At 56.7% G+C, this 40,882-nt stretch carries 30 protein-coding genes, 2 tRNA genes, 3 rRNA genes and 1 pseudogene; 18 read left to right on the top strand and 18 right to left on the bottom strand.

Annotation, left to right across the window (positions count from 1 at the left end; genetic code table 11):
• Positions 1 to 219 precede the first annotated feature (219 nt).
• The 5 genes and pseudogenes from U738_RS18100 to tyrS all read right to left on the bottom strand — a co-directional run bounded on the left by U738_RS18100 (position 220) and on the right by tyrS (position 8,474).
• Positions 220 to 1,548: pseudogene (locus U738_RS18100) on the bottom strand (deoxyguanosinetriphosphate triphosphohydrolase).
• 253 nt (positions 1,549 to 1,801) lie between these two features.
• Positions 1,802 to 1,917, bottom strand: a 5S ribosomal RNA gene (gene rrf / locus U738_RS18095).
• Positions 1,918 to 2,062: 145 nt separating this feature from the next.
• Positions 2,063 to 4,953, bottom strand: a 23S ribosomal RNA gene (locus tag U738_RS18090).
• Positions 4,954 to 5,239: 286 nt separating this feature from the next.
• Positions 5,240 to 6,772, bottom strand: a 16S ribosomal RNA gene (locus U738_RS18085).
• The 16S, 23S and 5S rRNA genes sit together here, the layout of an rRNA operon.
• 502 nt (positions 6,773 to 7,274) lie before the next feature.
• On the bottom strand, positions 7,275 to 8,474 hold the full coding sequence (tyrS, locus tag U738_RS18080) for a tyrosine--tRNA ligase (RefSeq protein WP_035582992.1): 1,200 nt from the start codon (positions 8,472 to 8,474) through the stop codon (positions 7,275 to 7,277).
• A 145-nt stretch (positions 8,475 to 8,619) separates the two neighbouring features.
• On the opposite strand from tyrS, the gene U738_RS18075 reads away from it, so the two are divergent.
• The gene (locus tag U738_RS18075) at positions 8,620 to 9,759 is read left to right on the top strand and encodes an anhydro-N-acetylmuramic acid kinase (RefSeq protein ID WP_035582990.1); all 1,140 of its coding nucleotides are present in this window, start codon (positions 8,620 to 8,622) and stop codon (positions 9,757 to 9,759) included.
• Positions 9,760 to 9,797: 38 nt separating this feature from the next.
• On the opposite strand, the gene U738_RS18070 is transcribed toward U738_RS18075, so the two are convergent.
• On the bottom strand, positions 9,798 to 10,841 hold the full coding sequence (locus tag U738_RS18070) for a type IV pilus twitching motility protein PilT (RefSeq protein WP_035582988.1): 1,044 nt from the start codon (positions 10,839 to 10,841) through the stop codon (positions 9,798 to 9,800).
• A 32-nt stretch (positions 10,842 to 10,873) separates the two neighbouring features.
• On the opposite strand from U738_RS18070, the gene U738_RS18065 reads away from it, so the two are divergent.
• The 6 genes from U738_RS18065 to U738_RS18040 all read left to right on the top strand — a co-directional run bounded on the left by U738_RS18065 (position 10,874) and on the right by U738_RS18040 (position 15,477).
• Entirely contained in the window at positions 10,874 to 11,590 is a 717-nt protein-coding gene (locus U738_RS18065; protein WP_035582986.1) for a YggS family pyridoxal phosphate-dependent enzyme, read from the top strand.
• Between the two features lie 64 nt (positions 11,591 to 11,654).
• Complete coding sequence (gene proC / locus U738_RS18060) at positions 11,655 to 12,479, top strand: pyrroline-5-carboxylate reductase (protein ID WP_035582982.1); 825 nt, start codon at positions 11,655 to 11,657, stop codon at positions 12,477 to 12,479.
• 55 nt (positions 12,480 to 12,534) lie between these two features.
• Positions 12,535 to 13,128 carry a YggT family protein gene (locus U738_RS18055; protein ID WP_035582980.1) on the top strand — a complete coding sequence of 198 codons (594 nt, stop codon included), beginning with the start codon at positions 12,535 to 12,537 and terminating at the stop codon, positions 13,126 to 13,128.
• A gap of 55 nt (positions 13,129 to 13,183) precedes the next feature.
• The gene (gene metX, locus U738_RS18050; protein WP_035582979.1) at positions 13,184 to 14,395 is read left to right on the top strand and encodes a homoserine O-succinyltransferase MetX; all 1,212 of its coding nucleotides are present in this window, start codon (positions 13,184 to 13,186) and stop codon (positions 14,393 to 14,395) included.
• Positions 14,395 to 14,988: a methionine biosynthesis protein MetW gene (gene metW, locus U738_RS18045; RefSeq protein ID WP_035583732.1), complete on the top strand. Its 594-nt coding sequence runs from the start codon at positions 14,395 to 14,397 to the stop codon at positions 14,986 to 14,988. Before metX ends, metW begins: the two co-directional genes overlap by 1 nt.
• A 39-nt stretch (positions 14,989 to 15,027) precedes the next feature.
• The gene (locus tag U738_RS18040; protein ID WP_035582977.1) at positions 15,028 to 15,477 is read left to right on the top strand and encodes a DUF4426 domain-containing protein; all 450 of its coding nucleotides are present in this window, start codon (positions 15,028 to 15,030) and stop codon (positions 15,475 to 15,477) included.
• On the opposite strand, the gene sfsA is transcribed toward U738_RS18040, so the two are convergent.
• A complete protein-coding gene (sfsA, locus tag U738_RS18035; RefSeq protein WP_172821690.1) occupies positions 15,449 to 16,201 on the bottom strand; it encodes a DNA/RNA nuclease SfsA in 753 nt (250 codons plus the stop codon). The two genes, U738_RS18040 and sfsA, sit on opposite strands and share 29 nt — an antisense overlap.
• Positions 16,201 to 17,361, bottom strand: coding sequence for an aminotransferase class I/II-fold pyridoxal phosphate-dependent enzyme (locus U738_RS18030; RefSeq protein WP_035582973.1), 1,161 nt, complete (start codon positions 17,359 to 17,361; stop codon positions 16,201 to 16,203). The genes sfsA and U738_RS18030 overlap by 1 nt, the downstream gene beginning before the upstream one ends.
• Before the next feature lie 231 nt (positions 17,362 to 17,592).
• Between U738_RS18030 and dksA the strand changes: the two genes are divergently transcribed.
• The 11 genes from dksA to U738_RS17975 all read left to right on the top strand — a co-directional run bounded on the left by dksA (position 17,593) and on the right by U738_RS17975 (position 30,010).
• The gene (gene dksA / locus U738_RS18025; RefSeq protein ID WP_007111809.1) at positions 17,593 to 18,030 is read left to right on the top strand and encodes an RNA polymerase-binding protein DksA; all 438 of its coding nucleotides are present in this window, start codon (positions 17,593 to 17,595) and stop codon (positions 18,028 to 18,030) included.
• 101 nt (positions 18,031 to 18,131) lie between these two features.
• Positions 18,132 to 19,055: a tRNA glutamyl-Q(34) synthetase GluQRS gene (gene gluQRS, locus U738_RS18020; RefSeq protein WP_035582972.1), complete on the top strand. Its 924-nt coding sequence runs from the start codon at positions 18,132 to 18,134 to the stop codon at positions 19,053 to 19,055.
• 1 nt (position 19,056) lies between these two features.
• Positions 19,057 to 19,233, top strand: coding sequence for a hypothetical protein (locus U738_RS23495; RefSeq protein WP_035582970.1), 177 nt, complete (start codon positions 19,057 to 19,059; stop codon positions 19,231 to 19,233).
• Positions 19,223 to 22,183 carry an ATP-binding protein gene (locus tag U738_RS18010; RefSeq protein WP_172821691.1) on the top strand — a complete coding sequence of 987 codons (2,961 nt, stop codon included), beginning with the start codon at positions 19,223 to 19,225 and terminating at the stop codon, positions 22,181 to 22,183. The genes U738_RS23495 and U738_RS18010 overlap by 11 nt, the downstream gene beginning before the upstream one ends.
• Positions 22,161 to 23,549, top strand: a complete 1,389-nt coding sequence (locus U738_RS18005) for a sigma-54-dependent transcriptional regulator (protein ID WP_035582968.1) — start codon at positions 22,161 to 22,163, stop codon at positions 23,547 to 23,549. The genes U738_RS18010 and U738_RS18005 overlap by 23 nt, the downstream gene beginning before the upstream one ends.
• Positions 23,550 to 24,443: 894 nt before the next feature.
• A complete protein-coding gene (gene pcnB / locus U738_RS18000) occupies positions 24,444 to 25,826 on the top strand; it encodes a polynucleotide adenylyltransferase PcnB (RefSeq protein ID WP_009287938.1) in 1,383 nt (460 codons plus the stop codon).
• Positions 25,826 to 26,320, top strand: a complete 495-nt coding sequence (folK, locus tag U738_RS17995; RefSeq protein ID WP_035582966.1) for a 2-amino-4-hydroxy-6-hydroxymethyldihydropteridine diphosphokinase — start codon at positions 25,826 to 25,828, stop codon at positions 26,318 to 26,320. The genes pcnB and folK overlap by 1 nt, the downstream gene beginning before the upstream one ends.
• A 158-nt stretch (positions 26,321 to 26,478) precedes the next feature.
• Positions 26,479 to 27,270 (top strand): 3-methyl-2-oxobutanoate hydroxymethyltransferase, encoded by a 792-nt coding sequence (panB, locus tag U738_RS17990; protein WP_035582964.1) that lies wholly within the window; start codon positions 26,479 to 26,481, stop codon positions 27,268 to 27,270.
• 59 nt (positions 27,271 to 27,329) lie between these two features.
• Positions 27,330 to 28,202 carry a pantoate--beta-alanine ligase gene (gene panC, locus U738_RS17985; protein WP_035582962.1) on the top strand — a complete coding sequence of 291 codons (873 nt, stop codon included), beginning with the start codon at positions 27,330 to 27,332 and terminating at the stop codon, positions 28,200 to 28,202.
• A gap of 29 nt (positions 28,203 to 28,231) precedes the next feature.
• A complete protein-coding gene (panD, locus tag U738_RS17980) occupies positions 28,232 to 28,612 on the top strand; it encodes an aspartate 1-decarboxylase (RefSeq protein ID WP_007111819.1) in 381 nt (126 codons plus the stop codon).
• 219 nt (positions 28,613 to 28,831) lie between these two features.
• Positions 28,832 to 30,010, top strand: coding sequence for an acetyl-CoA C-acetyltransferase (locus tag U738_RS17975; protein WP_035562738.1), 1,179 nt, complete (start codon positions 28,832 to 28,834; stop codon positions 30,008 to 30,010).
• 69 nt (positions 30,011 to 30,079) lie between these two features.
• Here the strand turns inward: U738_RS17975 and U738_RS17970 are convergent, their stop codons facing one another.
• The 10 genes from U738_RS17970 to U738_RS17925 all read right to left on the bottom strand — a co-directional run bounded on the left by U738_RS17970 (position 30,080) and on the right by U738_RS17925 (position 40,837).
• Complete coding sequence (locus tag U738_RS17970) at positions 30,080 to 31,249, bottom strand: MFS transporter (RefSeq protein WP_035582960.1); 1,170 nt, start codon at positions 31,247 to 31,249, stop codon at positions 30,080 to 30,082.
• 180 nt (positions 31,250 to 31,429) lie between these two features.
• A complete protein-coding gene (gene pnp / locus U738_RS17965) occupies positions 31,430 to 33,598 on the bottom strand; it encodes a polyribonucleotide nucleotidyltransferase (RefSeq protein ID WP_035582958.1) in 2,169 nt (722 codons plus the stop codon).
• 178 nt (positions 33,599 to 33,776) lie between these two features.
• The gene (gene rpsO, locus U738_RS17960; RefSeq protein WP_007111823.1) at positions 33,777 to 34,046 is read right to left on the bottom strand and encodes a 30S ribosomal protein S15; all 270 of its coding nucleotides are present in this window, start codon (positions 34,044 to 34,046) and stop codon (positions 33,777 to 33,779) included.
• A 108-nt stretch (positions 34,047 to 34,154) separates the two neighbouring features.
• The gene (gene truB, locus U738_RS17955; protein WP_035582956.1) at positions 34,155 to 35,075 is read right to left on the bottom strand and encodes a tRNA pseudouridine(55) synthase TruB; all 921 of its coding nucleotides are present in this window, start codon (positions 35,073 to 35,075) and stop codon (positions 34,155 to 34,157) included.
• Positions 35,075 to 35,491 (bottom strand): 30S ribosome-binding factor RbfA, encoded by a 417-nt coding sequence (gene rbfA / locus U738_RS17950; RefSeq protein WP_035582954.1) that lies wholly within the window; start codon positions 35,489 to 35,491, stop codon positions 35,075 to 35,077. The genes truB and rbfA overlap by 1 nt, the downstream gene beginning before the upstream one ends.
• 18 nt (positions 35,492 to 35,509) lie before the next feature.
• Positions 35,510 to 38,104 (bottom strand): translation initiation factor IF-2, encoded by a 2,595-nt coding sequence (gene infB, locus U738_RS17945; RefSeq protein WP_035582952.1) that lies wholly within the window; start codon positions 38,102 to 38,104, stop codon positions 35,510 to 35,512.
• 27 nt (positions 38,105 to 38,131) lie between these two features.
• A complete protein-coding gene (gene nusA, locus U738_RS17940; RefSeq protein ID WP_035582951.1) occupies positions 38,132 to 39,646 on the bottom strand; it encodes a transcription termination factor NusA in 1,515 nt (504 codons plus the stop codon).
• A 72-nt stretch (positions 39,647 to 39,718) separates the two neighbouring features.
• Entirely contained in the window at positions 39,719 to 40,180 is a 462-nt protein-coding gene (gene rimP, locus U738_RS17935; protein ID WP_007111828.1) for a ribosome maturation factor RimP, read from the bottom strand.
• A 316-nt stretch (positions 40,181 to 40,496) separates the two neighbouring features.
• Positions 40,497 to 40,573, bottom strand: a tRNA-Met gene (locus U738_RS17930).
• A 177-nt stretch (positions 40,574 to 40,750) separates the two neighbouring features.
• Positions 40,751 to 40,837: transfer RNA gene (locus U738_RS17925), tRNA-Leu, on the bottom strand.
• Positions 40,838 to 40,882: the final 45 nt, after the last annotated feature.

The following is a 40,882-nucleotide window of genomic DNA, read 5'->3' as shown; positions in this document are numbered from 1 at the left end:
GGGGCGTATTGGTGCTGCCGGGCTGGACAATAGATAATAGCGAAGCCGCCCCGGATATTCTGGTGGTAAGCGGTGACACCCTTGCCAAGCAGTTAACCGAGCTAACGCCAGGCCCACTCAGTGACGCACCCATGACAAGGTCATTAATGTTCTGCTTGAGCGCGCTCAGTTGATGGAATTGAAGCACCTGAGCCAACCTTCCGTATAAGTGCCCTGCGCTCAATCCCCACGCAGTCGACGCCCATTTCCTGGGCCAGACCACCGCATAGTGGTCTGTCATACCACCGATAAAGTCCAGCATTCGCCGATAGCTATCGTAGAGCGACCATGAAGGCAGCGGCGTATTTTCACCAATCAGGGCCAGTACACGCTGGTGTTTAAACGATGAGTGCCCGGTGTGATGAAGTTCATGAGCCGCACCAATAAAGGCCTCCAGCAAAATACCCAGCGTTGTATAGGGCGCCAATCTCGAGCTTCGCCTTACGCTCATTCTGGAAAATGCGCTCTCGAGCCAACTGCTTCGCCGCCTGCACGCCCATCCCAGGTCAGGGTGGCACAGCTCCAACAGATCCTCACTGAGTGTGCCGCTCAGCAGGGCCTGCTCGTGCTGCACAAACACCGTGCCAACATCATTGACCGCCCGCTCCATCGCAGCTCCTCGCAGAAGTGCAATGCGGCGCCGCTGTGACACATTACGATCTTGCATTTCGGCATACTCGGGCGGAAACTCTCCGGCAATTTGGCGCAGTATTTCGACAACCTCTTCATAGCGCAGGATGCCCATCTCCAAACCATCTTCCAGATCCAATAGGGCATAGCAGATATCATCTGCCGCCTCGACCAGCCACGCCAGTGGATGGCGGCACCAGCGCTGCTCGCTTGGGGCAGCAACCCTACCGCTTCAGCCACCTCTTTGAGCAGCACCTGCTCTGACTGATAGGCGCCAAACTTGCCCGCTCGTCCACCATAACGAACCGTCCAAGGGTATTTAAGTAATGCACCCAAGGTGGCTGCAGAAAGCCGCATACCGCCATTAAACTGGTTATATTCGATCTGGGTAATCACCCGAAAACCCTGGGCGTTGCCTTCATAGGTCAACAGATCTTCGCGCTCAGCGTCTGAAAGGCCTTCTAACAGGCCACTGCTTTGAGCGCGCTGAAACCAATCACGGATTGCATACTCTCCCGCATGGCCAAAAGGGGGATTCCCGATGTCATGTCCCAGGCACGCCGTTTGGACAATGACGCCAAGGTCAGCAGGCGTAATCCATTCAGGCAGGCGATCGCGCAGCAACTCCCCCACAATCATGCCCAAGGAGCGGCCTACACAGCCAACCTCCAGCGAGTGAGTTAGGCGCGTATGAATATGATCGTTTTCGGTTAGCGGATGCACCTGGGTCTTGCGCCCTAGGCGTCTAAATGAACCTGAGAAAACAATACGGTCGTGATCTTTATGAAACGGGCTACGACCGATTTCACGGGTACTTGTTGAGCGTTGATCGTGAAGACGACGTGGGGAAAGTAACTGTTCCCAGCGCATCTGAGTCATGGGCATTCCTCCTGGAGGAGTGCATTCTGACATAAAACGCCAGAAAACCGCACGTTAGTGTGAGGCGTGAGGCGTGAGGCGTGAGGCGTGAGGCGTGAGGCGTGAGGCGTGAGGCGTGAGGCGTGAGGCGGAACAGGATATTGGGGAGACCCCCATTCACCAACGTTTTCTACTCACGATTCACGACTTACCCTTCACCCAACACAAAAAAAATCCCCCAAGGCGTAAGCCCTGAGGGATTTTTCAAATAAGTGCCTGACGATGACCTACTCTCGCATGGGGAGACCCCACACTACCATCGGCGCTAAGCGGTTTCACTTCTGAGTTCGGCAAGGGATCAGGTGGTTCACGCGTGCTATGGTCGTCAGGCGTAACTGTTAATGTACATCATGCTGACTATTGCTAAATTGTGTGCGTCTCATTGCCAAGCTTTCTGTCTTAAACAGTCAGCTCAGCGCGCGTATCCGGCGTTTAATGTTGCGTCATCATCACGACCAGACCCCTTGGGTGTTATAGGGTCAAGCCTCACGGGCCATTAGTACACGTTAGCTCAACGCCTTGCAGCGCTTCCACACCGTGCCTATCAACCAGCTGGTCTCGCTGGGCCCTTCAGGAGGCTCTAGGCCTCAGGGATGTCTCATCTTGAAGGGGGCTTCCCGCTTAGATGCTTTCAGCGGTTATCCCGTCCGACCATAGCTACCCGGCAATGCCACTGGCGTGACAACCGGAACACCAGAGGGTCGTCCACTCCGGTCCTCTCGTACTAGGAGCAGCCCTTCTCAAACATCCAACGCCCACGGCAGATAGGGACCGAACTGTCTCACGACGTTCTAAACCCAGCTCGCGTACCACTTTAAATGGCGAACAGCCATACCCTTGGGACCGACTTCAGCCCCAGGATGTGATGAGCCGACATCGAGGTGCCAAACACCGCCGTCGATGTGAACTCTTGGGCGGTATCAGCCTGTTATCCCCGGAGTACCTTTTATCCGTTGAGCGATGGCCCTTCCATACAGAACCACCGGATCACTAGAACCTGCTTTCGCACCTGCTCGACGTGTCTGTCTCGCAGTCAAGCACCCTTATGCTCTTGCACTCAATGCACGATGTCCGACCGTGCTGAGGGTACCTTCGTGCTCCTCCGTTACTCTTTAGGAGGAGACCGCCCCAGTCAAACTACCCACCACACACTGTCCTCGATCCGGATAACGGACCTGAGTGAGAACGCCAATGATGCCAGGCTGGTATTTCAAGGTTGGCTCCGCCCGAACTGGCGTCCGAGTTTCAAAGCCTCCCAGCTATCCTACACAGGCAACATCAGCGTCCAGTGTGAAGCTATAGTAAAGGTTCACGGGGTCTTTCCGTCTAGCCGCGGGTACACCGCATCTTCACGGCGATTTCAATTTCACTGAGTCTCGGGTGGAGACAGCGTGGCCATCATTACGCCATTCGTGCAGGTCGGAACTTACCCGACAAGGAATTTCGCTACCTTAGGACCGTTATAGTTACGGCCGCCGTTTACCGGGGCTTCAATCAAGAGCTTCGCCTTGCGGCTAACACCATCATTTAACCTTCCGGCACCGGGCAGGCGTCACACCCTATACGTCCGCTTGCGCGTTAGCAGAGTGCTGTGTTTTTAATAAACAGTTGCAGCCACCTGGTATCTTCGACCGGTTCGGGCTAGGAGAGCAAGTCTCTTCACCCTACGCCGGCGTGCCTTCTCCCGAAGTTACGGCACCATTTTGCCTAGTTCCTTCACCCGAGTTCTCTCAAGCGCCTTGGGATTCTCACCCTGACCACCTGTGTCGGTTTGGGGTACGGTCGCACATGATCTGAAGCTTAGAGGCTTTTCCTGGAAGCGTGGCATCAGTGACTTCCTGACCGTGGTCAGTTCATCTCGTGTCTCGGCCTTGAAAGGGTCCGGATTTACCTAAACCCTCAGCCTACTCACTTTCACCAGGACAACCAACGCCTGGCTCACCTAGCCTTCTTCGTCCCCCCATCGCAACCATGTCCGGTACGGGAATATTGACCCGTTTCCCATCGACTACGCCTTTCGGCCTCGCCTTAGGGGCCGACTCACTCTGCTCCGATTAGCGTCGAACAGAAACCCTTGGTCTTCCGGCGAGGGAGTTTTTCACTCCCTTTATCGTTACTCATGTCAGCATTCGCACTCGTGATACCTCCAGCAGACTTCTCAATCCACCTTCATTGGCGTACACGACGCTCCTCTACCGCTCATCCTAAGGATGAACCCGTAGCTTCGGTACCTGGTTTAGCCCCGTTACATCTTCCGCGCAGGCCGACTCGACTAGTGAGCTATTACGCTTTCTTTAAAGGATGGCTGCTTCTAAGCCAACCTCCTAGCTGTCTGAGCCTTCCCACATCGTTTCCCACTTAACCAGGATTTCGGGACCTTAGCTGACGGTCTGGGTTGTTTCCCTTTTCACGACGGACGTTAGCACCCGCCGTGTGTCTCCCACGCGTTACTCACCGGTATTCGGAGTTTGCCTCGGGTTGGTAAGTCGGGATGACCCCCTAGCCGAAACAGTGCTCTACCCCCGGCGGTACTACGTGAGGCGCTACCTAAATAGCTTTCGAGGAGAACCAGCTATCTCCGAGCTTGATTAGCCTTTCACTCCGATCCACAAGTCATCCAAATCTTTTTCAACAGATCCTGGTTCGGGCCTCCAATTGATGTTACTCAATCTTCACCCTGCTCATGGATAGATCGCTCGGTTTCGGGTCTATATCCAGCGACTGTGTCGCCCAGTTAAGACTCGGTTTCCCTACGGCTCCCCTATACGGTTAACCTCGCCACTGAATATAAGTCGCTGACCCATTATACAAAAGGTACGCAGTCACAGAACAAGTCTGCTCCTACTGCTTGTACGCACACGGTTTCAGGATCTATTTCACTCCCCTCTCCGGGGTTCTTTTCGCCTTTCCCTCACGGTACTGGTTCACTATCGGTCAGCCAGGAGTATTTAGCCTTGGAGGATGGTCCCCCCGTCTTCAGTCAAGGTTTCTCGTGCCCCGACCTACTCGATTTCACATGATCAGATTTTCGACTACGGGGCTATCACCCGCTACGGCCACGCTTCCCAACGTGTTCGCCTAATCAGTCACATGCTTAAGGGCTGGTCCCCGTTCGCTCGCCGCTACTAGGGGAATCTCGGTTGATTTCTTTTCCTCAGGGTACTTAGATGTTTCAGTTCCCCTGGTTCGCCTCGTACACCTATGTATTCAGTGCACGATACTCATCTTATGATAAGTGGGTTTCCCCATTCAGAAATGCCCGGGTCACAGGTTGTTGCCACCTCACCGAGCCTTATCGCAGGCTACCACGTCTTTCATCGCCTCTGGCTGCCTAGGCATCCACCGTGTGCGCTTCATTGCTTGACCCTATAACCCGAAGGAGTCTGGATGTCGCAATGATCACGTTTCATTTTGCCGGATACGCTGACGCGTATCACAATTTAAGAAGCACTTCTTACAAAGTGTTCTTGTCAGCATGATATACATTGTTAAAGAGCGACTGCTATAAGCAGTGATAAGCGTTTTTTCACATTAAAAAAAGAAGACCTTTTTCTTTTTCTAAGCTAGAAAAGCGTTCGCTTATCACTGCTCATACAACAGCTATCTGATCAGGTAATTCATTGTGGACGCTTACCGACTGTGACGCATCGTTTAAGGAGGTGATCCAGCCGCAGGTTCCCCTACGGCTACCTTGTTACGACTTCACCCCAGTCATGAACCACACCGTGGTGATCGCCCTCTTGCGTTAGGCTAACCACTTCTGGTGCAGTCCACTCCCATGGTGTGACGGGCGGTGTGTACAAGGCCCGGGAACGTATTCACCGTGACATTCTGATTCACGATTACTAGCGATTCCGACTTCACGGAGTCGAGTTGCAGACTCCGATCCGGACTGAGACCGGCTTTAAGGGATTCGCTGACTCTCGCGAGCTCGCAGCCCTTTGTACCGGCCATTGTAGCACGTGTGTAGCCCTACCCGTAAGGGCCATGATGACTTGACGTCGTCCCCACCTTCCTCCGGTTTGTCACCGGCAGTCTCCTTAGAGTTCCCACCATTACGTGCTGGCAAATAAGGACAAGGGTTGCGCTCGTTACGGGACTTAACCCAACATTTCACAACACGAGCTGACGACAGCCATGCAGCACCTGTCTTACAGTTCCCGAAGGCACACCAGAATCTCTTCCGGCTTCTGTAGATGTCAAGGGTAGGTAAGGTTCTTCGCGTTGCATCGAATTAAACCACATGCTCCACCGCTTGTGCGGGCCCCCGTCAATTCATTTGAGTTTTAACCTTGCGGCCGTACTCCCCAGGCGGTCGACTTATCGCGTTAACTTCGCCACAAAGTGCTCTAGGCACCCAACGGCTGGTCGACATCGTTTACGGCGTGGACTACCAGGGTATCTAATCCTGTTTGCTACCCACGCTTTCGCACCTCAGTGTCAGTGTCAGTCCAGAAGGCCGCCTTCGCCACTGGTATTCCTCCCGATCTCTACGCATTTCACCGCTACACCGGGAATTCTACCTTCCTCTCCTGCACTCTAGCCTGACAGTTCCGGATGCCGTTCCCAGGTTGAGCCCGGGGCTTTCACAACCGGCTTATCAAGCCACCTACGCGCGCTTTACGCCCAGTAATTCCGATTAACGCTTGCACCCTCCGTATTACCGCGGCTGCTGGCACGGAGTTAGCCGGTGCTTCTTCTGCGAGTGATGTCTTTCCTACCGGGTATTAACCGATAGGCGTTCTTCCTCGCTGAAAGTGCTTTACAACCCGAGGGCCTTCTTCACACACGCGGCATGGCTGGATCAGGGTTGCCCCCATTGTCCAATATTCCCCACTGCTGCCTCCCGTAGGAGTTCGGGCCGTGTCTCAGTCCCGATGTGGCTGATCATCCTCTCAGACCAGCTACGGATCGTTGCCTTGGTAAGCCATTACCTTACCAACTAGCTAATCCGACATAGGCTCATCCAATAGCGGGAGCCGGAGCCCCCTTTCTCCCGTAGGACGTATGCGGTATTAGCCTGGGTTTCCCCAGGTTATCCCCCACTATCGGGCAGATTCCTATGCATTACTCACCCGTCCGCCGCTCGTCAGCGGGTAGCAAGCTACCCCTGTTACCGCTCGACTTGCATGTGTTAGGCCTGCCGCCAGCGTTCAATCTGAGCCATGATCAAACTCTTCAGTTTAAGATCTATGCGGTTCTTACCTGCCACTCGAAAGTGACAGAAGCGAACCAAACTTGGCTCAAGGTTCAAACGAATTCATTCAAAACAGATCCTAAAGGACGAATCCTTTAAAACCCTATTGCTTGAGTCGCTTGCCTTGATATTTGGTGATTTGTCACCAACATCAGCAAGCGCCCACATGAATTACCTGATCAAATTGTTAAAGAGCTGTTTCGCTGCTTGGTTACTGTGAAAGTAACCGGGCTGCCGTTGAACTGGCTTGCCTCAGCGAGGAAGGCGTATTCTACGCATTTCCTGGTGGTTGTCAAGGGCGTTGTTTTCGATGTGATACTCATTACACCCAAAACCGCGAGTTATCGCAAAATCGGTAACCATTTGACAAACCAAGGCTTTTACACCTTATGCACCGCTGGTAACGCTTGGCGTCCCCGGCAGCGGATGCGTACTTTACGGTTTCGCTGACGGGTTGGCAAGACCTAGGTTGAAAATAAGCACAAAAAGTTCAAATAAGCGTCACACGGGCGTAACGTTTCTTGCCAGCCTGAATCACATAGCTCTTACCTGTCGCCAGCATGGTGTCTTTGGCAACGACGTCGCCGTCGACTTTGACCCGGCCATTACCCAGCATATCTTTGGCTTGGGCGCTGTTGTTCGCGAGCTCTGCTCGATTGAGCACTGCCGCAATGGGCGCTTGCTCGCTGCCTTCGAAATCGACCGTGACTTCGGGCAGGTCTTCCGGAAGTTCGCCATCGGCCAGTTGATTACCCGCAGACTTGTGCGCATTGGCGGCTGCTTCATCGCCGTGGTAGCGGGCAATTAGCTCACGGGCCAGCTCCATTTTGATATCCCGCGGGTTCGCGCCCTGCTCAACGCTCTGCTTGAGCGCGTCAATCTCTTCGTTCGATTTCAAAGAGAGCAGCTCAAAATAGCGCCACATTAAGCTATCCGGCATGGAGACCAGCTTATTGAACATGGATCCAGGCGCTTCATCGACACCAATGTAGTTGCCCAGGGACTTCGACATCTTCTGCACGCCGTCTAACCCTTCCAACAGCGGCATGGTGATGACCACCTGGGGTTCTTGGCCGAAGTGCTTTTGAATTTCGCGCCCCATCAGCAGGTTGAACTTCTGGTCGGTACCGCCCAGCTCCACATCCGCCTCAAGCGCTACCGAGTCATAGCCTTGTACCAGGGGGTAGAGAAATTCGTGGATAGCAATAGATTGATTGGCTTTATAGCGCTTTTCAAAGTCATCCCGTTCCAGCATACGTGCGACGGTGCTTTGGGCAGCCAGCTCAATCATTTTGGCAGCGGAGAGCTCGCCAAACCATTCGGCGTTAAAGCGCACCTCGGTTTTCTCGGGGTCGAGAATTTTAAACACCTGCTCTTTATAAGTTTCGGCGTTGGCTTTCACGTCTTCTTCAGTGAGCGGTTTACGCGTTACGTTTTTACCGGTGGGGTCGCCAATACGACCGGTAAAGTCACCGATCAGAAAGATAACCGTGTGCCCCAAGTCCTGAAACTGGCGCATTTTGGTTAGCAACACGCTGTGCCCCAGGTGCAGGTCAGGGGCCGTGGGATCAAAACCCGCTTTAATACGCAGCTTGCGGCCTGAAGCCAGCTTCTTTTTTAACTCATCCTCAACCAGGATTTCATGCGTACCGCGCGATAACAGCGCTAAAGCCTGATCCACCTCACTCATTGCCTCTCTCCACTATAAAGAACCGCCCATACCGGGCTCAGGTGATAAATAACCGACGATGTTACCATGCTCGCTCGCCTTGGTTGAGCCTTGGTTTAGCTCTCACCCTGGTTTAGTCTCAGCCCAGTTTTGTACGAGTTCGCTTATGAAAACGCCTACTGCTTCGCCGCTTTACTATATTGGCCTGATGTCCGGCACTAGTCTGGACGGGATTGATGCGGCACTTATCACCATCGAAGGTGATTCGCCGCCGCGCCTGTTGGCCACCCATGCCGAACCGATGCCGGACGAGCTTCATCGCCTACTATTTAAGCTGTGTCATGCGGAGCAGGTGAGTTTTGCGCAGCTCGCAGCAGCGGAACACGCGTTCTGCCATTGCCAAGCCCAAGCTGTGAAACACTTATTAGCGCCACTTTCAGTGGGTGTAGACCAGATCAGCGCCATCGGCAGTCATGGCCAAACTATTGAGCACGCCCCTAAAGGTCACGGAGGCGGCCCGGCCTATACGCTTCAGTTGGATAACCCCAGCCTGCTGGCAGAACTCACCGGCTGCACGGTGGTGGCCGATTTCCGCCGCCGTGACTTAGCCGCTGGCGGCCAAGCCGCCCCGCTGGCACCAGCGTTTCATCAAGCGCTATTTGGTCGAGCAGACGCGCATCAGTTGGTGCTTAATTTAGGCGGCTTTGCCAATCTCACCTGGCTCTCTAGCCAGCCGACCGATCCAGTGATCGGTTTCGATACCGGGCCCGCAAATGTTTTATTGGATGGCTGGTTTGCCTTGCATCAGGGTGGTCGCTTTGATCAAGATGGCGCCTGGGCCGCTAGCGGCAAGGTAGATGAAGCGCTGTTAGCTCGGTTGTTATCAGAACCGTTTTTCCAGCAGCCGCCGCCGAGAAGTACGGGGCGTGAGCTTTTCCACCTGGCTTGGCTCCGCCAACATCTCAGCGGCCAGGAATCCGCCGCCGATGTTCAGGCGACGTTGGCCGAACTCACTGCCGTCAGTGTTGCTCAAGGCATTGAGCAACTGCAGATCAGTGACGGTTCACTAACGCTGATCACCGCTGGTGGCGGCGCTCACAACGGCTACTTAATGCAGCGCCTTGCCTATCATCTCCCGCGCGCAACGCTCACTTCGCCAGCCGAGTACGGCTGGCCTGAAGATTGGATTGAAGCGGGAGCTTTTGCCTGGCTGGCTCACCAACGCCTGCACCACCTACCCGGCAACCTGCCCTCGGTTACCGGCGCACAAGGGCCGCGGGTACTAGGTGGTATTTATGCTTGCTGAACTATGAGCTTGAACTGGCGACTGGCATTGAGCCGTCGCTACTCACCTTTTAATGCCAGCGCTCCCTTCGCACTCATTTGCGCCTCGTCTAAACTCACCGCGCCCTCTTTTACTAACCGAGACAGCGCAGCGTCCAGCGTTTGCATGCCCAAGCTACCGCCGGCTTGAATGGCCGAGTACATCTGCGCCACCTTGTCTTCACGTATCAAGTGACGCACTGCCGAGGTGGCAATCAGCACTTCGTGGGCCGCCACCCGGCCGCCGCCCTCACGCTTAAGCAACGTCTGCGACACCACCGCCTGAAGCGATTCCGACAGCATGGAGCGCACCATGGCTTTCTCTTCGCCGGGGAAAACATCGATAATCCGGTCGATCGTCTTGGCTGCAGACGTCGTATGCAGCGTTCCCAGCACCAGGTGACCGGTTTCAGCCGCGGTCAGCGCTAGCCGGATAGTCTCAAGGTCACGCAGCTCGCCAACCAGAATCACATCCGGGTCTTCACGCAGCGCACTACGCAACGCGTCGGCAAAGCTATGGGTGTCGCGGTGAACTTCGCGCTGGTTAATCAAACAGCGCTTGCTGGTGTGGACAAACTCAACGGGATCTTCAATGGTCAGAATGTGCTCGTAGCGATGGTCGTTAATGTAATCGATCATCGCCGCTAGCGTGGTGCTCTTGCCCGACCCGGTTGGTCCAGTCACCAGCACCAGGCCCCGCGGCAACATCGCCAAGCGCTCGAACACCTCACCCAGCCCCAGGGTTTGCATGGAGAGCACCTGAATGGGAATAGTGCGAAACACCGCCCCCGCCCCGCGCGCTTGGGTAAAGGCATTAACGCGAAAGCGCGCCACCCCCGGCACTTCAAAGGAAAAATCAATTTCCAGGTGCTCTTCGTAGTCGCGTCGCTGGCGATCATTCATGATGGCGTAGATCAATTTGCGCACATCGTTATTATCGATGGCGGGCACATTGAGCCGACGAATATCGCCATCAACACGTATCATGGGTGGCAAACCGGCCGAAAGGTGCAAGTCAGAGGCATTCTGCTTTGCCGAGAATGCTAGCAGTTCGGTAATATCCATCTCTCTTCCCCGCTGCGGTAAGGTGCTTGAGTATGACAGACATCACGCTTAACGAGTCACTCGCCTCTTCATACGATCAGGCCCGCGAACGCTTGTGTAACGCATTAGAAAGCGCGGGGCGCACCCAGGATGCAGCCCAGCTACTGGCGGTCAGCAAGACCAAACCGGCGGCGATGATTCGCCAGGTTTGGCAGCTGGGCCAGCGTGAATTCGGTGAAAACTATCTGCAGGAAGCGCTGGAGAAGCAGACTGAACTCGCCGACCTTGACGGCATTTTATGGCATTTCATCGGGCCGCTGCAGTCCAACAAGACCCGTTCTGCGGCCGAGCACTTTGACTGGGTGCACAGCGTCGACCGGCTAAAAATTGCCAAGCGTCTTAGCGAGCAGCGCCCAGCGCACCTTGCACCGCTGAATATTTGCCTGCAGGTTAATATCAGCCGCGAAGAGAGCAAAGCAGGTGTGCTGCCCGAGGAGCTGGAGGCATTAGCCAGGGAAGTCGCCACTCTGCCTAACCTGAACCTGCGCGGCTTAATGGCGATTCCCGCCCCGGCAGAGGGTATCGAGGCGCAGCGCCAACCATTGGCCGCGCTGCGCGAGGCGTTCACTGCACTGCAGAACGCCCTGCCCGAGGCGCCGCTTGATACGCTCTCGATGGGCATGAGCGACGACTTAGAGGCGGCGATACTTGAAGGCGCCACGCTAGTGCGTTTAGGTACCGCAATTTTCGGCGCCCGCCAGACGGCTTAGGCAAATAACGATATGCTGCAGCCTACACATCACTGAGCCAACGTTTACTAAAGGGACACCTATTATGGCGAATAAGATTACCTTCATTGGGGCCGGCAATATGGCCAGCGCCATTATCGGCGGCCTGATCGAAAGCGGCGTTGAACCCTCTACTATTACCGCCACCGCGCCGAATGACAACGAACTGGCAGCGATTAAACAGCGTTTAGGCATTAATACCGACACCGACAACAATGCGGCGGTGTCTGAGTCTGATGTGGTAGTGCTCGCGGTGAAGCCGCAAATCATGCGCGGCGTATGCGAAGCGCTACGCGACAGCGTTCAGCGCCAGCAGCCATTGGTGATTTCAATTGCGGCAGGTCTGGATGCCGACACTATCGATCAGTGGCTAGGCGGCCAAAACGCTATGGTGCGCTGCATGCCCAATACGCCCTCGCTGGTCGGTTATGGCGCCAGCGGCCTCTACGCCAATGCCAAGGTTAGCGACGCCCAGCGCAACGTGGCCACCCAGCTCATGGAAGCGGTCGGCATTGTCGAGTGGGTAGAAAAAGAAGCGCTGTTAGATGCGGTCACCGCCGTTTCAGGCAGTGCCCCGGCCTACTTCTTTTTGATGTTTGAAGCCATGGAGGAAGCCGCGGTTAAGCTCGGCCTACCTGCCGCCACCGCACGCCGCCTCGCTATTCAAACCGCGCTGGGTGCCGCCACCATGGCCCAACAGAGCGATAAAGACCCGGCCACGTTGAAACAGAACGTGATGTCGCCGGGCGGCACCACCGAGCGTGCTATTCAGCACATGGAAGAGGCACAATTGCGCACCACGATTGCCGACGCCATGCAGGCCTGCGCCGACCGCGCCCAGGCAATGGCCAAGGAACTAAGCGGAGACTGAGATCACCGCTCAGTAACGCAGCAGTTCAGCAACGGATCATCAAGGAGACTCTATAATGGGCAATGAATTGGGCAGTGCAGGGTTAATGCTGGTAAACACCCTAATCAATATTTATCTATTTTTACTTATGCTGCGTTTTTTGCTGCAGGCGTCGCGGGCGGATTACTACAATCCGTTAAGCCAGTCGGTGGTTAAGATTACCCAGCCGGTGGTGGGTCTGTTTCAAAGCTTTTTAGGCCCCGTTGCGGGCCGTTTCGACCTGGCGACGTTAGCAGCAGGTTTTGCCTTAAAAGTGGTCAGTATCATCGCCATCTTTATGGTCATTGGCGTGGGCATGCCGCCCATTCCCGGGCTGCTCATCGCGGGTGTGGCGGCCTTGGCGAATGCGATTTTAAAAATCTACTTCTTCGCCATGATTGTGATGATTATTTTGAGCTGGGTAGCCCCCAACGCCAGCCACCCAGGCGCGCTGCTGGTGATGCAACTGGTGGAGCCGATTATGGCTCCGGTGCGCAAAGTGATTCCGTCGCTCGGTATGATCGACCTCTCGCCTATCGTGGTGTTTATCGCTATTAACCTGATCGACGGTTTGGTGGTCGGCGCGCTGATCCGCGCGGCGGGCATTTCCGGCGCGCTGGTCGGGCTGTAATGACGATTCATATTGATTCATTTAGTTGTACTTTTTAGCAGGACTCGCGCCTTCAATGCCTGATTCAGATACGCTTGCGTTTGCAGACCGGCCGGCGGGCTCCGTCGGCCTGGTTACCCCGCACGTAGCACGCTTCGACACGCCGCTCGCCCTTGCCTGCGGCAAAGTGCTGCCTGCCTACGAGCTGATTTACGAAACCTACGGCACGCTAAACGCCGAGCGGAATAACGCGGTGCTGATTTGTCATGCGCTCTCCGGTCACCACCACGCAGCGGGCTACCACAGCGAAGAAGACCGCAAGCCCGGCTGGTGGGACGCCCACATCGGCCCCGGCAAAGCGATCGACACCAACCGCTTTTTTGTAGTTTCGCTCAATAACCTCGGCGGCTGTCACGGCAGCACCGGGCCGGTCAGCCACAACCCCGAGACTGGCCGCCAGTGGGGCCCTGAATTCCCCATGGTCACGGTGAGCGATTGGGTAGCCAGCCAGGCACGGCTTGCTGACCACCTGGGGATTGAGCGCTGGGCCGCGGCGGTGGGCGGCAGCCTGGGCGGCATGCAGGTCATGCAGTGGACAATGACCTACCCTGAGCGAGTAGCTAATGCGGTGGTGATTGCCGCCACGCCTCGGCTCTCGGCGCAAAATATCGCTTTTAACGAAGTGGCTCGCCAGGCAATTCGCTCTGATCCGGAGTTTTTTGACGGCTGGTATGCCGAGCACGACACCGTGCCCAAGCGCGGGCTGAAGCTCGCGCGTATGGTGGGGCATATCACCTACTTGTCAGAAGACGCCATGGGCAGCAAATTTGGCCGCGACCTGCGTAGCGACGACCTCAACTTTGGCTTCGACGTTGAGTTTCAGGTGGAGTCTTACCTGCGCTATCAGGGCGATACCTTTTCCACCGCCTTTGATGCCAATACCTACCTGCTGATGACCAAAGCGCTGGACTACTTTGACCCTTCCGCCACCCACGGGGGTGACTTAGCCAACGCCCTGGCCCCAGCGCAGTGCCCATTTTTGATTGTTAGCTTTACCACCGACTGGCGCTTTCCGCCCTCGCGTTCCCGCGAGCTTGTTGATGCGCTCACCCGGGCAGGCAAATCGGTTAGCTACGCCAATATTGAGTCACCCCACGGGCACGACGCTTTCTTACTCTCAGCGCCGCGCTACGACGCTATCTTCAGTGCCTTTATGAACCGCGCGGCCCGGGAACTGAGTCTTGCAGAGCTGGGCAAAGATGAGCCGGGCACGGAGGAGACGCCATGATGCGCGCTGACCTTGAACTGATTTACGACTGGGTGCCCGAAGGCGCGCATGTACTCGACCTGGCCTGCGGCGACGGCGAGCTGCTGGAGACCCTGGCGCGCAATAAAGGCGTGACCGGCTATGGCTTAGAGATCGATCATGACGGCATTAATGCCTGCGTGGCCCGTGGCGTCAGCGTGATTGAGCACAACCTGGATGACGGTTTAAGCAGCTTCTGCGATAACAGTTATGATCAGGTGATTATGACCCAGGCCCTGCAGGCGCTGCGCCGGCCCGACAAGATGCTCGATGAAATGCTGCGCGTCGCCGAAGAGGGCATCATTACCTTCCCCAACTTCGCCTACTGGCGCCATCGTGTACATTTGGGTCTGCGCGGCTATATGCCGGTCTCCAAATCGCTGCCCCACGCCTGGTACGACACACCCAACATCCACCTTTCAACGTTCAACGACTTTGAGCACCTGTGCCGCGAGAAGGGTCTGATGATTGTTGATCGCGCGGTGGGCGTGGGAGATCATCAAGGTCACTGGAAATCGCGGCTATGGCCCAACCTGTTTGGTGAAATTGCCATTTTCCGCGTACGCCGCCGCTAGGTTTGCAGCCTGTTTAACCATTACCCAAGGAGCCACGCCATGCTACGCAGATTAATGATCGGTGCCGCTCTTGTCGGCACGCTGTTCGCCGCCGCTGGGGCCCACGCTGAGCAGTTCGTGAGCGTGGGCGATTACGAGATTCACTACAGCGCAGTGAACAGCAGCTTTTTAACCCCAGAGGTGGCCCAGGCGAACAGTATTCAGCGCAGCGCCAACCGTGGGCTGGTCAATGTGAGCGTTCGCGAGCGCCAGGAAGATGGCAGCACCCGCCCCGTTAACGCCAGCGTGCAGGGCCACGTCAGCGGCTTAACAGGCGTTCAGGAGTCGCTCAGTTTTCGCACCGTGCATGACGGCGATGCCACCTATCACTTGGCACCGTTCACCATGCGCGAAGATGAAAGTATGCGCTTTGAATTAAGCGTGCGCTACGACCGCAACGCCGCCCCCGAGCAGGTTAACTTTATTCAGCGTTTTTATATTGATCGCTAAACCGCACAGGCAGGTGGCGGGTTAACCCTACGCCGATAGGGCGCCCCTGCTCCCACTCCACTTCAATGCCATAGGCCAGCACTTCCACCCCGCTGGCAGCGGCCTCCGCCAGAGCTGCCGCGTAAGTGGCATCAATATGCGCAGCGGCGGCCACATCTGCAATGCCCTCGTGGGCGACACAAAACAGCAGCACCGCCCGCTCGCCCTGCTCCGCCACTGCCTGCAGTGAGCGCAGGTGCTTGGTGCCGCGCACGCTGACCGAATCCGGAAAGTAGCCGTGGCCGTCGGACTCTTTAAGGGTGACCTGCTTCACTTCGATATACGCCCGCCCCCGTTCTGGATCGTCCAGCCTAAAATCGAGCCGGGCATCGGCCACATTTACCTCTCGGCGCAGCGTGGCGTAGCCTGCCAAGGGCGCTAACTCGCCCGCCTCTAACGCCGCCTCCACAATGCGGTTAGCGCGGCCGGTGTGCACCGAGGCGAGCGCTACCTGCCCATCGGCCTGCGGCAGCTCGATAAACTCCCACGTCCAGGCAAGCTTGCGTTTAGGGTTGTCACTGGGCGACAGCCACACGCGGCACCCCGGCACGTTCACCGCCTTCATGGAGCCGGTATTGGGGCAGTGGGCCACCACCTCGCGGCCATCATCCAAGCGTACATCGGCTAGAAAGCGTTTGTAGCGTTTGAGTAGCGTGCCCGGCACCAGCGCTGGATAGCTCAGCATCACAGCCTGCCCACAAAGCGGGCAATCCGCGCTACCGCCTCTTCCAGCCGGGCAACGTCATTGGTAAAGGCGATGCGCACATGGTGTTCGCCGCCACGCACGGCAAAATCGATGCCGGGAGTAATCGCCACGTTCTCCTCCTGCAATAAGCGCTCGCAGAAGGCCTGGCTATCGCGGCTGTAGCGGGAGATATCCAGCCACAAATAAAACGCTCCTTGGGGCGGGAGATCCGGCGCCAGCCCCAAGCCTGCAAGGCCCTCCAGCAGCACCTGGCGGCGCTCTTTCAGGGTTTCACGGCGCTGTTCAAGAATACCCCGGCACTCGGGCGTAAACGCCGCCAAGGCGGCATGCTGCGAAGGCGTCGCCGCGGCCAGAAACATGTTTTGCGCTAGCCGCGTTAATGGCTCTACCGCATGCTCTGGCGCCACCAGCCATCCCAAGCGCCAGCCGGTCATACCAAAATATTTTGAGAAGCTGTTGACCACAAAGGCGTTGGCTGAGAGTGAGGTCGCCGACAGTGGCGCATCGTCGTAGTTGAGGCCCTGATAGATCTCATCGACGATCACCTCGCCTTCACGCTCGGCGACCGCTGCCAGCACGGCAGAAAGCTGCTGCGCGCTCAACGTATGACCGGTGGGGTTAGAGGGCGATGCCAGCATGGCAAGACTCGTATCCTCGCGCCAATGCTGCGCTACCAGTGAGGAGTCTAACTGCCAGCCGCTCTCACGCCCCACAGAGACCGCATCAATTGCAGCGCCCGCCAAGGCCATAAAGTGACGGTTGCAGGGATAGTTTGGGTCAGCCATCAGCACCCGCGAGCCGGTGGCGACTAACAGCTGGCTGGCCAGCAGCAGCGCCCCGGAAGCCCCTGGCGTTACCAAAATACGCGCTGGATCCACAGTAGCGTTAAAGTGCTTAGCGTAGTGCCCGGCAATGGCCTCGCGCAGCGCGGGTAAGCCAGCCGCTGGTGTGTAGCGCGTATGGCCGTTGGCAAGCGCCTGCTGCCCGGCCGCGATTATCGGCGCAGGGGTCGCAAAATCCGGCTCGCCCACTTCCAAGTGGATGACATCATGACCAGCGGCTTCCCGCGCCTGGGCCATTTCCAGCAAATGCATGACCCGAAAAGGGGCAACGTGGTCGACACGCGAATTCCAGGCCATAACGGCTCCTGTATCTAGTCATTATTAAAACTGAGGTATCAGTAAAATAGGGGCATTATTAAAAGTTAACTAAAACATGGCCCTAGTCATATTCCAGACAAGACTATCATCGAAAAGGCACCATTATGCTTGCAACCCAGCCATTTTTCAGCTAAACAAGCATCCCTTTGGCGTGAGATCGTGACAGTTGCTCATGGTCGATCAGTAGTCACATATGTAAGGGGCAGTCCCATGCCAGTAGCAGAAAAGAAACCGGAAGCGTCCAAGTCCTTCACCCCGTATGAGCCAGCGCCGGGTGAAGAGTATATGAACGAGCAGCAGCTAGCGCACTTCCGACAGCTGCTGCTGGACTGGAAACAGGATCTCATGGAAGAGGTGGATCGTACCGTACGCCACCTGCAGGAAGATGCGAACAACTACGCCGACCCCGCCGACCGCGCTACCCAGGAAGAAGGCTTTAGCCTGGAACTGCGCACTCGGGATCGCGAGCGTAAGCTGCTCAAGAAAATTAACGAGACGCTGGATAACATTGACGATGACGATTACGGCTTCTGCGAAGCCTGCGGCGTTGAAATCGGCATTCGTCGTTTAGAAGCTCGCCCCACCGCCACCCTCTGCGTGGATTGCAAAACCCTGGCGGAACTCAAAGAGAAACAGCTGGGCGGCTGAGCGCTAAAAGACCGTGCTACTCGAACGCGGGCACCTTAGGGTGCCCGTTTTTGTGAATGGCTTTTTGTGAATAATCAGCCCCTCTCAACAATGACGCTACCATGAATGATTCTGCTCGCTACCGGGGGCGCTTTGCCCCTACGCCCTCAGGCCCGCTGCACTTTGGCTCGCTGGTCGCCGCCTTGGGCAGCTATCTAGACGCCCGTGCAGCCCAGGGGCAGTGGCTGGTACGTATTGAAGATATCGACCCACCCCGCTGCCCTGAAGGCGCGGCGAGTACTATCCTGCGCCAATTGGAGACTTTCGGCCTGGAGTGGGACGAAGCGGTGCTGTGGCAGCACACCCGCAGTGATGCTTACCAGCAAGCCTTAGACCGGCTTATCCAACTAGACCTTGCTTATCCCTGCAGCTGTTCCCGCAAACAGTGGCAGGCATTTGACATCTACCCGGGCTGGTGCCGCGATGGCGTCTGCGAGCCTACTAAACCGCTGGCCTGGCGGCTGCGCAGCGACCGCGGCGAGCGCCCGATTCGCTGGCAAGACCGGCTGTTCGGCGAGCAGCAGTTTGACCCAGCGGAACTGGGCGATGTGGTGTTAAAGCGCAAGGATGGCCTGTGGGCGTATCAACTTGCCGTCATCGTCGACGACGCCGACCAGCAGATTAGCGATGTAGTGCGCGGGCTCGACCTGCTTGATAACACTCCCTGGCAGCGCCAGTTGCAGGGCGCTCTTAAGCTAGCGCAACCGCGCTACCTACACTTGCCGCTCATCGTCACCGCTGAAGGCCAGAAGCTATCGAAGCAAAACCTCGCCCCCGCCCTGGCTGAAGATGACCACGGTGTGCGCCAGCAGCTCTTTCAAGCCCTGCAAGCGCTTGATCAAGCGCCGCCCCAAGACCTCGCAGCAGAGCCCCCGGCGACTCAGCTACACTGGGCGGTAGCCAACTGGTCACTTGAACGACTGCGCCCCACCAAGCACCGTTCAATACCGCTTTCCATGCTGCCCTCTTCACCACCAGGAGATTGATATGTACGTCTATCGCATCATGCTGTTTTTGGTGTTTGGCGGCTACCTGCTCTCTCCGCTGCTAATGAACGGCTGGAGCGACCCTACGGCTGCCTGGTACCGGCCGTTTGCGATTTGGGGCGGCTTGATTGCGCTAACCCTGTGGCTGGAGCAGAAGAGGAAGCTTGATGAACGTTGAGGTGCACGTTGAGATAGTCGGCGTCCTACTACTGGGGCTAGGCTATCTGGCGCTACTGTTTGGCTGCGGCTTTGCAGTAGAGCGCGGCTGGGTTCCGGTGCGTATTACCCGCCACCCAATTGTTTACACCCTTGCCCTGGGGGTTTACGCCAGTGCCTGGGCAATTTACGGCAGCGTGGAAATGGCCGCCCACGCAGGGTTTGGCTACCTGGCCTACTACCTGGGCGCAGCGGGGGCCTTTTTGCTCGCCCCGGTGCTGTTAGTGCCGATCCAGCGCATCACCCGCACCTATCAATTGACCTCGCTGGCAGATCTATTTGCCTTTCGCTTTCGCTCGCGGTGGGCGGGTACGCTGGTGACTATCGTCAGCCTACTAGCGGTGCTGCCACTGCTGGGCATTCAAGTCCAAACCCTCAGCGAAGCCATCAACATCCTCACCGCCAGCCAAGCGGGGGGTAGCGTTGCGCTGCTCTTTTGTGCCGTTATTGCCGCCTTTGCAGTGATTTTCGGCGCTCGCCACAGTCAGACTCACGGCAGTCACGACACCCTGCTCAGCGCCATTGCATTTGAATCCATCGTTAAGCTGCTGGCCATGCTGGGGCTTGGTGCGGTGGCGCTATGGATGGTGTTTGACGGCCCAGGCGATATGCAGCTGTGGCTGGAAGGCCCCGGTGCTATCCTCCAACAGCAGACACCCCAACTTGACCCTGCACAGTGGCGAACCCTACTGCTGTTGTTTTTTGCCGCGGCCTTTATGATGCCGCACCTATTCCATATCAGCTTTGCGGAAAGCCTGTCGCGGCATACCCTGCTGCAAGCCAGCTGGGCACTGCCGCTGTTTCTACTGTTAATGGCGCTGCCGGTGCCGCTGATCTGGTGGGCCGCTCAATCGGTTAATCCCGACATCCCCATCGCCGCTTATGCCGCCTACTTGATGACCGAGCACTGGTGGGTCGGGGCGCTGGCGTTTATCGGCGGGTTAGCCGCCGCCAGCGGCACCATGATCATGATTGCGCTGGCGCTTTCCGGCATGGTGCTGAACCATATCGTGCTGGTAGCGAGGCCCCCCGAGGCACGCAGCGACCTCTATGGTTGGCTGCTATGGCTACGCCGTGGCTTAGTCGTTGCGGTGATTATCGGCGGCTGGTTGTTTTACCAGTGGGTAGGGCGCTACCACGGCTTAATCGGCCTAGGGCTCGCCGCGTTTGTCGGCATGGCCCAATGCCTGCCCGGTATGCTGGCGCTGCTCTACTGGCCCGGCGCTAACCGTAAAGGCATGATTGTTGGCCTGATCGCAGGCGTCGTCGTGTGGCTGTGGGGCCTATGGCTGCCGCTTATGTTCTCGCTCCCCGTACCGACGCTACCCTTTACACCGTTTACGCCCGCCAATGCACCGGTTTGGTATAACGTCACGCTGCTGTCGCTGGCGGTCAATATCCTGCTGCTGATTGTGATATCGCTGTTTACGCGGATTTCTGAAGGGGAGCAGTCCGCCGCGGAAGCGTGCTCAGTGGATGCGGTTATCCGCTCGAAGCGCTTTCCGCTGGAAGCCGCGACGGCGAGTGATTTTGCTAACCATTTAGCCCAAGCGCTGGGCGACGAAGCCGCCCAACGCGAAGTCGCCCGTGCCTTGAAAGCGCTCAACTTAACGCCCCAGGAGCGGCGCCCCTACGCTCTGCGCCGCCTGCGCGACCGTATTCAAGCCAACCTCTCGGGGTTAATGGGGCCTTCAGTGGCACGAGATATTGTTGACCGCTACCTGCCCTACCGCCACGATGACTCCCCGGAAACCGACGATATTCACTTTGTTGAAAGTCGCCTGGAGGCCTACCGTTCGCGGTTAACGGGGCTAGCCCGGGAACTCGACGGCTTGCGCCGCCACCACCGCCAAACCCTGGCCTATCTGCCCGTGGGGCTGTGCGTGCTAGGCGATGACGATGAACTACTAATGTGGAATCAGGCGCTCTCGCAGCTCTCGGGGATTAGCGGTGAAAGCGTGATCGGTTCGCGCCGCGATAGCCTACCCGCCCCCTGGCCCAGCCTGCTGGGCAGCGTGTTAGACGCGACGCCAGGCCCGCTCTACAAGCAGGCGGTGACGCTGCACGGCAAGGATTACTTTCTGACCCTGCACAAAGCTATTCTCAGCGGCCACGACAGCCGTGGGGGCAGCGTGATTTTGATTGAAGACCATACCGAAATGAAGTGGCTGGAAGACGAGTTGGTGCATGCGGCGCGACTCGCCTCCATTGGCCAGTTGGCTGCCGGGGTCGCCCATGAAATTGGCAATCCGATTACCGGTATCTCGTCGCTGGCGCAAAACCTGCGCTACGACACCAACGACCCTGTGCTGCTGGAAACCGCCGATCAGATCCAGCAGTTGACCCAAAGGGTGACTAAAATCGTCAATTCATTGGTCGGCTTTGCCCACGGTGGGCGCCAAACGGTGCCGCTCCCCGCCTCCCCCGTGGCGCTCGCATCAATTAGCGAAGATGCACTGCACTTGATCCACCTCGCCCGCTCGGGAGAGGATGTTACCTTAACCAATGAGATACCCGACGATCTGGTGGTGCGCGGCGATGCCCAGCGGTTAACCCAAGTGATGGTCAACCTACTGAGCAACGCCAGGGATGCCTGCGACCAGGAGGGAGATGTTCATATTAGCGCAGGGCGCCACCAGCAGCTTGCCTGGTGGCGAATAACCGATAACGGTCAGGGTATCGATCCACGGGTGCGCGACCACTTATTTGAGCCTTTTACCACCACTAAGCCAGCAGGCGAAGGCACCGGCCTGGGTCTTTCACTGGCTTATCAGATTATCAATGAGCACCAGGGTAAAATAGAGGTGGCCTCGCCACCGCCCGGACAGCCTCGCGGCACAGCCATTACGTTATGGCTGCCGCTTTACCAACAGGATGATCAGCCAGCCCATGCCCAGGATTCTGATTGTTGAAGATGAAGCGATTATTCGCAGCGCGTTAAAGCGCCTGCTGGAACGCCACGACTATACGGTCAGCGAAGCAGGCAGCGCTGAGGAGGCCAGCCAGCTTGAACTCAAAGGGTTCGACCTCATCATCAGCGACCTGCGCCTGCCGGGCGAGCCGGGCACCACGCTGATCGCGGCTTCAAGCCCCGTGCCGGTTCTGATCATGACCAGCTACGCCAGCATGCGCTCTGCCGTGGAGTCGCTCAAACAGGGCGCCGTGGACTACGTTGCCAAGCCCTTCGACCATGCGGAGCTGCTGGAAACCGTTGAGCGAATTCTGCACAAGCAGTCGATGCAGCAGAGCCCACCGCCGGATATCACCGATGCCGGCGGCGGCCGCCAGACCATGATCGGCAACTGCGTTGCCATGCAGCAGGTCTACACCCGCATTAGTAAAACCGCCCCCGCCGATGTCACCGTACTGGTTCTGGGCGAGTCGGGCACCGGTAAGGAGCTGGTGGCACGCGCGATTCACCAGCAGAGCAAGCGCGCCAAAGCGCCGCTGATCTGCGTCAACTGCGCGGCGATTCCTGAAACACTGATCGAATCCGAACTGTTTGGCCATGAGAAAGGGGCTTTTACCGGCGCCAGCGCCGCGCGCACCGGGTTAGTCGAAGCGGCCGATGGCGGCACGCTGTTTTTGGATGAGATTGGCGAACTGCCGCTGGATGCCCAAGCACGGCTGTTACGTGTACTCCAAGAGGGCGAAATCCGTAAAATTGGCTCAGTGGAAACCCGTCACGTTAATGTCCGGCTGATTGCGGCCACCCACCGTGACCTGCGGGCGCTGTCAAAAACCGGTGAGTTCCGTCTCGATCTTTACTACCGGCTGAACGTGATGCAGATCGAGCTGCCGCCGTTGCGCGAGCGCGAGGATGACGTGCTCGAGATCGCCGACATTCTGCTCGACAAAGCATGTAAGCGTCATGAACGGACCGGTCTGCGTTTATCACGTGCTGCCCGCCAGGACTTGCGCGACTACCCTTGGCCAGGCAACGTACGCGAGCTGGAGAACGCCCTTGAGCGTGGCGTCATTCTTGCCGAGGGACATCTGATCCACCCGGATGATTTAGGTTTAGCGCCCATTACCGCTCGCCCTCATGCTCCGTCAACGACCACTCCCACCACCTCTGGCAGTGCAGATAATACCGCTGAAGAAAATGAAGACGACCTCTCGTTAGAGGATTACTTTCAGCATTTTGTGCTTGAGCACCAAGACCAAATGAGTGAAACCGAACTGGCACAAAAGCTTGGTATAAGCCGTAAAAATCTTTGGGAGCGGCGCCAACGGCTTGGCATACCGCGCAAAAAAACGGCCCGGCGCCCAGGCTAAGCCCCCGGGGCGCCTAGCTACCCGGACTCCTCGCGCCCTCTACGACCATTGTCTAATACACTGATTTAAATAAGAAATATCCCACTCTTTGCTACCCTGGCACTGTTACCTTCCCACACAAAGCCGCGCACAAACGGACCCAGAAGGGGTAACACTTTTTGCGCCGCTAAGTTCCGCCACGTTCAAAAAAACGCCAACCTTCTGAAATTTATAATTTATTAAATAGGTGGCACAGCGTCTGCAGTATTACTGGGTAAGAAAAACAAACTGGGCATAGCGGTAGGTCACCAACAAAAACAACATGACCTCACCCCAACCTGAGCCACAACAAAAACAACAGGGCCAGGTAGAGATAACGGTACTAACAATAACAATAGGCTTGAGTCTCATTACTTGCTTGCGCAGTCTACACAGGCGCAGCGAACAATAACAAAAGCAGCAAGTGGCCCGATAAGGACGCGACGTACAACGTGACTTGGCATCCTAACAACAACAATAGCTGTCAGTGTGTACACCCCGGCGCCAATAATAATTCCCCGGGGGGAGAAAAGTTCGCGGTTGGATTATTGTTTTGAATACGAGGCGGTCGGAACGATTGCGATCCTAACGCCTACCGACTGCGGTGCGTATTCAGGGCGATGTGCCATCATGAAGAAAAACAGCAGCAGGGACGCTGATTAATCGCTTAATAGGGGAGGCTCTCTTAGCCTCCCCTTTCCGTGTCTGGACACTTGAGTTTATGCAAACCAGCGTCAAATGCTTTGCAAGCCTTGGGGGGTCGGATACACTCGGACATTAACTGTCTATGTTAGGTACTCATTTGACGTGCTTTTTACATAGCCATGTTACGCAATACTTGACTTTTTTATGTACCCTGCGAGTTGAAATCGTCGCATGTTTAAAGGATTTACCCGTTTCCTACACAGCCCGGGGGAGCAATTGAAAACCTTGCTTGATCCCCAAGAGAGCACTACCAGCGCCCTTACTCCGCGCAACATCCCTCGGTCCGAGCACCCTGTTTCTCGCCAGCATATTAGTGATGCCGCGTTAAAAGTGCTTTATCGCCTTAGCGGGGCTGGTTTCGACGCCTATTTGGTGGGCGGCTGCATCCGCGATGCACTGCTTGGCAAAATGCCCAAGGATTTTGACGTCGCCACCAACGCCACCCCCGAACAGGTGCGCGATCTATTTCGTAACTCGCGCCTGATCGGCCGCCGTTTTCGGATTGTCCACGTGCGCTTTGGCCGCGAGGTCATTGAGGTCACCACCTTCCGTGGCAAACCCCAAGACGAGCATGGCGATCACATAGCCCACCAGTCAGATGAAGGGTTGCTGCTGCGTGACAATGTATGGGGCAATATTGAAGAAGACGCCCTGCGGCGCGACTTTACCGTTAATGCGCTCTACTACAATATCGCCGACTTCAGCATCACCGATTTTGCCAATGGTGCCGAGGACATCAAGACCCGCACCCTGCGCCTGATTGGCGACCCGGCGACACGCTACCGCGAAGACCCGGTGCGGATGCTGCGGGCGGTGCGCTTTGCGGCTAAGCTCGACTTCACCCTAGACCCGGCCACCGAAGCGCCAATGTACGACCAGGCGCCATTGCTGCTGCAGATTCCGCCAGCGCGCCTATTCGATGAAGTGCTCAAGCTGTTTATGTCGGGCCACGGCTTGGTCACCTTCCGGCTGCTTAGCCACTACGGCCTATTCGGCATGCTGTTCCCCGAGGCCGAAGAAGCCATGGCCGATGCCGCCTGGGCCGAAGAGCTGATTGAACAGGCGCTGACCAATACCGATAAACGTATCGCCGAAGAGCGCCCCGTCACCCCAGCGTTTCTGCTGGCGGCGTTTTTATGGGCACCGGTCAAACATCGCCAGGAAGCACTGGAACAGGAGGGCATGCCGCCCATTCCTGCGCTTCAAGCGGCGGCTCAGCAGGTGGTTTCTCGTCAGTTAGAGTTCACCTCAATTCCCAAGCGCTTTGGTATCCCCATGCGGGAAATTTGGGAGCTTCAGCAGCGCCTACCTCAGCGGCGCGGTAAAAAAGCTTTCCAAACCCGCGAACATTCTCGTTTCCGGGCGGGCTATGACCTGCTACTGCTGCGCGAGCAGGCGGGCGAGATACCCAGTGGTTTAGGCGAATGGTGGACGGCGTTTCAGCGCGGCGATGAGCACGAACAGCGTCGCCTGCTGCAAAAAGTTGGCGGCGACCCCGCCAGCCAGGGCGACCGTCGTCGCAAACGGCGCCGTAAGCCGAGCGCGCCAGAGTAGTGGGTGCGCCTTCCCAGCTCGCCTATATTGGCTTGGGTAGCAATCTAGAGTCGCCTATCGAGCAGGTTCGCGAGGCCCTCAACGAGCTGGCAATGCTACCGCTAAGTCGATTGGTGGCAGCATCATCGCTTTACGCCAGCCGCCCGGTGGGGCCGCAGGATCAGCCGGACTTTATCAACGCGGTGGCCGCGCTGGAGACGCAGCTCTCGCCGCTGGCGCTACTCGACCAGCTTCAGGCGTTAGAGCAGCAGCATCGCCGCCGCCGCCAGCGCCACTGGGGGCCCCGCACGCTTGATCTTGACCTGCTGCTCTACGCTAATGACCACATCAACTCGCCGCGTTTACGCGTACCGCACCCGCAAATGACTGCCCGGGCCTTTGTACTGCTCCCCCTCGCAGAGATCGCCCCCTCTCTAGACCTTCTCCAACAGCCGCTATCCACGTGGCTTGAGCAAGTTGAGAACCAAGGCTTGGAACGCTTACCTAACGCCTAGTGTGCGGCTAACGCTACCATTTGACACAAATCTCGACACCGACACCCCATTCAGGTAACAATTACCGGTTACGCCACTTCGCGCATGCAGGGATGCAGCATCAATAATGGTCGGCTGCCTATGTCGCAGCGGCCTCACGTAAAACATGAGAGCACGCCATGAAAACCGTCACCCTAAGCACGCTGCAGGCCTATAAGCAGGCTGGCGAGACGTTCAGTTGCCTAACCGCTTACGACGCCTCCTTTGCCCATGCGGCAAGCCAGGCAGGCATTGATGTCCTGCTCGTCGGTGATTCGCTGGGCATGGTGCTACAGGGCCATAACAGCACCCTACCCGTCACCATTGACGATATCATTTACCACACCCGCTGCGCGGCGCGTGGTAAAGGCCATAGCCTGCTGATGGTAGACCTCCCCTTTATGAGCAACGCCACCACGGAGCGCCTGTTGGAAGATGCCGGTGCCGTGATGCGCGCGGGCGCGGAGCTGGTCAAACTGGAAGGCGAAGCGTGGATGGCCGATGGCATTCGTGAACTTACCCGCCGCGGCGTACCGGTGTGTGCCCACCTGGGCTTAACACCGCAAACCGTGCATCAGCTAGGTGGCTATAAAGTGCAGGGACGCGACGCTGCTCAAGCGGAACGCATCATTAACGACGCAAAAGTACTTGTCGAGGCGGGCGCTTCGGTGATTCTGCTCGAGTGCGTTCCTGCCAGTCTGGGCAAAGCGGTCACCGCCGCGCTGGATGTGCCGGTGATTGGCATTGGCGCAGGACCGGATACCGACGGCCAAATTCTGGTGATGCACGATGTGCTGGGCGTCACCCACGGACGCACGCCGCGCTTTGTGAAAAACTTTATGGTTGAGGCGGACAGCATTCAAACTGCGTTTCAGCGCTACCATGAAGCGGTCAAAACACGCACTTTCCCAGCCCAAGAGCACTGCTTTTAAAGATGACGGTTAAGGCATCTCGTCTATCGACCACCTTTTGTCACTCATACGAAACGACTATGCGCACTTTGCGAGACATTGATCAGCTCCGCAGCACGCTGCGAGATTACCGCCAACGCGGCCAGCGTATTGCCCTGGTGCCCACCATGGGCAATCTCCACGCAGGCCACCTAGCGCTGGTCGCCTGCGCGCGCCAACACGCCGATATCGTGGTCGCAAGCCTGTTCGTCAATCCGATGCAGTTTGGCCCAGGCGAAGACTTAGACGGCTACCCGCGTACCTTTGATGCCGATCAAGCGCAGCTTATCGAGGCTGGCTGCGACGTGCTGTTCGCCCCGGCGGCGAGCTCGCTCTACCCTAACGGCTTGGACGCACAGACCCGCGTGCATGTGCCCGTGGTGGGCGAAGGGCTGTGCGGCGGCTCACGCCCCGGCCATTTCGACGGCGTCTCCACCGTGGTCAGCATGCTGTTTAATCTGGTGCAGCCAGATATTGCCTGCTTTGGGGAGAAGGATTACCAGCAGCTTGCGGTGATTCGTAAGCTGGTGCGCGATCTGCACATGCCCATCGAAATTATCGGCGTGCCCATCGTGCGCGCAGAAGATGGTTTGGCACTGTCATCGCGTAACGGCTATTTAAGTCGCGAGGAGCGCGCCATTGCCCCTGTGCTCTACCGAACGCTGTGTACACTACGCGACGCACTGGAACATGGCGACGCTATCGAAAAGGTACTACACCAGGGTAAAGCCGCGCTGTATGATGCGGGCTTTACACCGGACTACCTGGAATTGCGCGATGCCTCGCTCGCCCCGGTCAGCCCAGCGACTCGCCAGGCAGTACTGCTGGCCGCCGCCAAACTAGGCCCGGCGCGATTAATCGACAACCTCACGGTTCAGCTCCCGAACAGCGCTGCCACGACTATGAGTGAATAAACCAACAACGAGGAATACAGGAACTCACAATGCACACCATTATGCTCAAAGCCAAGCTGCACATGGCTCGCGTCACACACGCGGTACTCAACTACGAAGGCTCCTGCGCCATCGACGGTGACTTGCTGGATATGGCGGGCATTCGTGAAAATGAGCAGATCCAGATTTACAACGTCGAGAACGGCGAACGCTTCACCACTTACGCTATCCGCGGTGAGGAAGGCTCCAAACTTATCTCGATCAACGGCGCTGCGGCCCACCTTGCCGCCCCTGGCCACCGGATCATTATCTGCAGCTACGCCCACTACTCCGAAGCCGAACTGGAAAACCACCAGCCTGCGCTGGTGTATCTGCAGGAAGGCAACCACGTCAGCCACACCAGCAATATTATCCCGGTGCAGTTGGCCTGATCACAACTGGCCGAATCTTAGCGCCTCTACTACTTTCCCCTGACGGGCCACATGTTGGCCCGTTTTTATTTGCCCATAAAGGTTTATTGCCGCAACGCACCACCTTCCCCTATGCTGAAGAGACGGCTGACACAGCACGAATAAAAGAGTACGGCTGCAGAGCACGCCTATCGGGCATCTGGCATCAGACTGTCTGTTAATTACTCCAGGAGTCATCTTATGCAAGAAGTAGTCATTGTTGCGGCACGCCGCACCGCTGTGGGCGCTTTCGGCGGCTCCCTCGCAGGTATTCCCGCGAGCGACCTCGGCGCCTTGGTGATCAAAGATATCCTCGCCTCAACCGGCGTTTCTCCCGATCAAGTTGACGAAGTACTGCTGGGCCAAGTGCTCACCGCAGGCGTTGGCCAAAACCCGGCGCGCCAAGCGGCTATCAAGGGCGGCCTGCCAGACTCGGTACCGGCCATGACCATCAACAAAGTGTGTGGTTCAGGCCTTAAAGCGCTGCATCTCGCCACTCAAGCCATTCGCTGTGGCGATGCTGAGCTGATTCTGGCCGGTGGTCAGGAGAACATGTCCGCCTCGCCACACGTACTCCCCAACTCCCGCAACGGTCAGCGCATGGGCGATTGGAAGGCAATTGATTCCATGGTGCACGACGGCCTGTGGGATGCGTTCAACAACTACCACATGGGCATTACTGCCGAGAACTTGGCCGAGAAGTACGGCATCACCCGCGAAGCGATGGACGAGTTCGCCGCAGCGTCCCAGCAGAAAGCCGCTGCCGCCATCAAAGAAGGTAAGTTCAAAGGTCAGATCGTGCCGGTGGAAATCCCCCAGCGCAAAGGCGACCCGGTGGTGTTTGATACCGATGAGAACCCACGGGAAGTTACCGCGGAGAAGCTTGGCGGCATGCGCCCTGCGTTTAAGAAAGACGGCACCGTTACCGCCGGTAACGCCTCGGCGCTCAACGACGGCGCGGCAGTGGTTATGCTCTGCTCCGCCGAAAAAGCCAAGCAGCTGGGGCTAGAGCCGCTGGCGCGTATTGCCGCTTACTCCAACGCAGGCGTTGATCCTGCCATTATGGGTATCGGCCCCGCACCGGCTACCCGCCGCTGCTTGGAAAAAGCCGGCTGGAGCCTGGATGACCTGGATCTGGTAGAAGCCAACGAAGCCTTCGCTGCCCAGGCACTCTCCGTTAACAAAGAACTTGGCTGGGATGTCAGCAAGGTCAACGTCAACGGCGGTGCCATTGCCCTAGGCCACCCCATCGGCGCTTCCGGCTGCCGCGTACTGGTCACCCTGCTCCACGAAATGATCGCCCGCGACGCCAAGAAAGGCCTCGCGACGCTGTGTATCGGCGGCGGTCAGGGTGTCGCACTGGCGATAGAGCGTCCTTAACAATCGTCTTCGGTTAACCAGCCAAACATGCCCCCGTTGCGACGGGGGTATTTTTTGGCTTGTAGATGATTAGCGTGACCTCTCACCGACCACCCTGGCAGGTGTGCTCAGCACCAGCAGCGCGCCCAGCAGGAATAGCCCGGAAGCCGCCCACATGGCGATAGGTAAGCTAGTGCCATCAACGATACGCCCACCGACCATTGCCCCCAAACCAATCGACATATTGAAGGTAAACGCCATTAACGCCGTGGCGGCTTCGGTATTGGGTGCGGTGCGTAAAATCCAGGTTTGAATGCTTACCGATACACTGCCGAACACGGCGCCCCAGGCCATTAGCAAGAACACGCCACTGCTCGGTTGAATACCCAGCACCGGGAAAGCAGCTACAACGATAAGCAGCAGGCTGGGAATCGCCAGCACCGCGCGGTAGGGGTGCCGCCCGGCGAACATACCCGCCGCAATGTTGCCCAGGATGCCTGCGGCCCCGTAGAGCAGGAGCAGGCTGCCCACATGGCGCTGGGAAATACCGCTAATCTCCTGCAGGATAGGGCTAATAAAGGTGTAGGCGGCAAAGTGCCCCACCACCACAAACCCTGTGGTTAATACCGCCACCCGTACACCACGATTACTAAATTGCTGCGCCAGTACTCGCAGACGAACAGGTTCACGTGGTGGCAAAGACGGCAGCCAACGCCACAGCGCAATGGCCGTTAACAGGCTAAAACCGCCCAGCGCCCCAAAGGCGACCCGCCAGTTGCTGAAATCGCCCAATAGCGTGCCCAGCGGTACGCCCAGCACCGAGGCTGCCGCGACACCACCAAAAATCATCGTCATCGCTTTAGGCACCTGTGCCTCCGGCACAAGGCGCGGGGCAATACTGCCCGCCACCGCCCAAAACCCACCAATGCTAAGCCCCACCAGCACACGGGCGGCAAGCAACAGGATAAAGCTGCTGGCCAATGCCGAGAGCACACTCCCGGCCACCATCACGACCATCAATACCGTGAGCATAATACGCCGATCCAAGCGCCCCACCGCGACCGGCAGCAGCGGGGCTGAAAAGGCAGCGACCACGCCGGGCACGGTGACCATTAAGCCTGCCATGCCGGGGGTAACGCCCATGCTCGATGCCACCTGAGAAAGCAACCCAATCGGCAGCTGCTCCGCGGTCACCAGTAAAAAAATGCCGATCATCACGGCCACCACCGCCCACCAGCGCGGCGCTTGTTGCTGCTCCATCTGCTGCTCCCTGACTGTTGACTGTCTAAATCCCGGCGAACATAGCTTTAGCTAACATCAAAACACTATCTAGTAAAAAAGTGCTTTGCTAAAACGGTACCTAGCAAAAAAATACCTAGCAAAAACAAAGCCCCCGCAGCCAGAGGCTACGAGGGCGGTATCAGAAACCTAGCCAGCGATTTAAATCGTCGCTTCGGTTTCCGCTGCTTCTGCTGCGAAAGCGGTTTTCTCTTCTTCAGTGATCTCTTTCATCGACAGCTTCACGCGGTTGCGGTTGTCGATATCAAGTACCTTCACAATCACGTCATCGCCTTCGTTCAAGAAGTCGCGCACGTTGTTAACGCGCTCGGCAACGATTTGCGAGATGTGCACCAGGCCATCGGTACCCGGCATGATGTTCACGAACGCGCCGAAGTCAGCAATGCGTACCACTTTACCCATATACAGCTTGCCGATTTCCGCTTCAGCGGTAATCGCCAGTACGGTGTCAATGGCGCGCTTGGCGGCGGCTTTATCTTCCGCGTAGATACGTACGGTGCCGTCGTCGTCGAGATCGATTGAAGCGCCGGTGTCTTCGCAGATTTTACGAATCATCGCGCCGCCTTTACCGATCACATCGCGGATCTTGTCGGGATCGATTTTAATCGTTGCCATGGACGGGGCGTTGTCGGAGACATCGCTACGGCTCTGGCTGATCACCACATTCATCTGCTCAAGAATACTCAGCCGCGCGGTCAGTGCTTGCTGCAGCGCGAGCTCCATAATCTCTTCGTTGATGCCTTCGATCTTGATGTCCATCTGCAGGGCGGTAACGCCCTCTTCAGAACCTGCGACTTTAAAGTCCATATCGCCGAGGTGGTCTTCATCACCCAGGATATCGGTCAATACCGCGAAGCCGTCCGGGTCTTTTACCAGACCCATTGCGATACCCGCCACCGGTGCTTTTAGCGGCACGCCTGCATCCATCAACGCCAGCGAAGAGCCACATACGGAAGCCATCGAGCTAGAGCCGTTAGACTCGGTGATTTCCGAGACCACGCGAATGGTATAGGGGAAGGTATCTTCGGATGGCAGCATCGCCTGTACGCCGCGACGCGCTAGGCGGCCATGGCCGATTTCACGACGCTTAGGGCCACCCATAAAGCCCGCTTCGCCTACCGAGTAGGGAGGGAAGTTGTAGTGCAGCATAAAGCGGTCTTTACGCTCGCCTTCCAGTGATTCAATTAGCTGTGAGTCACGCAGCGTGCCCAGCGTTGCCACGGCTATCGCCTGGGTCTCACCACGGGTAAAGATGGCCGAACCGTGGGCTTTTGGCAGCACGCCGACTTCGATAGCCAGCGGGCGCACGGTCTGGTTGTCGCGACCATCAATACGCGGCTCGCCTTTGACAACCCGCGAACGCACCACGCGTTTTTCCAGGCTAGCAAAAGCACCTTTAACGTCATCTTTACTGAACTTGTCGTTAACCGGTTCGCCTTCATCGGCTGCCAGCTGTTCAATCGCCTGGTCTTTCAACTCAGCCAGTGCATCCTGGCGCTGCATTTTGTCGGTGATGCGGTAAGCATCGCCCACTTTAGCCTCAAACGCATCGGCCATAGCGGTTTTGAGCGCCTGGTTCTCTTCGGCGGCCTGCCACTCCCAGCGCGGCTTACCGGCTTCAGCAACCAGTTCGTTGATGGCGCTGATCGCTACCTGCATCTCTTGGTGGCCGAACAGTACGGCTCCCAGCATTTCGTCTTCAAGCAGCTCTTTAGCTTCAGACTCAACCATCAGCACGGCTTTTTCAGTACCGGCGACGACCATGTCGAGCTCAGAGGTGGCCAGTTCTTCAACGGTTGGGTTGAGGAAGTAGCCTTTCTCTTCGTTAAAACCAACGCGGGCTGCGCCGATCGGGCCACTAAACGGCACGCCAGAGATGCTCAGCGCTGCGGAAGTACCCAGCAGTGCGGCAATATCCGGATCGTGATTACGGTCGGTGGAGAGAACGGTACAGACGACCTGCACTTCGTTCATAAAGCCTTTGGGGAACAGCGGACGGATCGGGCGATCGATCAGCCGCGAAGTCAGCGTCTCTTTCTCAGTGGGTCGTCCTTCGCGCTTAAAGAAGCCGCCAGGAATTTTGCCCACTGCGTAGGTTTTCTCCTGGTAGTGTACCGAGAGAGGGAAAAAGGGTTGGCTCGGGTTAGCCTCTTTACGAGCGACCACGGTACACAGCACGACGGTGTCGTCCATGGTAACCATGACAGCGCCGGTGGCTTGGCGAGCAATACGCCCGGTTTCGAGCGTGACGGTGCTACGACCGTACTGGAACGTTTTCTTTACCGGATTCACAGCGACTTCCTTCAGCATTATCAATATCTACTTGTCTATTCGTTTAGGTCGTTTTGACTGGTTACCATTCTAGGCGCTGGAACGCGATAGGGCTACCAGTTCCTGCTTGCCCCCAGCACTATTGAGATAAACCCGAAACATAAAAAAACGGGCAGCTCTTTATGAGCTGCCCGTTTCGAATCGTTGCCGTTAACGCTTAACGACGCAGACCTAAACGCTGGATCAGGGACTGATAGCGTTCGAAATCTTTACGCTTTAGGTAGTCCAGCAACTTACGACGCTGGTTAACCATGCGGATCAGACCACGACGAGAGTGGTGATCCTGTTTGTTGGTCTTGAAGTGGTCCTGCAGGCCATTGATGTTGGCGCTCAGCAGTGCAACCTGTACTTCAGGGGAACCGGTATCGTTATCGCCGCGGCCGTATTCAGTGACGATCTCGGCCTTCTTCTCAGCGGTTAAAGCCATCTGTCTCTCCAGTAAGCAATATGCCTAAAAATGAATGGGTGAGACCACGCATATTTGCAGTCTCAAGCTACTATTTTCCCGTAAAGTGCTGCGTCCTTGCAACGCTGATTACGAGATAGCGACGGTACTTAACAGCCGCTTAGGCGCCACTTCCTGGGCACCTTTCACTACGCCAAGGCCGATAAACGTCTCGGCGTAATAAAGTCTGGCTACTTCGTCTGCGGCTAATGCGCCGGTTTCGAGAGCAGCGGGCTGGCCATGGGCCAAACGGGCGTGGGCGGTGTCGTCTACCGTCAGTAACGGCAAATGATCCACCAGCACATCCACGGGCATTAGCTCAGCTTCCAGTGCTGCCTGGTCGGCCAGTGCTTCCAAGGCCTCTAGCGTCCACATCGCGTCGGCTAAAAAGGGCCCTGTTTTGAGCCTTCTTAGTTGACTGATGTGCGCACCACAGCCAAGCGCTTGACCAATATCTTCGGCTAACGTGCGGATGTAAGTGCCTTTACTGCAGCTTACTTCCAGCTCAAAAGCGCTGCCTTCAAACGATAGCAGGCGCGCATCATACACGCTTACCCGCCGAGCTGCACGCTCTACGTGTTTGCCTTCGCGGGCTAACTCGTAAAGTTTTTTGCCCTGATGCTTTAGCGCCGAGTACATGGGAGGCACTTGGTCAATCTCACCGCGAAAGCGGGTGAGCACAGTTTCCACGTCATCGGCGCTTAAACTGGGAACCTCATGCTGCTCAATAATCGTGCCTTCCGCATCGCCGGTATCGGTGATCACCCCAAGCTCTATCCGGGTGCGATACACCTTGTCGGCTTCCAGCAAGTGCGACGAGAACTTGGTCGCTTCGCCTAGGCAAATCGGCAATAAGCCGGTTGCCATCGGGTCGAGCGTGCCGGTGTGCCCGGCTTTTTGAGCCTGGAACAGCCGACGTACACGCTGCAGCGCATGGTTGCTGGAAACGCCTTTGGGCTTATCCAGCAGCAGTACGCCATTGACCGGCAAACCACGACGTTGACGCGCCACTAGCGAGTTTCCTCACTTTGCTCGGCAGCGTCGTCCCCTTCTTCACTTTGATTGCGTGCGCGGTCAGTGGTGACCGCTTCATCAATCAGTGAAGAGAGTTGCTGACCGCGCACCACGCTTTCATCGAAATGAAAACGTAGTTCTGGCACGTGACGTAGCTTGATGCGCTTAGCAATCTGGCTTCTTAGAAAACCCGCAGCGCGCTTAAGCACCTGCAGATTCTCTTTAATACGCTCGGGCTCTTGCTCACCCAACAAAGTGACGTAGACGTCGGAGTAGCCAAGGTCACGGCTAACGGTGACACCGCTGACCGTGACCATGCCCAAACGTGGGTCTTTCACTTCGCGTTGGATCAATACCGCCAGCTCCTTTTGGAGCTGGTCGGCTACCCGGTCAGTACGCTTAAATTCGCGCATGTTTAGCTCCTCGCAGCCTTACAGGCTACGCTCGACCTTCACTTGGTCGAAGACTTCGATCTTATCGCCGACTTGGACATCGTTGTAGTTCTTCACGCCGATGCCACACTCCATGCCGTTGCGCACTTCCTGCACATCGTCTTTGAAGCGGCGCAGCGATTCGAGCTCGCCTTCGTAGATCACCACGTCATCACGCAACACGCGGATCTTCTTATTACGATGCACGCTGCCTTCGATGACCATACAGCCAGCGATGGCACCAATCTTCGGCGCACGGAAGACGTCGCGTACTTCGGCAATACCGACGATCTCTTCTTTCCACTCAGGTGCGAGCATACCGCTCATCGCCTGCTTGACCTCGTCGATCAGCTGGTAAATAACGCTGTAGTAGCGCAGATCCAGACCTTCACGTTCGATGATCTCACGGGCAGCGGCGTCAGCACGGACGTTAAAGCCGACCACGATGGCTTCCGACGCAAGCGCCAGGTTGGCATCGGTACCGGTGATACCACCCACACCAGAGGAAACCACGGCGACTTCAACTTCACCCGTAGAGAGCTCTTCCAGAGCGCCTTTGATCGCTTCCAGCGAACCTTGAACGTCGGCTTTGAGGACGATGTTGACCTTGGCCACTTCGTCTTGGCCCATCTGGCTGAACATGTTCTCCAGCTTGGCCTTCTGCTGACGCGCCAGGCGCACTTCGCGGTACTTGCCTTGACGGAAGTTAGCTACTTCGCGGGCTTTCTTCTCGTCAGCAACGACCATAAAGTCATCACCGGCATCCGGCGTACCGCCCAAGCCTTGAATCTCTACCGGCATGGCCGGGCCAACCGAATCAACCTGCTGGGCAAGTTCGTTGGTCAGCGCACGTACACGACCATAGTGCAGGCCAGCCAGGACGATATCGCCCTTTCTCAGCGTGCCGTTCTGAACCAGTACGGTAGCGACCGGACCACGTCCTTTATCAAGGCGTGACTCAACCACAACACCTTTACCGGGCGCGGAAGGCACGGCTTTTAGCTCAAGCACTTCGGAGGCCAGCTGGATCGCTTCCAGCAGCTCTTCCATACCTTCACCGGTCTTAGCAGACACGTGAACAAACTGGGTGTCGCCGCCCCACTCTTCCGAGATCACGCCGTGCTGGGAAAGCTCATTTTTGATGCGATCAAGATCGATACCATCTTTATCGATCTTGTTGACCGCTACCACCATGGGCACTTCGGCAGCTTTGGAGTGTTCAATCGCCTCAATCGTCTGAGGCATCACGCCATCATCCGCTGCGACGACCAGGATGACGACGTCCGTCGCCTTGGCACCACGGGCACGCATAGCGGTAAACGCCGCGTGGCCTGGGGTATCCAGGAAGGTCACGCCACCGTGGTTATCTTCCACGTGGTAGGCACCGATATGCTGGGTAATACCGCCAGCCTCACCCGTGGCTACTTTCGCTTTACGGATGTAATCGAGCAGCGAAGTTTTACCGTGGTCAACGTGACCCATAACGGTCACTACGGGCGAGCGGGTGATCTCTTCGCCTTCATAGGAGATGCCTTCAAGCATTTCCGTTTCCAGCGCGTCATCTTTCACCAGCTTCGGCGTATGACCCATCTCTTCCACCACGATCGCAGCCGTATCCTGATCGATGGTTTGGTTAATGGTCACTGCCGCGCCCATGTTGAACATGGCCTTGATGACTTCGTTGGCTTTGATCGACATTTTGTCGGCCAATTCCGCCACGCTGATCGATTCAGGGATCGATACTTCACGCACAATCGGCTGAGTCGGTTTCTGGAAAGCGTGCTTGCCGTTGCCGGTCTGGTTGCCACCACGGCGACCACCACGACGCTGCTCGGCACGTTTTACCTTCTTACCGCCGCCACCGCGCTTGCGTTCTTCGCGATCACCACGATCTTCATCGTCACGACGACCCTTGGCTTTTGCTGCAGCCTTCTTCGGCGGCGCAGTACGACGGTCAGAGCGGCCTTCTTTCGGCGGCGCTGGCGGCATATCGTCACCGGACGGCGTGTCGTCGATTTCAAGATTCGGCACCGGGATATCAGGCGTCGCCGGTGCTTTAGTGGCTCTTGGCGTTGATTCAGCCTCTTGCTTACTATGCGCGGCGGCTTCAGCTTCTTTATTGCTACGCGCTGTCGCTTCAGCTACCTGCGCAGCTCGAGCTTTCTTCGCAGCAGCTTTTTCCTCGGCTTCACGCGCATCGGAAACCTTGCGCTCAGCTTCAGCTTCCGCCATATCGCCCACTAGCTGGCGGGGGCCGGTGTAGCTAGGCTCCGGTGCTTTCGGCTTTTCATCTTCAGCGCTTTTGACGTAGGTTTTTTTCTTACGTACCTGCACTTCGATGGTTTTGCCGCGCTCGCCGGTATTGATACGGCTACGGGTTTTGCGCGTCAGCGTGATACGGTTTTTGCCCGCTTCAGCAGTGTCGCTACCGCCATGGCTCTTCTTCAAGAAACTCAGCAGCTTCTGCTTATCTTCTTCAGACACAGCATCGCTTTCTGAAGCGTGCTTCAAACCCGCTTCTTTCATTTGCTCTAGTAGGCGAGGCACATCACGGCCCACCTTTCCTGCGAAATCTTTAACTGTCATATCTGACATATTGACCCTCCTCAGCCCGTGACCTGTTTACTGTGTGTTCGAATCCGATGCGTCATCGACTTCAAACCAGGGCGCACGGGCAGTCATGATCAGTGCCGCTGCGCGCGCTTCGTCCAACTCCTCGATATCGACCAGATCGTCGACAGACTGCTCGGCGAGATCTTCCATGGTAACGATGCCGCGACTGGCCAGAATGAAGGCCAGGTGGCGCTCCATGCCATCCATCTCCAGCAGATCTGCTGCTGGCTGGGCACCGTCTAGCGCTTCTTCCGTGGCAATGGCCATCGTCAGCAGCTCGTCTTTCGCACGTGCACGAAGCGCTTCGACTAAATCTTCATCGAACTCTTCGATTTCGAGCATCTCTTCCATCGGCACGTAGGCGACTTCTTCCAGGGTAGTGAACCCCTCATCCACCAACAGGCGAGCGACATCTTCATCCACATCGAGGTGCTGGATAAAAGAGTCCACCAGGCTATCAATCTCTTGATCGCGCTTAGACTCCGCTTCCTCTTCGGTCATGACATTAATGCGCCAGCCGGTAAGTTCAGAAGCCAAACGCACGTTCTGACCGCTCCGACCAATCGCCTGAGCAAGGTTATCCTGCGCCACGGCCACATCCATTGCGTGGGCATCCTCGTCCACAAGGATAGACCCAACATCGGCAGGTGCCATGGCGTTAATCACCAACTGGGCGGGATTGTCATCCCACAGCACGATATCAACGCGTTCGTTTTGCAGCTCCGAAGAGACCGCTTGAACGCGTGAACCGCGCATACCCACACAGGCACCGACCGGGTCGATGCGGCGATCATTGGTTTTTACCGCAATTTTGGCCCGTGAACCGGGGTCACGCGCAGCACCTTTGATCTCAATCAACTGCTCTGCGATCTCTGGCACTTCAATTTTGAACAGCTCGATGATCAGCTCGGGGCACGTCCGCGATAGCTGAAGCTGGGCACCGCGTGCGTCTGGGTCTACCTTGACCAACAGGGCACGTACCCGCTCGTTCATGCGGTAACGCTCACCGTGAATCATTTCATTGCGCGGCAAAAACGCCTCAGCGTTTTCGCCCAAATCAATGATCAGGCCGTCGCGAGTGGTCTTTTTAACGATGCCCGCTACCAGTTCGCCTTCGCGATCAGCATATTGGCGCACCACTTCTGCCCGCTCAGCTTCACGTACTTTCTGTACGATCACCTGCTTAGCGGTTTGCGCCGCAATACGACCGAACGACGCATTTTCGATGCTTTTTTCCACCACATCGCCTAATTTAAGCGGCGGATCACGCTGCTCGGCGATGCTTTCTTTGATTTCGTAGTCGGGCGTTTCGAATTCGTCATCTTCGACGACCGTCCAGGTGCGGAACGTTTCATATTCCCCAGTACGACGGTCAATATGCACGCGCACATTGGCTTCTTCTTTTTCAAAACGCTTACGTGACGCGCTCGCAAGAGCGGCTTCGACCGCTTCGAAGATGACATCACGCGGGACGCCCTTCTCATTGGAGATCGCGTCAACGACCATTAAAATTTCTTTACTCATGCGTATGCCTCGCCAGAAAACCTATCCTTATGTGCATCACCCCGGCAGCCTGCCGGCAGCGCCGCCACCCGGTCAATCGTCGAACTGCGGTACAATGTGAGCAGAATCAATACTCTCAATTGGAAAGCAGTACTCTTCGCCATCCAGTTGTAGCAGCACTTCATCCCCCTCAACACCGACCAAAAGCCCTTGATACTTGCGCCGCCCGTCAAAGGCAGTGCGCAGTTTCAGCGCGACGTGATGACCTTGAAAGCGGGTAAACTGATCCAGGGAATACAAGGGACGTGCCATGCCTGGCGAGGAGACTTCCAACCGATACTCACCGGCAATGGGGTCTTCTACATCCATAACAGCACTGACTTGGCGGCTAATATCTGCGCAGTCTTCCACGCTAACGCCACTTTCGCGCTCAATATAGATCACCAGCCGCGAATTTTTGCCCTGGGAAAGATGGTCGATGCCCCATAGTTCAAAGCCCATGGCAGCAACAACAGGTTCGATCAGCGCGTGAAGCGCAGCGTGTTTAGTGGCCACAGACAAAGCTCCTATAGCCGTTGCATCAGGCACCTGGCCAGGAGTTATTAGAAAAGCTAGGTGGCTGATTGGCGTTACTCGGGAATGTGTCTCCGCTTATCCGGACGACATCCGCTATTAAGATATTCTTGCTACTCAAAAGCTGCTAACAAAAAGCCCCTTCACTGGAAGGGGCTTTTTAAAAGAAACCTTGTGTACCATTTCTTAAGTACTACTTCCAGTACCGTCTTAGCAACATGTAACAGGCTAAGCCTAGCATGACCGTTATTTTTCAATATATCTTAAAAATAACAAGCCAACACATGCCACTAGAAAATGGTAGCGGGGACCGGATTTGAACCGATGACCTTCGGGTTATGAGCCCGACGAGCTACCAGACTGCTCCACCCCGCATCAATCTAGGTCGACGATAATAGACACTAAAGCCACTTACGTCAAGAACTACTTGCTTCAAGAACGACTTACTGAAAAAAGCCACCTACTTAAAGCTGTTTTTTCGCCTCAGCTGCCAACGCTGGCCTACTGGTAACAAAAGAACATTCTGGGAAGCTGGCAAGCCAGCAAAACAGATGGTGCCGAAGGCGGGACTTGAACCCGCACGACCATACGGTCACTACCCCCTCAAGATAGCGTGTCTACCAATTCCACCACTTCGGCATCAGGGGAGGCTAAAGAAACTCTTTCTGTCTAAACAACGAGCAC

Source organism: Halomonas sp. TG39a (assembly GCF_000744395.1).
Taxonomy (GTDB): Bacteria; Pseudomonadota; Gammaproteobacteria; order Pseudomonadales; family Halomonadaceae; genus Vreelandella; species Vreelandella ventosae_B.
The sequence above is the reverse complement of the archived record's forward strand: the minus strand, read 5'-3'. Positions and strand labels throughout refer to the sequence as shown.

Bases quoted from the DNA above. Each gene is read 5' to 3' on its own strand.
- pcnB (WP_009287938.1), top strand. From the start codon at position 24,444: ATGTTTAAAGGATTTACCCGTTTCCTACACAGCCCGGGGGAGCAATTG.
- nusA (WP_035582951.1), bottom strand. From the start codon at position 39,646: ATGAGTAAAGAAATTTTAATGGTCGTTGACGCGATCTCCAATGAGAAG.
- U738_RS18055 (WP_035582980.1), top strand. From the start codon at position 12,535: ATGGGCAATGAATTGGGCAGTGCAGGGTTAATGCTGGTAAACACCCTA.
- proC (WP_035582982.1), top strand. From the start codon at position 11,655: ATGGCGAATAAGATTACCTTCATTGGGGCCGGCAATATGGCCAGCGCC.
- rbfA (WP_035582954.1), bottom strand. From the start codon at position 35,491: ATGCGCGAATTTAAGCGTACTGACCGGGTAGCCGACCAGCTCCAAAAG.
- U738_RS18065 (WP_035582986.1), top strand. From the start codon at position 10,874: ATGACAGACATCACGCTTAACGAGTCACTCGCCTCTTCATACGATCAG.
- pnp (WP_035582958.1), bottom strand. From the start codon at position 33,598: ATGCTGAAGGAAGTCGCTGTGAATCCGGTAAAGAAAACGTTCCAGTAC.
- U738_RS18030 (WP_035582973.1), bottom strand. From the start codon at position 17,361: ATGGCCTGGAATTCGCGTGTCGACCACGTTGCCCCTTTTCGGGTCATG.
- U738_RS23495 (WP_035582970.1), top strand. From the start codon at position 19,057: ATGTACGTCTATCGCATCATGCTGTTTTTGGTGTTTGGCGGCTACCTG.
- panD (WP_007111819.1), top strand. From the start codon at position 28,232: ATGCACACCATTATGCTCAAAGCCAAGCTGCACATGGCTCGCGTCACA.
- U738_RS18005 (WP_035582968.1), top strand. From the start codon at position 22,161: ATGCCCAGGATTCTGATTGTTGAAGATGAAGCGATTATTCGCAGCGCG.
- gluQRS (WP_035582972.1), top strand. From the start codon at position 18,132: ATGAATGATTCTGCTCGCTACCGGGGGCGCTTTGCCCCTACGCCCTCA.
- panC (WP_035582962.1), top strand. From the start codon at position 27,330: ATGCGCACTTTGCGAGACATTGATCAGCTCCGCAGCACGCTGCGAGAT.
- sfsA (WP_172821690.1), bottom strand. From the start codon at position 16,201: ATGCTGAGCTATCCAGCGCTGGTGCCGGGCACGCTACTCAAACGCTAC.
- panB (WP_035582964.1), top strand. From the start codon at position 26,479: ATGAAAACCGTCACCCTAAGCACGCTGCAGGCCTATAAGCAGGCTGGC.
- metW (WP_035583732.1), top strand. From the start codon at position 14,395: ATGCGCGCTGACCTTGAACTGATTTACGACTGGGTGCCCGAAGGCGCG.
- U738_RS18040 (WP_035582977.1), top strand. From the start codon at position 15,028: ATGCTACGCAGATTAATGATCGGTGCCGCTCTTGTCGGCACGCTGTTC.
- U738_RS18070 (WP_035582988.1), bottom strand. From the start codon at position 10,841: ATGGATATTACCGAACTGCTAGCATTCTCGGCAAAGCAGAATGCCTCT.
- metX (WP_035582979.1), top strand. From the start codon at position 13,184: ATGCCTGATTCAGATACGCTTGCGTTTGCAGACCGGCCGGCGGGCTCC.
- dksA (WP_007111809.1), top strand. From the start codon at position 17,593: ATGCCAGTAGCAGAAAAGAAACCGGAAGCGTCCAAGTCCTTCACCCCG.
- tyrS (WP_035582992.1), bottom strand. From the start codon at position 8,474: ATGAGTGAGGTGGATCAGGCTTTAGCGCTGTTATCGCGCGGTACGCAT.
- U738_RS18075 (WP_035582990.1), top strand. From the start codon at position 8,620: ATGAAAACGCCTACTGCTTCGCCGCTTTACTATATTGGCCTGATGTCC.
- U738_RS17975 (WP_035562738.1), top strand. From the start codon at position 28,832: ATGCAAGAAGTAGTCATTGTTGCGGCACGCCGCACCGCTGTGGGCGCT.
- rpsO (WP_007111823.1), bottom strand. From the start codon at position 34,046: ATGGCTTTAACCGCTGAGAAGAAGGCCGAGATCGTCACTGAATACGGC.
- U738_RS17970 (WP_035582960.1), bottom strand. From the start codon at position 31,249: ATGGAGCAGCAACAAGCGCCGCGCTGGTGGGCGGTGGTGGCCGTGATG.
- U738_RS18010 (WP_172821691.1), top strand. From the start codon at position 19,223: ATGAACGTTGAGGTGCACGTTGAGATAGTCGGCGTCCTACTACTGGGG.
- infB (WP_035582952.1), bottom strand. From the start codon at position 38,104: ATGTCAGATATGACAGTTAAAGATTTCGCAGGAAAGGTGGGCCGTGAT.